At 41.6% G+C, this 55,604-nt stretch carries 66 protein-coding genes, 7 tRNA genes and 1 pseudogene (1 of these 74 only partly in view); 17 read left to right on the top strand and 57 right to left on the bottom strand.

From position 1 onward, the window contains the following. Positions 1–37 precede the first annotated feature (37 nt). Positions 38–913 (bottom strand): DMT family transporter, encoded by an 876-nt coding sequence (locus tag C6Y02_RS16250; protein WP_106031704.1) that lies wholly within the window; start codon positions 911–913, stop codon positions 38–40. 295 nt (positions 914–1,208) lie between these two features. On the opposite strand from C6Y02_RS16250, the gene C6Y02_RS16245 reads away from it, so the two are divergent. Beyond that, on the top strand, positions 1,209–1,934 hold the full coding sequence (locus C6Y02_RS16245; protein WP_066031263.1) for an AzlC family ABC transporter permease: 726 nt from the start codon (positions 1,209–1,211) through the stop codon (positions 1,932–1,934). Next, a complete protein-coding gene (locus C6Y02_RS16240; protein ID WP_034665961.1) occupies positions 1,931–2,251 on the top strand; it encodes an AzlD domain-containing protein in 321 nt (106 codons plus the stop codon). Before C6Y02_RS16245 ends, C6Y02_RS16240 begins: the two co-directional genes overlap by 4 nt. A 36-nt stretch (positions 2,252–2,287) precedes the next feature. Here the strand turns inward: C6Y02_RS16240 and C6Y02_RS16235 are convergent, their stop codons facing one another. From C6Y02_RS16235 to C6Y02_RS16225, 3 genes are all read right to left on the bottom strand, one after another. Next, a complete protein-coding gene (locus tag C6Y02_RS16235; protein WP_060595629.1) occupies positions 2,288–2,950 on the bottom strand; it encodes an O-methyltransferase in 663 nt (220 codons plus the stop codon). 148 nt (positions 2,951–3,098) lie between these two features. Then, a complete protein-coding gene (locus C6Y02_RS16230; RefSeq protein WP_060595628.1) occupies positions 3,099–3,284 on the bottom strand; it encodes a CsbD family protein in 186 nt (61 codons plus the stop codon). A 152-nt stretch (positions 3,285–3,436) separates the two neighbouring features. Further along, complete coding sequence (locus C6Y02_RS16225; protein WP_060595627.1) at positions 3,437–4,426, bottom strand: aldo/keto reductase family protein; 990 nt, start codon at positions 4,424–4,426, stop codon at positions 3,437–3,439. Between the two features lie 203 nt (positions 4,427–4,629). Here C6Y02_RS16225 and C6Y02_RS16220 point away from each other — a divergent pair, with 203 nt between their 5' ends. Both C6Y02_RS16220 and C6Y02_RS16215 read left to right on the top strand, forming a co-directional pair. After that, positions 4,630–5,523, top strand: coding sequence for a LysR substrate-binding domain-containing protein (locus C6Y02_RS16220; RefSeq protein ID WP_066031266.1), 894 nt, complete (start codon positions 4,630–4,632; stop codon positions 5,521–5,523). A 127-nt stretch (positions 5,524–5,650) separates the two neighbouring features. After that, a complete protein-coding gene (locus tag C6Y02_RS16215) occupies positions 5,651–6,202 on the top strand; it encodes a GNAT family N-acetyltransferase (RefSeq protein WP_106031703.1) in 552 nt (183 codons plus the stop codon). A gap of 4 nt (positions 6,203–6,206) precedes the next feature. Here the strand turns inward: C6Y02_RS16215 and C6Y02_RS16210 are convergent, their stop codons facing one another. Then, positions 6,207–6,794, bottom strand: coding sequence for a LysE family transporter (locus tag C6Y02_RS16210; protein ID WP_060595624.1), 588 nt, complete (start codon positions 6,792–6,794; stop codon positions 6,207–6,209). A 109-nt stretch (positions 6,795–6,903) separates the two neighbouring features. Here C6Y02_RS16210 and C6Y02_RS16205 point away from each other — a divergent pair, with 109 nt between their 5' ends. Next, positions 6,904–7,467 (top strand): helix-turn-helix domain-containing protein, encoded by a 564-nt coding sequence (locus C6Y02_RS16205; RefSeq protein WP_034665985.1) that lies wholly within the window; start codon positions 6,904–6,906, stop codon positions 7,465–7,467. A 33-nt stretch (positions 7,468–7,500) separates the two neighbouring features. Here C6Y02_RS16205 and C6Y02_RS16200 read toward each other — a convergent pair whose 3' ends face one another. The 5 genes from C6Y02_RS16200 to C6Y02_RS16180 form a co-directional block, all read right to left on the bottom strand. Next, entirely contained in the window at positions 7,501–7,794 is a 294-nt protein-coding gene (locus C6Y02_RS16200) for a hypothetical protein (RefSeq protein WP_034665989.1), read from the bottom strand. Positions 7,795–8,143: 349 nt separating this feature from the next. Then, on the bottom strand, positions 8,144–9,196 hold the full coding sequence (locus tag C6Y02_RS16195) for an LLM class flavin-dependent oxidoreductase (RefSeq protein ID WP_106031702.1): 1,053 nt from the start codon (positions 9,194–9,196) through the stop codon (positions 8,144–8,146). A 17-nt stretch (positions 9,197–9,213) separates the two neighbouring features. Next, on the bottom strand, positions 9,214–9,837 hold the full coding sequence (locus C6Y02_RS16190; protein ID WP_106031701.1) for a nitroreductase family protein: 624 nt from the start codon (positions 9,835–9,837) through the stop codon (positions 9,214–9,216). Continuing rightward, complete coding sequence (locus C6Y02_RS16185; protein WP_106031700.1) at positions 9,821–10,294, bottom strand: MarR family winged helix-turn-helix transcriptional regulator; 474 nt, start codon at positions 10,292–10,294, stop codon at positions 9,821–9,823. Before C6Y02_RS16185 ends, C6Y02_RS16190 begins: the two co-directional genes overlap by 17 nt. A 109-nt stretch (positions 10,295–10,403) precedes the next feature. Then, positions 10,404–10,946, bottom strand: coding sequence for a dihydrofolate reductase family protein (locus C6Y02_RS16180; RefSeq protein WP_106031699.1), 543 nt, complete (start codon positions 10,944–10,946; stop codon positions 10,404–10,406). Between the two features lie 192 nt (positions 10,947–11,138). Between C6Y02_RS16180 and C6Y02_RS16175 the strand changes: the two genes are divergently transcribed. Together C6Y02_RS16175 and C6Y02_RS16170 are read left to right on the top strand one after the other, a co-directional pair. Next, complete coding sequence (locus C6Y02_RS16175; protein WP_034666005.1) at positions 11,139–11,534, top strand: VOC family protein; 396 nt, start codon at positions 11,139–11,141, stop codon at positions 11,532–11,534. Continuing rightward, positions 11,531–12,070, top strand: coding sequence for a GNAT family N-acetyltransferase (locus C6Y02_RS16170; protein ID WP_034666010.1), 540 nt, complete (start codon positions 11,531–11,533; stop codon positions 12,068–12,070). The genes C6Y02_RS16175 and C6Y02_RS16170 overlap by 4 nt, the downstream gene beginning before the upstream one ends. On the opposite strand, the gene C6Y02_RS16165 is transcribed toward C6Y02_RS16170, so the two are convergent. After that, positions 12,067–12,336, bottom strand: a complete 270-nt coding sequence (locus C6Y02_RS16165; protein ID WP_106031698.1) for a YesK-like family protein — start codon at positions 12,334–12,336, stop codon at positions 12,067–12,069. The two genes, C6Y02_RS16170 and C6Y02_RS16165, sit on opposite strands and share 4 nt — an antisense overlap. 52 nt (positions 12,337–12,388) lie before the next feature. Between C6Y02_RS16165 and C6Y02_RS16160 the strand changes: the two genes are divergently transcribed. Beyond that, entirely contained in the window at positions 12,389–12,862 is a 474-nt protein-coding gene (locus C6Y02_RS16160; protein WP_106031697.1) for a GNAT family N-acetyltransferase, read from the top strand. Here C6Y02_RS16160 and C6Y02_RS16155 read toward each other — a convergent pair. The 3 genes from C6Y02_RS16155 to C6Y02_RS16140 all read right to left on the bottom strand — a co-directional run bounded on the left by C6Y02_RS16155 (position 12,857) and on the right by C6Y02_RS16140 (position 15,839). Beyond that, entirely contained in the window at positions 12,857–13,642 is a 786-nt protein-coding gene (locus tag C6Y02_RS16155; protein ID WP_106031696.1) for a GNAT family N-acetyltransferase, read from the bottom strand. The two genes, C6Y02_RS16160 and C6Y02_RS16155, sit on opposite strands and share 6 nt — an antisense overlap. 360 nt (positions 13,643–14,002) lie before the next feature. After that, a complete protein-coding gene (locus C6Y02_RS16145; RefSeq protein ID WP_060595617.1) occupies positions 14,003–15,202 on the bottom strand; it encodes an MFS transporter in 1,200 nt (399 codons plus the stop codon). A gap of 31 nt (positions 15,203–15,233) precedes the next feature. Next, a complete protein-coding gene (locus tag C6Y02_RS16140) occupies positions 15,234–15,839 on the bottom strand; it encodes a TetR/AcrR family transcriptional regulator (RefSeq protein WP_060595616.1) in 606 nt (201 codons plus the stop codon). A 239-nt stretch (positions 15,840–16,078) separates the two neighbouring features. Here C6Y02_RS16140 and C6Y02_RS16135 point away from each other — a divergent pair, with 239 nt between their 5' ends. Together C6Y02_RS16135 and C6Y02_RS16130 are read left to right on the top strand one after the other, a co-directional pair. Further along, positions 16,079–16,531, top strand: a complete 453-nt coding sequence (locus tag C6Y02_RS16135) for a MarR family winged helix-turn-helix transcriptional regulator (RefSeq protein WP_060595615.1) — start codon at positions 16,079–16,081, stop codon at positions 16,529–16,531. Positions 16,532–16,587: 56 nt separating this feature from the next. Then, a complete protein-coding gene (locus tag C6Y02_RS16130) occupies positions 16,588–17,487 on the top strand; it encodes an alpha/beta fold hydrolase (protein ID WP_106031695.1) in 900 nt (299 codons plus the stop codon). A gap of 33 nt (positions 17,488–17,520) precedes the next feature. Here C6Y02_RS16130 and C6Y02_RS16125 read toward each other — a convergent pair whose 3' ends face one another. Beyond that, positions 17,521–18,669 (bottom strand): type II asparaginase, encoded by a 1,149-nt coding sequence (locus tag C6Y02_RS16125; RefSeq protein ID WP_106031694.1) that lies wholly within the window; start codon positions 18,667–18,669, stop codon positions 17,521–17,523. Positions 18,670–19,130: 461 nt separating this feature from the next. On the opposite strand from C6Y02_RS16125, the gene C6Y02_RS19765 reads away from it, so the two are divergent. Then, entirely contained in the window at positions 19,131–19,316 is a 186-nt protein-coding gene (locus C6Y02_RS19765; protein ID WP_248065149.1) for a hypothetical protein, read from the top strand. Here C6Y02_RS19765 and C6Y02_RS16115 read toward each other — a convergent pair. The 7 genes from C6Y02_RS16115 to C6Y02_RS16085 form a co-directional block, all read right to left on the bottom strand. Continuing rightward, entirely contained in the window at positions 19,313–20,323 is a 1,011-nt protein-coding gene (locus C6Y02_RS16115; protein WP_106031692.1) for an alpha/beta hydrolase family protein, read from the bottom strand. The genes C6Y02_RS19765 and C6Y02_RS16115 overlap by 4 nt on opposite strands. Further along, on the bottom strand, positions 20,320–21,084 hold the full coding sequence (locus C6Y02_RS16110) for a MerR family transcriptional regulator (RefSeq protein WP_189313036.1): 765 nt from the start codon (positions 21,082–21,084) through the stop codon (positions 20,320–20,322). Before C6Y02_RS16110 ends, C6Y02_RS16115 begins: the two co-directional genes overlap by 4 nt. Before the next feature lie 105 nt (positions 21,085–21,189). Beyond that, a complete protein-coding gene (locus tag C6Y02_RS16105; protein ID WP_106031690.1) occupies positions 21,190–21,951 on the bottom strand; it encodes an SDR family NAD(P)-dependent oxidoreductase in 762 nt (253 codons plus the stop codon). Between the two features lie 104 nt (positions 21,952–22,055). Beyond that, positions 22,056–22,421, bottom strand: coding sequence for an MmcQ/YjbR family DNA-binding protein (locus tag C6Y02_RS16100; RefSeq protein ID WP_106031689.1), 366 nt, complete (start codon positions 22,419–22,421; stop codon positions 22,056–22,058). A 143-nt stretch (positions 22,422–22,564) separates the two neighbouring features. After that, positions 22,565–23,458 carry an alpha/beta hydrolase gene (locus C6Y02_RS16095; RefSeq protein ID WP_106031688.1) on the bottom strand — a complete coding sequence of 298 codons (894 nt, stop codon included), beginning with the start codon at positions 23,456–23,458 and terminating at the stop codon, positions 22,565–22,567. Positions 23,459–23,652: 194 nt separating this feature from the next. Continuing rightward, positions 23,653–25,092, bottom strand: coding sequence for a DHA2 family efflux MFS transporter permease subunit (locus C6Y02_RS16090; RefSeq protein WP_034666046.1), 1,440 nt, complete (start codon positions 25,090–25,092; stop codon positions 23,653–23,655). A gap of 72 nt (positions 25,093–25,164) precedes the next feature. Further along, a complete protein-coding gene (locus tag C6Y02_RS16085; RefSeq protein WP_034666049.1) occupies positions 25,165–25,743 on the bottom strand; it encodes a TetR/AcrR family transcriptional regulator in 579 nt (192 codons plus the stop codon). A 358-nt stretch (positions 25,744–26,101) separates the two neighbouring features. Between C6Y02_RS16085 and bglS the strand changes: the two genes are divergently transcribed. Further along, a complete protein-coding gene (gene bglS, locus C6Y02_RS16080) occupies positions 26,102–26,833 on the top strand; it encodes a beta-glucanase (RefSeq protein WP_106031687.1) in 732 nt (243 codons plus the stop codon). A gap of 42 nt (positions 26,834–26,875) precedes the next feature. Here the strand turns inward: bglS and C6Y02_RS16075 are convergent, their stop codons facing one another. Next, positions 26,876–27,277 carry a MerR family transcriptional regulator gene (locus C6Y02_RS16075; RefSeq protein ID WP_060595605.1) on the bottom strand — a complete coding sequence of 134 codons (402 nt, stop codon included), beginning with the start codon at positions 27,275–27,277 and terminating at the stop codon, positions 26,876–26,878. A gap of 207 nt (positions 27,278–27,484) precedes the next feature. Here C6Y02_RS16075 and C6Y02_RS16070 point away from each other — a divergent pair, with 207 nt between their 5' ends. Together C6Y02_RS16070 and C6Y02_RS16065 are read left to right on the top strand one after the other, a co-directional pair. Beyond that, positions 27,485–28,534 carry an NAD(P)-dependent alcohol dehydrogenase gene (locus tag C6Y02_RS16070; RefSeq protein ID WP_034666054.1) on the top strand — a complete coding sequence of 350 codons (1,050 nt, stop codon included), beginning with the start codon at positions 27,485–27,487 and terminating at the stop codon, positions 28,532–28,534. 272 nt (positions 28,535–28,806) lie between these two features. Continuing rightward, entirely contained in the window at positions 28,807–29,268 is a 462-nt protein-coding gene (locus C6Y02_RS16065; RefSeq protein WP_095286254.1) for a CarD family transcriptional regulator, read from the top strand. A 287-nt stretch (positions 29,269–29,555) separates the two neighbouring features. Here C6Y02_RS16065 and C6Y02_RS16060 read toward each other — a convergent pair whose 3' ends face one another. The 4 genes and pseudogenes from C6Y02_RS16060 to C6Y02_RS16045 form a co-directional block, all read right to left on the bottom strand. Beyond that, a complete protein-coding gene (locus tag C6Y02_RS16060; protein WP_003214229.1) occupies positions 29,556–29,759 on the bottom strand; it encodes a cold-shock protein in 204 nt (67 codons plus the stop codon). Positions 29,760–30,129: 370 nt separating this feature from the next. Then, on the bottom strand, positions 30,130–30,636 hold the full coding sequence (locus C6Y02_RS16055; protein ID WP_066031278.1) for a GrpB family protein: 507 nt from the start codon (positions 30,634–30,636) through the stop codon (positions 30,130–30,132). Positions 30,637–30,855: 219 nt separating this feature from the next. Then, positions 30,856–30,984, bottom strand: a pseudogene (locus C6Y02_RS19540) (alpha/beta fold hydrolase); the annotation flags it as partial. A gap of 22 nt (positions 30,985–31,006) precedes the next feature. Continuing rightward, positions 31,007–31,345, bottom strand: coding sequence for a winged helix-turn-helix transcriptional regulator (locus tag C6Y02_RS16045; RefSeq protein ID WP_066031279.1), 339 nt, complete (start codon positions 31,343–31,345; stop codon positions 31,007–31,009). Positions 31,346–31,522: 177 nt separating this feature from the next. Between C6Y02_RS16045 and C6Y02_RS16040 the strand changes: the two genes are divergently transcribed. Continuing rightward, positions 31,523–32,497: an NAD(P)-dependent alcohol dehydrogenase gene (locus C6Y02_RS16040; RefSeq protein ID WP_106031686.1), complete on the top strand. Its 975-nt coding sequence runs from the start codon at positions 31,523–31,525 to the stop codon at positions 32,495–32,497. A gap of 436 nt (positions 32,498–32,933) precedes the next feature. On the opposite strand, the gene C6Y02_RS16035 is transcribed toward C6Y02_RS16040, so the two are convergent. The 13 genes from C6Y02_RS16035 to C6Y02_RS15975 form a co-directional block, all read right to left on the bottom strand. Beyond that, positions 32,934–33,017 (bottom strand) — tRNA-Leu (locus C6Y02_RS16035). A gap of 47 nt (positions 33,018–33,064) precedes the next feature. Beyond that, positions 33,065–33,147: transfer RNA gene (locus C6Y02_RS16030), tRNA-Leu, on the bottom strand. A 7-nt stretch (positions 33,148–33,154) separates the two neighbouring features. Next, positions 33,155–33,230: transfer RNA gene (locus tag C6Y02_RS16025), tRNA-Lys, on the bottom strand. A gap of 31 nt (positions 33,231–33,261) precedes the next feature. Further along, positions 33,262–33,336: transfer RNA gene (locus tag C6Y02_RS16020), tRNA-Gln, on the bottom strand. 20 nt (positions 33,337–33,356) lie between these two features. Continuing rightward, positions 33,357–33,428, bottom strand: a tRNA-Glu gene (locus tag C6Y02_RS16015). A 9-nt stretch (positions 33,429–33,437) separates the two neighbouring features. Continuing rightward, a tRNA-Ser gene (locus C6Y02_RS16010) sits at positions 33,438–33,528 on the bottom strand. 4 nt (positions 33,529–33,532) lie between these two features. Next, a tRNA-Asn gene (locus C6Y02_RS16005) sits at positions 33,533–33,607 on the bottom strand. A gap of 211 nt (positions 33,608–33,818) precedes the next feature. Next, positions 33,819–35,666, bottom strand: coding sequence for a sigma-54-dependent Fis family transcriptional regulator (locus C6Y02_RS16000; protein WP_106031685.1), 1,848 nt, complete (start codon positions 35,664–35,666; stop codon positions 33,819–33,821). A 108-nt stretch (positions 35,667–35,774) separates the two neighbouring features. Beyond that, positions 35,775–37,154: a dihydrolipoyl dehydrogenase gene (gene lpdA, locus C6Y02_RS15995; RefSeq protein ID WP_106031684.1), complete on the bottom strand. Its 1,380-nt coding sequence runs from the start codon at positions 37,152–37,154 to the stop codon at positions 35,775–35,777. 18 nt (positions 37,155–37,172) lie between these two features. Further along, on the bottom strand, positions 37,173–38,303 hold the full coding sequence (locus tag C6Y02_RS15990) for a dihydrolipoamide acetyltransferase family protein (protein WP_106031683.1): 1,131 nt from the start codon (positions 38,301–38,303) through the stop codon (positions 37,173–37,175). Positions 38,304–38,320: 17 nt separating this feature from the next. Further along, entirely contained in the window at positions 38,321–39,358 is a 1,038-nt protein-coding gene (locus C6Y02_RS15985; protein WP_106031682.1) for an alpha-ketoacid dehydrogenase subunit beta, read from the bottom strand. Between the two features lie 20 nt (positions 39,359–39,378). Next, positions 39,379–40,356: a thiamine pyrophosphate-dependent dehydrogenase E1 component subunit alpha gene (locus C6Y02_RS15980; RefSeq protein ID WP_060595598.1), complete on the bottom strand. Its 978-nt coding sequence runs from the start codon at positions 40,354–40,356 to the stop codon at positions 39,379–39,381. Between the two features lie 225 nt (positions 40,357–40,581). Then, positions 40,582–41,055 carry a SprT family protein gene (locus C6Y02_RS15975; RefSeq protein WP_106031681.1) on the bottom strand — a complete coding sequence of 158 codons (474 nt, stop codon included), beginning with the start codon at positions 41,053–41,055 and terminating at the stop codon, positions 40,582–40,584. 99 nt (positions 41,056–41,154) lie between these two features. On the opposite strand from C6Y02_RS15975, the gene cmpA reads away from it, so the two are divergent. Continuing rightward, a complete protein-coding gene (cmpA, locus tag C6Y02_RS15970; RefSeq protein WP_095286213.1) occupies positions 41,155–41,289 on the top strand; it encodes a cortex morphogenetic protein CmpA in 135 nt (44 codons plus the stop codon). A 19-nt stretch (positions 41,290–41,308) separates the two neighbouring features. Here the strand turns inward: cmpA and C6Y02_RS15965 are convergent, their stop codons facing one another. The 14 genes from C6Y02_RS15965 to acpS form a co-directional block, all read right to left on the bottom strand. Then, positions 41,309–43,468, bottom strand: a complete 2,160-nt coding sequence (locus C6Y02_RS15965) for a Tex family protein (protein ID WP_106031680.1) — start codon at positions 43,466–43,468, stop codon at positions 41,309–41,311. A gap of 76 nt (positions 43,469–43,544) precedes the next feature. Then, positions 43,545–44,144, bottom strand: coding sequence for a PP2C family serine/threonine-protein phosphatase (locus C6Y02_RS15960; RefSeq protein ID WP_034663944.1), 600 nt, complete (start codon positions 44,142–44,144; stop codon positions 43,545–43,547). Next, entirely contained in the window at positions 44,144–44,932 is a 789-nt protein-coding gene (sigB, locus tag C6Y02_RS15955) for an RNA polymerase sigma factor SigB (RefSeq protein WP_099679665.1), read from the bottom strand. Before sigB ends, C6Y02_RS15960 begins: the two co-directional genes overlap by 1 nt. Next, on the bottom strand, positions 44,898–45,386 hold the full coding sequence (gene rsbW / locus C6Y02_RS15950) for an anti-sigma B factor RsbW (protein WP_106031679.1): 489 nt from the start codon (positions 45,384–45,386) through the stop codon (positions 44,898–44,900). The genes sigB and rsbW overlap by 35 nt, the downstream gene beginning before the upstream one ends. Then, on the bottom strand, positions 45,383–45,712 hold the full coding sequence (locus C6Y02_RS15945; protein ID WP_106031678.1) for an anti-sigma factor antagonist: 330 nt from the start codon (positions 45,710–45,712) through the stop codon (positions 45,383–45,385). The genes rsbW and C6Y02_RS15945 overlap by 4 nt, the downstream gene beginning before the upstream one ends. Positions 45,713–45,771: 59 nt before the next feature. Continuing rightward, positions 45,772–46,779: a PP2C family protein-serine/threonine phosphatase gene (locus tag C6Y02_RS15940; protein ID WP_095286219.1), complete on the bottom strand. Its 1,008-nt coding sequence runs from the start codon at positions 46,777–46,779 to the stop codon at positions 45,772–45,774. A gap of 10 nt (positions 46,780–46,789) precedes the next feature. Next, positions 46,790–47,191: an anti-sigma regulatory factor gene (locus C6Y02_RS15935; RefSeq protein ID WP_034663954.1), complete on the bottom strand. Its 402-nt coding sequence runs from the start codon at positions 47,189–47,191 to the stop codon at positions 46,790–46,792. A 2-nt stretch (positions 47,192–47,193) separates the two neighbouring features. Then, on the bottom strand, positions 47,194–47,562 hold the full coding sequence (gene rsbS / locus C6Y02_RS15930) for an RsbT antagonist protein RsbS (RefSeq protein WP_003214235.1): 369 nt from the start codon (positions 47,560–47,562) through the stop codon (positions 47,194–47,196). Next, positions 47,522–48,397 (bottom strand): RsbT co-antagonist protein RsbRA, encoded by an 876-nt coding sequence (locus tag C6Y02_RS15925; RefSeq protein WP_045210228.1) that lies wholly within the window; start codon positions 48,395–48,397, stop codon positions 47,522–47,524. The genes rsbS and C6Y02_RS15925 overlap by 41 nt, the downstream gene beginning before the upstream one ends. A gap of 117 nt (positions 48,398–48,514) precedes the next feature. Beyond that, on the bottom strand, positions 48,515–48,865 hold the full coding sequence (ndoA, locus tag C6Y02_RS15920) for a type II toxin-antitoxin system endoribonuclease NdoA (protein ID WP_003214169.1): 351 nt from the start codon (positions 48,863–48,865) through the stop codon (positions 48,515–48,517). 4 nt (positions 48,866–48,869) lie between these two features. Then, positions 48,870–49,151 (bottom strand): hypothetical protein, encoded by a 282-nt coding sequence (locus C6Y02_RS15915; RefSeq protein WP_012008995.1) that lies wholly within the window; start codon positions 49,149–49,151, stop codon positions 48,870–48,872. Positions 49,152–49,444: 293 nt separating this feature from the next. Further along, a complete protein-coding gene (alr, locus tag C6Y02_RS15910) occupies positions 49,445–50,626 on the bottom strand; it encodes an alanine racemase (protein ID WP_106031677.1) in 1,182 nt (393 codons plus the stop codon). Between the two features lie 136 nt (positions 50,627–50,762). Then, a complete protein-coding gene (locus C6Y02_RS15905; protein WP_095286222.1) occupies positions 50,763–51,779 on the bottom strand; it encodes a LolA family protein in 1,017 nt (338 codons plus the stop codon). Positions 51,780–51,939: 160 nt separating this feature from the next. Then, the gene (gene acpS / locus C6Y02_RS15900; RefSeq protein WP_106031676.1) at positions 51,940–52,305 is read right to left on the bottom strand and encodes a holo-ACP synthase; all 366 of its coding nucleotides are present in this window, start codon (positions 52,303–52,305) and stop codon (positions 51,940–51,942) included. 94 nt (positions 52,306–52,399) lie between these two features. Here acpS and C6Y02_RS15895 point away from each other — a divergent pair, with 94 nt between their 5' ends. Beyond that, positions 52,400–53,005 (top strand): rhomboid family intramembrane serine protease, encoded by a 606-nt coding sequence (locus C6Y02_RS15895; protein ID WP_106031675.1) that lies wholly within the window; start codon positions 52,400–52,402, stop codon positions 53,003–53,005. Between the two features lie 56 nt (positions 53,006–53,061). On the opposite strand, the gene C6Y02_RS15890 is transcribed toward C6Y02_RS15895, so the two are convergent. The 3 genes from C6Y02_RS15890 to cshA form a co-directional block, all read right to left on the bottom strand. Further along, positions 53,062–54,561, bottom strand: coding sequence for a PH domain-containing protein (locus C6Y02_RS15890; protein WP_106031674.1), 1,500 nt, complete (start codon positions 54,559–54,561; stop codon positions 53,062–53,064). Next, on the bottom strand, positions 54,551–55,030 hold the full coding sequence (locus tag C6Y02_RS15885; protein WP_106031673.1) for a PH domain-containing protein: 480 nt from the start codon (positions 55,028–55,030) through the stop codon (positions 54,551–54,553). Before C6Y02_RS15885 ends, C6Y02_RS15890 begins: the two co-directional genes overlap by 11 nt. A gap of 112 nt (positions 55,031–55,142) precedes the next feature. Next, positions 55,143–55,604 carry the end of a degradosome RNA helicase CshA gene (gene cshA / locus C6Y02_RS15880; protein WP_142393578.1) on the bottom strand. Its footprint extends 1,029 nt past the window's final position, so only the last 462 of its 1,491 coding nucleotides appear in the window; its start codon lies beyond the right edge, outside the window; its stop codon occupies positions 55,143–55,145.

Raw genomic sequence — 55,604 nt, 5'->3', positions numbered from 1 at the left:
TTAAAGAAGATGCCCCTTTTACAAGGGACATCTCCTCTTATTCCTTTTGACGCAGCACAGTATAGACCCCTGCAAATATACATAGAATGCCAATGAATGAGCGTAATCCCATTTCTTCTCCCAAAAGCAGCCAGCCAAGAATGGCACCTACGATCGGTTGAAAGAAAAAGAATAGACCTCCGCTTGAGGCATCCATCAATTGAAGCCCTCTATTCCACAAAAAGAATGCTAAAGCTGTTGAAATGATGCCTAGATAAAGAATACCGCCCCAAATCTCTGGCCTTGCCATCTGCTCCACATCTAGGTGAGGTAAACGAAATAATACTGGCGGTGTTAAAACAATGAATGCAATGATGATCGCATATGTGGTTGTCACCACCTGAGGGTATTTTCCTGGAACTCGTTTTAGCAAAACAGACATAAGCGCCCATGTTAAAGCAGCGATGATCAATGAAAGACCGCCAACAAATTCATCTGTTTGCACTGCGACTGGTCCAATCATGAGCAATACACCTGCTGTAGCAAGCAGGATGGATGCGCACTTTCGAACAGTCATGGCTTCTTTTAATAGAAAGAACGCAAACAGCACCATAAACGCAGGTGTTGCAGATGTGATAACGGCCCCCATTTGTGCAGACGTATACATCGTCCCGATTTCTTGGGTCACGATGGAAAGAAAATTTCCGATCAGCCCAATCACCACTATAAGTGGGATATCTTTTTTATCTAATCGAAAGGAATAGCCCAAGCGCCAAATGGTGAACACCAAAACGACTCCTGCTACAGCATATCTCATCCAAACGAGCTCAAGTGGCGGAACAACCGCTACTGTTACTTTGACAACAACGTACATGCCGCCCCAAATACTTGCAGCGATTGCTAGGTAAAGGGCGCCTATATATTTTTCATTCATCTTTTTCCCTCCGTTACTGGATATTTTGATGACCATATCCACAAACGGAGATCACTCTCCGTTATGGACGGAGGGCATTTGGAACATCATGTTCAAACAAAGGTTTCCACAGCATTTGTCGTCACTCCAATTATTTTTATTTTCTGATACTTTATAACAAATTCTGGTTGACTTCAATCCTTTTTGCACCTTTTTTCTTCATATAATAGAAGATAAGCGGCTATTGACATGCTGAATTCGTTTTCATATAGTAAGTAAAACTATAGGTGGTCACGCAGAAAAGGAGTAGAGGTCGTTGGATATTGAAGCTAGAAAACACATTCCCAGCACGGAGCATGAACCATTTCTCGAGGGAATAAAAGATTGTGTGCCAACCCTGCTTGGTTATATGAGTATTGGGTTTGCCTTCGGAATTGTTGGAATTAGCGCACAGTTGAGCTTATGGGACATTGCGCTTCTATCAATCTTTATTTATGCAGGTGCTTCACAGTTTATTATCTGTGCACTGCTTGTCACTGGAAGTCCCCTTTCCGCTATTATTCTCACTACATTTATTGTGAATCTGCGTCATTTATTGCTCAGCCTGACGCTGGCTCCTCATTTTACACGCTACTCTGTGAAACAAAACATTGGATTCGGTCTATTGCTGACTGATGAATCCTTTGGCGTAGCCATGAATAAATTAGCTCAGCATGGCAAGCTGAATAATCGGTGGATGCATGGGCTGAACATAACGGCTTATTTGTGCTGGATTGCTGCCTGTATACTTGGCGGCATTTTTGGACACTGGATTTCAAATCCTGAAGCCCTTGGTCTTGATTTTGCCCTTTCCGCTATGTTTGCTGCGCTGTTGGTTCTTTCTTTGCAAACTGTGCCTAAAAGTAAGTTAACCCATCGCCTGTCACTTGTTTTGTATATGGTCGTTGCAATGTTTGTTCTGCTTCATTTTGTTCCCTCACACGTGGCTGTTCTGTTAGCCACCATGATTGTCGCAACCATTGGGGTGGTGACAGATAAATGATCAGCAGTTTTATGATATGGCTGATCCTCGGCTGTATGATTGTAACCGTCATTCCAAGGGTCGTTCCCTTTTTATTTGTAAGAAGTATCGAGCTGCCTGAAGTGGTGCTTAAGTGGTTATCGTTTATTCCCATTTGTATCTTTACAGCTTTGATTGCAGAGCATCTGTTCATTCATACCACAACAGGCGTCACCATTCACTGGATGTACCTTGCTGTCTTAGTTCCGACCGTACTGATCGCTATTTGGACAAAAAGCTTGTCACTTACTGTTCTTGTAGGCGTCATGCTGATGGGAACTGCTAGATGGTTTTTCTAAAAGAAAAAGCTTAACCGCATGTGGTTAAGCTTTGTTTCATTTTACGATTCCGTATACAAATCCATCGTAACCCTTTTCACCAACAGTTTGAATGGCTGTAGCCTCTATTCTTGACTCTTGTTTGAGTAAATTGAAAAATTCACGAGTTCCTTGCACTCGTTCATCCCCATCAGAGTCATGAAGGACTGCTCCATTTCTGACGACATTGTCTGCAATAATGACTGTTCCCTTTTTCGAGAAATGTAACGCCCACTTTAGATATTTCGGGTTGTTCGGTTTATCTGCATCAATGAAAATCAAATCGAATGGAAGCACATCCCTCTCTTTTAACTGAGATAGCGTATCCAATGCTTCTCCTAGCAAAATGCTCACCCGTTCCGATAAGCCCGCTCTGCTGATGTTTTGCTGCGCAATCTGTACATGGTGGCTGACAGCCTCTAATGTGATGAGTTCTCCATCCTCTTCAAGAGCACGCGCCAACCAAATGGTACTGTATCCACCGAGTGTCCCGATCTCTAAAATGCGCTTTGCATTCTTGGTTTTTGCTAATAAATAAAGCATTTTCCCTTGAGCTGGTGACACATCAATTTCTGGCAGGCCTGCTTGCTTATTAATAGTAAGAGCTTGCTCCAAAACATCATCTTTAGGAATCAACTTGTCTGTGAGATACTCGTCAACTTTCTCCCACACTTGCTTCATCTCAACCATCTCCCTTAATCATGTCTTCTGTTTCAAGTCTACATGATGATAGCGAGCGCGTATAATCAATTCTTTTCACACATCTATTCATTTTATTGATGAAAGACATGTCATGATGGAGACATGAAGCAGTGCCATGTTTTCGGATTTACTGGTTGAGGTGATTTTTCAAATCCCCTTTTTTATCTTGAAGCTTTCCTTTTGCCTGATCCTTTTTCCCTTCTGATTTCAGATTTTGATGATCTGTTGCTTCGCCAAGCTTTTCTTTCACTTGACCTTTGGCTTGATTTGTTTTTCCTTTCGCTTTATCCATATGTCCTTTTTCTTCACTCATTTGTTCCACCTCCACGTTTGATACTATTCATTTAGCCTTTTTGAGAGATACAAAACATCTGAGTGTGCGATCCAAGAAACTACAGCAACATGAAAATCCAGCCAAGGTCGGCTGGATTAAAAATAACGATCTATAAGATAGACTTAAAAGCTTTAACCTGTTTTACTCTGATCGTATTCAACCAGATCACCTAGAATTTCGTCAATCTGATTCATCATCTCAGTTTCAATTTTCACCTCAGATGCTAAAGCATTCTCCCTCACCTGTTCTGGACTAGAAGCACCAATAATTGCTGCAGAAACGTTCTGGTTTTGCAGTACCCATGCTATCGCAAGCTGAGCGAGAGTAAGATCAACCTCTTGTGCGACGGGCTTAAGCTTTTGGATCGCCTCTAAGGTGTTATTATTCATCCAGCGTTGAGCAAGGTTTTTAAAAAAAGGTTTTCCAGCAGATGAGTTAGCACGCGAATTAGTCGGAAGTGATTTTCCTGGGAGATACTTTCCAGTAAGGATCCCCTGCGCCAAAGGCGACCATACTACCTGGCCAAGTCCTTCACGCTGGCAGGTCGGTATTACATCACTTTCAATGATTCTCCATAACATGGAGTATTGAGGTTGGCTGGCGATAAGGGGGACATTTAGCTCTCGTGCAAGCGCTGCCCCTCGAGTAATTTGTTCTGCTGTCCACTCACTTACACCAATATAGTTCACTTTACCCTGTCTTACTAGATCTGCGAAAGCTAACATCGTTTCTTCCAGAGGTGTAGTTGGATCAAACCTGTGTGCATAGTAAATATCAATATAATCCGTTTGTAAACGTCGCAAAGAGGCATTACAGTTTTCCAAAATATGCTTGCGTGATAATCCTCTATCGTTTTTCCCAGTACCAGTTGGATGACATACTTTTGTACAAAGTTCAATACTCTCCCGCCGGATCCCTTTTAAAGACCTGCCTAGTATCTCTTCAGCCTTGGTGTCTGAATAAACATCAGCAGTATCAAACGTCGTAATACCAACATCAAGAGCAGCTTTCACACAATCATGGGCAGTTTCTTCATTTATCTTACCACCATGATTAATCCAGTTTCCGTAAGCAAGTTTACTAATTGTTAATCCACTAGATCCAAGTTTACTATACTCCATAACAATGCCCTCCTTTTGAAAGAATACTTTCATTATAAAAAGAGGTCGTTAATATGTATAATATATATATTCAGATAAATATATATATATTTTATATAATTAAAAATATTTCCATTAAAAAAGCGCAAAACTGTTTAATAACAATCCTTTGTAATCATTTTACACAATAAGCAAGTATGAAATTTATAGGGGGGGCATAAAAAATGGATCTGAGACAAATACGTTATTTTATAATGGTTGCTGAAGAACTAAATTTTAGCCGGGCAGCTGAACGTCTTAAAATGGCACAGCCTCCATTAAGTCAAGAAATTCGTAAATTAGAAGAAGAGTTAGGTGTTACGCTTTTTCATAGAACGAAAAGACAGGTTAAACTTTCAGATTCGGGGAGAGTATTTTTAGAAGAAGCCCGCCGTACGCTTCTTCAAGTAGATAGAACGATTAAAGCAACACAACTTGCAGATGACGGAAGGATAGGTCAGTTAACGATCGGTTTCGTAGATTCTACTGATATTGTGATCGATATTATTAAAAGGTTTCGAGAAAATTTTCCTAACATCCATCTTGTCTTATGTGAAATGGCTACAGAACAGCAGTTAAAAGCACTATATAAGAAAGAAATTCAAATAGGATTTATTCGTTCTAACCAAAATAATAAGATACTTACCTCAGAAATTTGTTGTGAGGAATCATTAAGCTTGGTTTTGCCAGAAAATCATCCTTTAGCTTCATTTCCCAAAGTTCCAATTCATTTATTAGCCAATGAACCATTTATCATGTTTCCACGTCATCTAGGTGCAGCATTTTATGATTTAATTATCAGCTACTTTTGGGAAAATAGCATAAGTTTAAACGTAGTTCAGGAAGCTATTCAAATGCATACGATTGTTAATTTAGTTGCTGCAGGAATGGGAATCTCTGTGGTTCCATCCTCAGTAGAAAGCGTAAAACGCGCAGGGGTTGTTTATAGAAAAATCCAAGAAACTACACCAAAAGTAAATTTATATGTTTCATGGAGACAAGATGATACATCAACCGTCGCTGACCACTTTTTAACAGTTGTGAGAGAAGCTTATTTAAGTTCTCAGTCTAAATCATGAAGATCCAGACAGGGTCAGCTGGATTAAAAAATACTTATCTATAAGACAGGCTTAAAAGCTTTAACCTGCAATGTACACGTTTCAGGTATGATAGACATAATGGAAAGAAAGGTTGGTGCTCTGTTCAATGATCATCTCTGAAAACATATTCACCGTTCGTGGTTTGACCTATCGTATTCGGTCTGCTGCAATTGGCGATGCCAAGCAGTTATCAGCTCTCAGACTGAAAATTGATGGTGAAACAGAATATTTAGACCGTGAACCAGGCGAAGCCTTTCTTCATGAAAAAGATTTTGAGGTTTTGATTCAAGAGGATGCCAAACAAAGCAGGCATTTATTTTTGGTCGCTGATATTGAAGGAGAGATTGTCGGTTTCTCTAGATGTGAGGGACATTCACTCAAGCGCTCTGCTCACAAAGTGACATTTGGCATCGCCATACAAAAGGATGCCTGGGGCTATCACATTGGCAAAGAGCTTTTAGCCGCTTCTATTGACTGGGCTGATCAGCAAGGCATCCAGAAGATGTCACTTCAAGTGCTGGAAACGAACCAAAAAGCCATTCGGTTATATGAGCACCATGGCTTTCTGATTGAAGGGGTATTAAAAAATGATAAACGTCTGGCAGATGGACTTTATTACAATACTGTTGTGATGGGCAGGCAGAGGCCAAGCTTCTGACTACTTACATCACATAGCCCCATACCATTGAAATCGCACTGTATATCAGAAGCAGCCCCATGACAAACTGGAACGGTTTTTCGTAAGCAGTCAAAAAGCGCTTATATAAAGAGCCAAATAGGCTCCAGCTGAATGTACCGAGAAAGCCAATAAGTGCGAGAATCAATGTCCATATCACATACTGCATATTAGATTGTCCATATGGCAAAACAAAGGTTGAAATCACGGTCAACCCATACAAGATCGCTTTTGGGTTGATAAATTGCAGCATCATACCAGGAACAAAATGATTGTAGCGGTCAAGGGTTTCGTCATCCCCGCCTTTACTTTTCATGATTTTGACAGCTAAATAAATCATGTATGCGGCTCCGATGAACGCCATGACCCAGCCTATTTTCGGCATCACTTGATAAAGAATGATATTAAAGAAGCAACTCAAACACAAAATGACGAGAAATCCGATACCCACACCTAAACAAAATCGAAATGTTTGCTTGACCCCATACTTATTCGTAAAGACCATGGCCATGATGTTGTTTGGCCCCGGGGTAAAGCTGCTCACAAAAGCATAGATCAACATAGAAAGAATCAAGTTGCCGCCTCCCTCGTGCGTTATTAAGACTTTAATTACTTTATTACGTATGTTACGTTTTATTGTAACGTTTGGTCTTTATAAAGTAAATAGAGAAAGGAGTTTTTTCATGGAAGATGTACAATCGATTATTTCTAAAAATGTGAGGCTTCTTAGAGATCAAAAAAAATTAAGCCTAGAAAAGATGGCAGAATTAACTGGTGTCAGTAAAACCATGATTGGACAAATTGAAAGAGGAGAATCAACCCCTACCATCACGACTTTGTGGAAAATCGCCAACGGATTAAAGGTGTCTTTTAGTGAGCTCATTTACGCACCACAGCCTGAAATCAAGGTGGTACGCAAGGAAGATGCACAGATTTTAACGGAAGATGACGGGAGATATCGCGTGTATACGACTTTTCCCTTTGATGACCGGGGAAAATTTGAAGTGTACCGAGTAGAAATTGATCCTGGCGGGTCGCTGCATGCGAATGAACATATTGGCGGAACAGAGGAATTGATCACTGTTTTTGAGGGAGCGCTTGATATATCCATTGGTGATGAGCAGTACAGCTTAAAGGCCGGCGACTCCATTCGTTTTAAAGCGGACCGTTCGCATGCATATAAACAAACCGGAGAACAAATGGTACGGCTGCAAATGATTCTTTATTATCCTCATGAAAAAAGCTGACAGGCTTGTCCACCTGTCAGCTTTGCGTTTTATTTAATTAAATCCCGGATCACGTACAACCGTTCCAGTAAATGTGACTCTGTATTTTCCTAATCCTAATTCTTCAATAGAGGTTTGTTTTAAAATACCGACCCAGCCATCCTTTGCATAGACAATACTTTCTGGGATGTTCGAGGTCGTATACGTTCTTGTTTCTGAGACAGTTCGACTCGCCTGAACGGTTATTTCACTTTTTGTTTGCTCCTTTGCTTCCACTGGAGCAGCTGTGACCCCGGCACCTGTTAAGACAATTGCTCCAACCAAAACTGAAGACATGACCTTTTTCATAAAAAAAATCCCTCCCTTTTTTTGTTGAACATATTAACCATACCATAATTTAGTCCTTTTATAAGTTATTTTTTCATTTTTTTGAAAATTATGATATGATTGTCTTATGTTGGATAGAGAGTGTTCTATACTTCTATGCTTTTATCCTCATCTCATTCCGTCAAACAATTGTGAACGGAGGTGATTTCATGAAAAAATGGCTCATCTGTTTTCAACTTGTTTTCCTCTTCACCTTGACGACCACACCACTTGCTTCTGCTGCTTCATGTCCTACAGTGAAACCTTGTGTTATTGATCCTTAAGCATCAAAAAGGTCGATCAAGTGCATAGGCTTGATCGACCTTTTTCGTTATGCTTGCTCTGCTTCCCAGCGGGCAATCTCTTCTCTTACTTTAGGAGCGACTTCTTTTCCAAATAACTCAATGGCTTTTAATACTTGATCATGCGGCATGGAACCAACCGGTACATGAAGCATAAAACGCGTGATTCCTACATTTTTTCTAAGGTGAATCACTTTCTCTGCCACTGCATCTGGATCTCCTACATACAGGGCGCCTTCTAACGTTCTCGCTGCATCAAATGTAGAACGAGTATATGGACCCCAGCCTCGCTCTCTTGCTAATGTGTTCATCACATGCTGTGTGGAAGGGAAGAATTGGTCTGCTGCAAGATCTGTTTCTTCCGCAACAAATCCATGCGAATGTGACGCTACGGTTAATTTCTCTGGGTCATGTCCAGCGTGCACTGCCGCTTGCTTGTACAGCTGTACAAGCGGTGCGAACTGTCTAGGACTCCCGCCAATGATAGCAAGTACTAGCGGCAGCCCCAATAATCCAGCACGTACAACAGATTCACGGTTTCCCCCACTGCCGATCCAAATTGGAAGCGGATCTTGAACGGGTCTTGGATATACCCCAACATCTTGAATAGATGGGCGATGCTTTCCGCTCCATTTGACACGCTCGGACTGCTGTAATTTGAGCAGCAAATCAAGCTTTTCTTCAAATAATTCTTCATAATCATTCAGGTCATAGCCAAAGAGCGGGAATGATTCAATAAATGAACCACGGCCTGCCATGATCTCTGCACGCCCGTTGGATAGTCCATCTAATGTTGCAAAATCCTGAAAGACACGAACAGGATCTGCTGATGAAAGGACTGTCACTGCACTTGTCAGGCGGATATTCTTTGTTTGTGTTGCCGCAGCCGCTAAGACGACAGCTGGATTCGATGCAGCGAAATCTTGTCGATGATGCTCACCCACTCCAAATACATCAAGGCCGACTTGATCTGCTAAAATAATTTCTTCGACTACTTCTCGAATACGCTGTGCGTGACTGACTGTTTTTCCTGTTTGAAAATCAGGTGTTGTTTCTACAAATGTACTAATTCCTAGTTCCATGAGTGGAACCCCCTATCTTATAAATATGTCACAAATTCAGAGACAGGCTTTCGGTAGCCTCTCGCTTGTCTGCTCTCTACTTTTTCTTTTCCGAGTGTGATCATTAACACAGGAACCAAATCCGAATCGATGTTCAACACCTTTTTCATTGCTTCAGGGTCAAAACCGATCATTGGGCACGTGTCCCATCCCTTGTTTTTGGCGGCGAGCATAAACAGCATCGCAGATAATGAAGCATTGCGGATCGCCTCTTCTTTCTGAAAATCCGCTCCTCTCTGTTCATAAAAGCTCATCGTCTCTCTGACCATTTCTTCGTATTGCTGCGTGTTTAAAATGCCAAGCATTTTCAGACCTTCATAGATGTTCCCCGCTTGCTGATAAGCATTTGGGTCTCCAAGTACAATAATTGCTGCTGAGGCGGAATGCACTTTATATTGTCCAAATGCAGCTTCTCTTACTTGTTCTTTGAGACCTTCTGTTTGGACGACGACATATTGTGTGTGCTGTAAGTTAAAAGCAGATGGTGCCATTTTGACCTCTTCAAAAATGCTGTTAAGCTCTTCTCTCGAAATCGAGATATTTGGCAAAAAGTTTGATGCGGATCGTCTTTCACGTACCAATGTATCAAAGCTGAGTGTCATCTTGTTTCCCCTTTTCGTGAAGTTGTTTTGCACCTAAACCGATTTTTTTTAGTAATTCAATGAGCCGTTCTTTTTCTTCTTTTTCAATAAAGGATAGATTTTGCGAAATGACAGCAGTGTGTTTAGGAAAAATGTCGTCAAACAATTGCTTTCCTTTTTCCGTCAGCAATACATGAAATACACGTTTATCAGAGGGTGCACATTGCCTTTTCACCAGCTCTTGTTTTTCTAGTTTGTTCACGACATATGTCATGCTTCCACTTGGGATTGACAGGATGTCGCTGATTTTTTGGACAGGATGCGGCCCCTTACTATAGAGCAATTCAAGGATCTGAAAGTTTTCAAATCCGATATCATAACGTTCAATGTCTGTTTGGATATTTGTAAAAAGAGCTTGATAGGCTTTCATCCACACGCGGAATAGCCTTAAGTCTAATTCATATTCATGCTGCACCATGGCAACTACTCCTTTTTTCAAGAAATCCTAAAACTAGGATAAATTTATCCTAACACTAGGATATTTTATTGTCAACGAGTTTGTTTCATAAAAAAAAGACCACCTCAGGTCAGTGATCCTCTTCTTTTAAGACAAAATGCATTTCAGCTATCTGCTTGTATTGTCGTACTTCTTTTAATGAAAACCTGGATTCCATATCCGCTGGGGAAAACAGAGGAATGCCTCTCCCAATCATGACAGGTGCGATTTGAAGGTAAAGCTCATCAACCAATCCTGCTTTTATGAAAGACTGAAGCAGTTCCCCGCCGCCGACAATCCAGATATGCTGACCTGGTACATCTTTTAATTTTTTCACAAATGATAAGATATCTTCTCGAATGATATGAGTTCCTTTCAGACTGTCTTGTAAAGTACGTGACATGATATAACAAGTCTTTCCTTCATACGGAAACTCATCTGGTGACAGCTGAAGAACCTGTTCATATGTATTGCGCCCCATGATCAGCGTATCAACTGACGCATAAAAGTCATCATAGTTCGTATCTTCTTCACCCTCTGTCCCTATTAGCCAATCGAGCCGGTGATCCTCTCTCGCTAAATAGCCATCGATACTCATCGCCCCATAAAAAAGCAGCTTCCTTTTCTGACTCAATCCCATCACTCCTTACCCTAAATAAGAACATATATTCTATCCCCATTGTATCAGAAAGGAAAGACAAAGGATACAAGGGTTTGCCATCTTCCATTTTCATGTCTTCAACACCGTGATTCAATAAGGTATCCTCTTCAGGTAATGATATAATAAAGTCAGTTCAATCAATGATCATACTTGGAGGAGAGACTGATGATACGACGACTTGATCATATCGTGTTGACTGTACAACATATGGAGGACACCATTCGCTTTTATACAAACGTATTAGGAATGAAGGAAGAAACCTTTGGAGAAGGCCGTAAAGCGCTTCGTTTTGGTTTACAGAAGATCAACCTTCATGAAGCTGGTCATGAATTTGAGCGGGCAGCGGCTCACCCACTTCCTGGCTCTAGTGATTTGTGCTTTATCACCGATTTAGATATGGATAGTCTGCTGCTGCACCTCCGCAAGCAAGTGGTTCCTATTGAAGAAGGGCCAGTCAGGCGCACAGGTACATTAGGTCCGATTGAATCTGTTTATATCCGTGATCCTGATCTGAATTTAATTGAAATTTCTCGATATATAGAGGAGGGTGATCCGTCATGACCCGCTTATTTTTGAGACCGATCGAAGAGCAGGATTATCCTGGTATTCAAAGAGGATGCCAGCATGCAGAAACTCTTTATATGACTGGCACACGCAAAACGTTCACACTAGAAGAGATTCGTTCAGCCTATACCCGATTTTTACAAGATGACAGCAGACGAGATTTCGCCATTTGTCTGCTAGACACGAAAGAAATGATTGGGGATGCGGCGATTGTGGACATTGATCCAATTAATCATACGGCAAGCTTCCGCATTGCGCTTCATGGACCAGAACATTTCCAAAAGGGCTATGGTACAGAAGCTGTCCGGATGGTTCAAGCATTCGCCTTTGATACATTAGAACTCAATCGTCTTGAACTCGAAGTCTTTTCCCATAATCCAAGAGCCTTCAGAAGCTATGAGAAAGCCGGATTTCAATATGAAGGGAAAAGACGCCAAGCACTCTATTTCAATGGTACCTACTCAGATGTGATCATCATGGGCATCCTTCGTGAAGAATACAATCAGATGAACAGTGGAGATGCCCCCGCTTAAGAAGGGTCATCTTTTTTAAAAAATTGAATCGCTGTGACGATGGTCAAACAAATCATGGAAGAGAGAACGATAGAGATGCTTGATATACTAAGCGCCATGCCTTCCCATCTGCCAATGAAGAAACTGGATATCAATAAAACCAATCCAAATAGAATGAAGCATATAGGGAGGATTAGCCCCGCATGACGGTGTCTGCGTCTTTTCCCTGCCCACCATGAGAGACACAATACAACGATTGTAAAAATAGCGCTTTGCAGCCAAAACATGTTATTTCACTCCCATTCTCTTTTTTATCTTATAACAATGGAGGTACTACCAATGATCATTAGACCCATTGAGCAAAAAGACAATCCGTATATCGCAGCGATTATCCGCCAGTCACTAGAATCGGCGAATTTGGCGATTGAAGGAACCGCCTACACTGATCCCCACCTTGACCAGCTTTTCGAATACTATCAATCATTGACTCATGCAGCCTATTGGATTGCTGAAGAGAATGGTGACATTGTAGGCGGCGTAGGCATTGCTCCATTTACAAACGACATCTGTGAATTACAAAAGCTTTATTTAAGTCCAAAAGCACAAGGAAAAGGTGCGGGCAAAAAACTGATGGATACGGCGCTGCAATATGCCTCTACATACTACGAAGCATGTTATTTAGAAACCCGCCAGGAATTAACTGCAGCCACCGGCCTTTATCAGCGATATGGCTTTTCTCTTCTCTCTGAACCGATTGATGGCTCTGAGCATTCTGCGATGGATGCTTGGTATCTCAAAACCTTCTCATCATGAGCCATAAAACACTCGATAGGTTTTTGTCCGCTGAAAGCCTAGCTTCTCTGCCAGTTTGATCGAAGCTAGGTGATGGACATCGCAATCCCAATGCGGTGTCCTCTTATTTTCAAGACAGCTCCTGATCATCTGCTGACCTGCCAGCTGCGCCAAACCTTTCCCCCGGCAGGCTTCTTCTGTCCAAATATCGATCTCCACACGATCTTCACTTGAAAAAATGGAGACACATTCACTCACCACGTTCTCTCCATCTAAGATGGCCACTCCGATTCCTTTTGATAGAAAGCAAGCCGCTCTCCCCCAATAGGCTTCGTAATAGCTAGGAGGAAAAGCCCTGCTTGCATTGATCACCTGTTCATTTGTCCGCTCTACTCTATAGCCCGGATGAGGCACATGGACATAAGAATGTGCCTGCGGAAAAACGTACGCATGTCTTTCCATCTCATTTAGATGTGAACCAAGACATTTTTTCATCATCACATCTGTTGATTGATTCGCTGAAAATACGGTAAACCGGCCGTTTTGTCTTCTCTGTCTTTCGTAAACATCCACAATGAAGGCCAAGCAGCGTGACAGCTCCGCTTCTCTCTTGCCTGCAACATAATAAATGCCGCATGCAGCTTCAAGAAAAAAAACAAGAGGGTGCTCTACATCATCTACATAAAGATGCCCTTGTATGAAACCATCCATGACCGCATCTACAAACACTGGATATGCCGGGTCGATCTGACGAATTCCTTCTTTCATCGATGGTGACCTTTGCTTCTCCAAGAGATGCAAAGTGCTCCCTCCTTTCACGAACATGTTCTTTCCTTCCATTATAAATAAAAAGCTGCGCGCATGCAGTGACTCTTTTTACCCTTAACTGTGGAACTACTTTACCATCCCTGCACCTGTCAACATTCTCATCTCCACCGCCATCAATTTAGCCTTTCAATTAGGGGCGGCCGCGTTATATTCGACTGCTTTACTGCAATTGATTATGCCTTATTTCAACGGCATTGCCTTTCTGACACTGACTGGTCATATCATCGCCTTTCTGTTTTACAAAAAGCATCAAAATCAAAAAATGGCACAGGCATTGAATCGTCTGAAGCCACAGTCATAAAAAAAGAGACCTCAATAAAGGTCTCTTGTCTGTTATTCTGCCGCAGGCTCTTCTGCCTTCCCCTTCCAAATAAGGGTTAAGCCTAATCCGAGAAATAAGACAACACCTGCGAATAGAAATGGGAAATGTATATTTTGATCGAATAAAATGCCGCCAAGTGCTGGGCCGAAAATCGTACCTAGGCTTGTGTAGGTGGAGTTCATCCCTGCGACAAATCCTTGCTGGTTTCCAGCGATTTTGGATAAGAAGGTCGTTAATGCTGGTCGCAATAAATCAAACGCAAGGAAAATGACACATGTGACAATCAGTACAACCAAAAAGCCTGAAACGACTGTCGAAACGAAAGCAAGGACCGCTCCGACAATCAGGCATAGCTGAATGACTCTTTTCTCCCCTAGGGCATTAACCAGTTTACCAAACACAAGTACTTGGATGATGACCGCCACAATCGAGCTGACGGTAATGATGACGGCAATATCTTTTGGTCCAAATCCAAACTTATGATTTGTAAACAAGCTAAAGACTGTTTCATACGCAGATAGTCCAAAAGCGAGGACAAACACAATGATAAAGGCGATGAGATAGCTTGGATGAATCGATTTTTTCAAATCTTTAAAGAAAGTAGATTCCTTCACTTGACCCATTTGTTTCGCTCGCTCTTCTTTTGTTAATGGCTCCTTCAGCATAAACATAGACGAAATGACGGCAATAAACGCAATCCCTGCTGCAAAGAAGAATGGCAGGCGTACGCCATATTCTGCGATAAATCCGCCAATGCCCGGGCCAATAATAAAACCGGTACTAATGGCCGCTGACACATAGCCCATTGCCTTTGATCTTTCTTGAACGGTCGTGATATCTGCGACATAAGCAGTGACAGCCGGCATGATAAATGCCGCACTAATGCCGCCTAGCAGCCTTGCAAAATACAGCACATACACGTGTGTCCCAAGACCGAAGACGAGTTCTGATAACGCAAATAGAAACAGTCCTGACACAATCATAATCTTTCTTCCGTAGCGGTCTACCCATCTCCCTGCAATAGGTGAAGCAATGAGCTGAGCCACGGCAAATGCCGCCACAAGGTATCCCATCGTACTCCCTGTTAGATGCATTACATTCATGAATAGCGGCATGACAGGAATGATGAGACCGATGCCTAAAAACGCAATAAATATATTACTTAATAAAATAACGAGTACAGCTTTTTGCTCACGAATCGGTTTTTGCATGATGTTTGTTTCTCCTTTACTGACTCACTTGTTACTCATGATGGTTGATTCCGTGAATAAACAATGAGATCGCCTCTTTTTGTAACTCTTTCTTCTGTTGGATGGTGTCACTTTTATATAACACGTCTAATCCGTAAAAAACGGAAAGTAATATTTTCACTTTTGACTCCACATGCTGAATTGACCAGCTGCCATCTTCGTTTCCTTCAAGTAAGATGTCTCTCATCACATCATCAAAATCGGCATCAATCTTGTTCAGCCGTTCCATGACCTCGTCTGATGTAAAGGCACTTGCACAGAATTCCTCACTCGCTCTCATTAATGGGTAGTTAATCCCCATTTGACTGAGCAGCTCTGCAAATCCGGCGAGCTTATCAATGGCCCGGTGCATCGTTTGTTTCTCCTGATGCCACGTCTCCATCATCAAACGGTGATCCTCTTCCATGATATGAAGGAACAAGAACTCTTTTCCTTTAAAATGGTGATAGAGATTGCCTTTACTAACCTCAGCAGCCTCTAGAATATCCCGCACGGATGTTTCTGAATATCCTTTTTTCGCAAATAAATCACGAGAAGCGGTGACGATTTTTTGCTTCGTCTTCTCGCTCTTTCCAGCCCCGCTTTGTGTACTTGTCATCTTTCACAATCCCTTCTACCTTGCTTTTCTTTGCAAGGACAAATCAAAACCGACCAGTTGGTTTATTTTTTTATTATAAATGGATCTTTTTCAAAATACAATGAAAAAGTCATCGAATTCATAAGGAGTGAATCATGTGAAAACAAACAATACGGTCATTTATGCCCTCTCATCGTTTAATAATTCTTAATATTTAACTTCACTTAACAATAAGGATTGCCTATAATAGAATAGAGGTGATGTCATTGGATGAGGAAATCATTCATTACGGTAAAAAAATCATTGAATACTCAAATGCACTAGGCTCTATCTATGTAGAAGAGTATCAACGATTTTTAAAACATGAGTATGCAGATTTATCAGCCAAACAAGAGCTGACACTTGAATTATTACGGACAAAAACGAGAACAATCAACGAACTAGCTGATTACTTTTCAATTTCGGCAAGTGCCGCTAGCCAGCTTGTATCAAAGCTTGAGCAGCTTGGCTATGTCAAACGAGAAATTAATCCACATAACCGAAGAGAAATCATTGTTGATTTTGCTCAAAAGGGTCATGACTATCACAAGAATACGGAAGAAATTCAATTGCACCTTATTCAAAAATACTATGCAAGGCTTCCAAAAGAAGATTTAAAAACATTATTATCTCTATACGAAAAAATCTATCAGATTGCAAAAGAAGCGCCTTAATTCGGTGTTTCTCCCATCAACATTTAAGCTAGATAAACTATTAAGGGGATGAAAATATGGGTAGGATTCATTTACAAGATGGACGTCATATTGGTTTGTGTGAATACGGTGATCTTGAAGGGTTTCCAGTATTCTTTTTTCACGGAACACCTGGATCAAGAGTCATGTTTTTAGATGATGACCCAATCTCTAAAGAGCTCGGTGTTCGCCTCATCTGTCTAGACAGACCTGGATTTGGTTTATCTACCCCTCAACCTGACCGTACGATTTTAGACTGGGCAAAAGACGTGCTGGAAGTAGCAGATCATCTAGGCATTCACCATTTTTCAGTGATGGGTGTATCTGGAGGCGGCGCATTCGCTGCTGGCTGTGCCTACCAATTGCCGAATCGAGTCCTTTCAGCCGCTTTGATCTCAAGTACAACTCCTTTTCAGGACGGAAAACCGCCTAAAAGTATGCTGAAAGAGAACAAATTGGCTTTTTTCCTCAGTAAGAAGTTCCCTTGGCTATTGAAAGCAAGCTATCGTTCCCAGAAAAAAATGATTGAGAAAAAACCAGAGAAATTTAAGAAACTGGCCAAAAATGGGAACAAACATTTACATCCATGGGACCGTCAATTCCTTCAAACCGATGAGCAGCTCGAGATGATGATGATGCATTTACACGAAGCCACTCGTCAATCGGTGGATGAATGTATTCATGAACCATATTTGCTCTCGCAGCCATGGGCATTCGATATGAAAGATATACAAATTCCTGTTGATGTATGGCATGGAAAAGAGGATACGATGGCTCCATTTGTAGAAATAGAAAAAGTGGCTCCAACGATTCCAAACGTCAAAACCTATTATATAGATCAAGCGGGACATTTTCTTACAGATGTAGACGATATATGGCGAGATATTTTACTCTCTTTAAAAACACGTGCTGAAAAGTATCATCAGGAACATGCATAAAAAAAGACCCGAAACTTCGGGTCCCTTTCTTCATTAATATTTTTCATAATATGTCTGTACTTTATCTGGATCTTTTGTCTTCGTTAGAGCGAGCATAAGCAGAATGCGTGCTTTTTGTGGATTTAATGAATCCGATGACACAAAGTGATGTTCATCATCCATTTTTTCGTGGGTCACAATTCCATTTCCCGCACGGCTTGATCTCACGAGGACCACATCTTTCTTCACTGCATCTGTTGCCCCTTTGATGGCTTCTGTTGACATCGTTCCATTTCCTGCTGCGGCAACGACAATGCCTTTCGCTCCTGCTTTTACTGCTGCATCATACATGTATTTATGATCATTTTGATAGCCGTATAAAATATCAACTTGCGGTAATTCTTTTATTTTTGATACATCAAATTCACTTTCAGTCGTATGTTTTCTTGTTGATTCGTTATAGAAGGAAACCACTTCACCAGCAATTTCTCCAATGTAGCCATGCTCAAGAGACTTGAAGGAATCGGTTGTGGTCGTGTTTGTCTTTGAAATAAATCGAGCTGATGCAATTCGGTCATTTAACGTGACCATGACACCTTTGCCCTTTGCTTCTTTTATAGAGGCAATTTTGACAGCATGATACAAGTTCAGCGGACCATCCGCACTGATAGCAGACGCTGGTCTCATTGAGCCAACGACCACAACTGGCTTATCACTTTTGACAACCAGATGTAGAAAGTAAGCTGTTTCTTCAAGTGTGTCTGTTCCATGCGTGATGACTATGCCATCCACCTGATCATCATTTAAGAGTTGATTCACTCGTTTGGCTAATTTTAAAAGAAGGGCATTATCAACATTTTCACTGCCAACATTCGCTACCTGCTCACCGGTAACGTTTGCAATATCCTTTAGCTGAGGAACTGAAGCAATGACTTTATCGATGCCAAGTGAACCGGATTTATATCCTGTCGTATCTGTATCACTGTTCGAACTGCCAGCAATCGTCCCGCCTGTCGCTAATACCTTAATATTAGATAAGGACTTATTCCCTGTTTCTACGGCTGTCGTTTTGTCCTTTGATTGATTAGTTGCGCTTTCTTTTTCGCTTTGATTTTTCTCTTGGGTACTTGTATTGGCACAAGCTGCTGTCGACAGTAATAAAACAGAAAGAAGGACAGCACCTAACCATTTTGTTACGTTCATTCGATCATCTCTCTTCTTAAATGTGATGGATTCAAAGCTAGATCTCTTTCTATAGGGTTTACTTTATACCATTCCTTCATTCATCGGCATGAGGCGAAAGATACAGAACCAAATAAAGGAAAAATGGTCATTATCACAATCATTTATTTACATCTAAATACCTAACTTTACTTTTAAAAGAGGAGATATTGAGGTTGTTCAATCAATAAAAGTAAACAATACTAGATCATCAATTTATGATAAAATATAGTAAATTTTACAAAAAAGGAGTATACGTATTGCAAATGCTTCAATCATTTCACAAAATCCTAATAACACTATTCCTTAGTTCGATTTTACTCAGTCTGTTCGTATGCTTCTATCCACCGATTCAGGGAGAGCCTGCGTTCCTGGTATTTTACATTCCCATCTTTTTTGTTTATTATTTCGTTTTTGCGGTTCCTTTGCAGTTGTTGTTTTCTTTGCAACCAAAGGCTTTCCATCCTCTTTATTTAGCCGCTTATTTACTGATTGCAATGGTTGTCATGCTTTTTGTCATTGATGGTATTGGGAGCTCGGCATCTGTGCCTATCGTCATCATGAGCAGTCTCATCTACTGGATCTTTGATTCTTTGTTTTATCAAAGAACGCATGAAAAAAACACCTAATGCAAAGGTGTTTTTAGCTGCTCTAGTATGTTTTCACAGTGATCCAAGTACGCTTGGCTAAGCAGGAAGTCTTTCGGTGCGGCGATCGCTGCTAATGTGACCAGGGTATTTGAATGATGAATGAGCGGATTCAGCATTGAATGCTCTACGCCTCTAATTGTTTGAACATGCAACCATTTAGGTGCTACTTCTTTTTCGTAGATCCTTTTTGTTTCAGCAGAATCTACATTTCGGTCATTCTGCGCCAAAACCAAATAGGTCGGTGATTGGATGCACTTGATATCTGAAGTGGCATCGGCTTTCATGTTCTTTTGAATGAATTCAAATCGATCTTTTGTCATCTCTTGATCGTCCGTTTTCTTTTGATATGTGCGAAATGCTGCGCCTTCTACTAATAATTTGTTTTGCTCATCTTCTTTTTTGAGTGTTTTTTGAATTTGTTCTTTAGATGCATCCGCTTCTTTTAATGTTTGAAGTGTATAGTACCTTCCCTGTCTCATCCAATTGACAGCAGGCCCGACAAGAATGGAGGCTGTGATATCTGTTCGATCAGCCATTACTTTTGGGATCACCCAGCCTGCTTGGCTTGCTCCCCATAAGATGATTTGTTTTGATTGAAGATCAGGCTCTTTTTTCGCCCATTTGATCACATTGTCTACTTCTTTTGCACGATCCTCCATGGATTGATGGAGCCAATTTCCTTCTGATTGACCCACCCCGGGCTTATCCCATGATATAGATGCATAGCCTTGCTTTGCAAAGCGTTCCATTAAGGGTCTGTATCCTCCGTCATATGTGGCATTTTGAGGACCATCCCCGTGTACAAAAAGCACAACTCCTTTGATTGGCGCTTTCTTAGGCGTGGTCACGATACCTGATAATGTCCCATTTTCAGTCTCAATGACGACTTCCTTTTCATTCATAGCAAAGCTGTTTTCATAAACTACAAATGCTGCGATGAAAATGAGTACTGCTGCTGCGATGATCAGCCAAATCCTTTTTTTCATCTTCTATTCCCCGCTCCTTGTTCAACTGTGTACACCATTGAATTTTGGTACGTGACAGAGACTGGTACATTCTCATATAAGATGATAGAAGAAGGTTGTGCACTCTCTTGTGTAAAAGGTACTTCATGTAGAAAAGCCTCAATTTCTTCAATGACCTTCTCTTCATCTCCAGCTAAAAAGCTTTTGACCGCGTAAGAACCTGCATCCAGTCTCACATCATAATCACGTTCATTTGATACATAATAAGAAATTGTTGTGTCATCTTGCAGATTGATCACATAATATCTCTCCTCAAAAAGAGACAAATCCAGCTCCTTTTGATGAACGATTTGTTTAAAGTCCAGCTCTGTTTCACCCTTTAGAAGATGATGCGGGATCTGTTTTAAATACCGAATTGGCCGATCTTGGATGGTTGTTTTATTAAGCTGAAGGCTGTTTTGAATCGACAGCATATGCTCCAGACGCTGTTTCACTTCGCTTAGTTCCTGTATTTGCTTCTCGACCTGATCCAGCATTTCTTGGTAGGACAGAGTGATACTTTGTTCATTCAAAAAGGTCTCGCTTATATCTTTTAAAGAGAAGCCCGCCTTTTTTAAGAAGAGGATTTGATAAAGGGTGTAAATCTCTTTTTCATCAAATAATTGGTATCCATTTTGAGCGACCTTCGCAGGGCGTACGAGATCCTGTTCTATATAATGACGAAGCGTATACTTTGTGATGTTTAATAGCTTACATACTTCTCCACTTGTTACATACGTCACTAGATTCCCTCCTTGTGTACACATTCTAAACCATGTGGTTACCACACAGTCAGTCATGCCATAAAAAAATCACCGAGGAAATCTGCCCTCAGTGATGTGTCATTTCTATTTCATACTTGGACTTGCATGTGAAAAAATCGGGTCTTTCAATTCAAAGTCGAATGTCTTGCCGTCAACAATACCGACTGTTTTTTCATGATCATAAAGCTCGAGCAGACAACCTGCCATTTCTTTTGATGTATGATATTTCTTGATATTGCCTTCATATTCAAATTGGTCTACATCTAATGAACGCTTTGCAAATTCTGATTCTGTCGCGGAAGGCGCTAATACTTTTGCCTGTAAGTTAGCTCCTTTTTCTTTCAACTCTAGTGCCAGTCCTTCTGTAAAGGCACTCACGTAAAACTTCGTGGCTGAATAGGTGACGGCATTGCCGACGACTGTATAGCCCGCTCTTGAAGAAATGTTGATCAGCTGAGCCCCTTCTACTTGCTCATAATCACGAACAAATAAAGTGGATAAAATCGTTAAGGCTTCGATATTCAGATGAAGCATATCCCCAATTTTACTTACATCCTGTTCTCCTATTGAACCGAAATGGCCAAACCCTGCATTATTAATGAAGGTGTCAAGCTCATATTCAGCCAACGATTCATAAAATGAATACACTTGCTCCATGTCGGTTAAATCGACAGACTGTATGTTTACTTTGATCTCGGGATATTGATCAAGAATCTCTTTCTTCAGTTCTTGGAGTTTCTCGAGCCGGCGTGCAGCTAAAATAAGGTTTTTGCCTCGTGCTGCAAAGGCTAGCGCCGCCTCATACCCAATACCTGAACTTGCTCCTGTAATGACTGTATAGCTCAATTATATCCCCCTATTAACGTCTTCTAACTGGTTAAATTATAACGACAGCACTTCGCTCTAGTCAATTTTGAAGAGAATCACAGGGTTTATTAACTTGTCTCACTTCATTCATCATGTTGGAGGATGTCATGTTGAGATTTTTTTGTTAATTTCTGAAAAACCAATTGGTAGGAATGTTCGATTAACTCCTCTACAAATGAAGATGGAATGTCCGCATCAAGGTAAATCGAATTCCAATGAGTCTTATTCATATAATAGCCCGGAATAATCCCCTCATGCGCCTCTCTTAGTTCTTCAGCACGTTGAGGGTCACATTTTAAAGTGATGACAGGTTTTCGATTCGCATCTCCGCCCATCATAGCAAACATCTTTCCACCAATATGATAACGATCTGCCTGCCATTCTGGCTGATAATCATGGGTTACTCCTTTTAAAGAAAGACAAAATGCCTGTAGTTTCTCTTTTTCCATTAGATTCGCTCCTTTTTTAAGTCGTCTTCTATTCTTTCTATTATATCGACAATGAAGGCAGATATCTGATCTTTTTCATTCACTTAACAACAATAAAAGCACAGACCCGCTGGGTTCTGTGCTTTTACATCACTGTTCTTATCTTATTCAAATGCCTTCTTCAATTGATCACTCATCAGATGCCAAGCCTCTTCAGCTATTGCTAAATCTCCGGCATGCGTGAAGGCGTGAGGGACTCCTTTAAACTGTCTGTACTTGACATCTACCCCTGCTTCTTTTAACTTCTCCGCATATTGTTCGGCTTCTTGAGCTAGCGAATCTCTTTCAGCTGTGATAACGAGAGCTGGTGGCATTTGTGCCAAGGATGAACGATCGGCAAAGATCGGAGAAACGAGCGGATTGTGCGGATCTTGGCCTTGCAGATAGAAGGCATTAAAGAGTCTCGCCATTTCAACTGGGATCGCTTCTTCAAACGTTGGTTTTTGTGCTGGATCAGTGGCTAAATCAAGCGGCGGATAATCAAGCACTTGATAGACAATCGGGAGTTTGTTCCCTTTTTGAATATTTAAGAGACAAGCAGCCGTTGCCAAGTTTCCTCCTGCGCTATGTCCGCCAATGGCTATTGCTTTGGGATCTATTTGAAGCTCATCAGGGTGTTCATACAGCCACTTCAGCACATCGTAGCATTCATGAAGAGCGGCCGGGAAAGGGTGCTCTGGGGCAAGCTGATACTCCACATTGACGACGATACATTGCGCTCGGTCTGCAATGACCGGACACCAGTGGTTATCCATTTCAGCACTGCCTAGGATAAATCCTCCGCCATGTAAATTCACAAAAACAGGAAGCGGCTGCTTTGATGTGTTGACCGGCTTAAATACCCATACCTTTGTTTCGCCAGCACTTGTTGGAATGTCATATTCCATTTTGTTTACTTCAGGAGGATGGACTGGTTTTAGTTCCGATTGACTCGGTAATGAACCTTCAGCTGGTTGACGTAATGACGCAGCGATTTTGATTTGTTCTTCTAAGTTCATGATCTCAGTCTCCTATCTTATTCATTTCTTCTAACTCATTCGTTCCTTTTTCCTCTTTTCCTTCTACTGAATCAGCAGCACATTCTCATTGGTTCACTTTTTATCTATCTCCCCATTTTCGCTCTCTTTGAAACAAGCATTGGGCAATTCAAAAAAGCACTGCGGCGCTAGGTCCTCAGTGCTTTTCATCTATTTTATGAAACTTGCTGTTCTACTTTCACTCGTTTAATGAAGAAAGCGATGATCAAACCAATGACGGTCATGATCACAGCAAAGATAAATGCATGCTGGACGCCATTTGTAAAGGCGAGCAGCTGGTTCATCGGATTTGCGGGATCAGCCACATTTTCCATAAAGCTGCGGGTCCCTGATGAAAGGATCGAAATACCGACCGCAGTACCAATAGCTCCTGACACCTGCTGCAATGTATTCATAATCGCTGTACCATGCGGATATAGCTCTGGCGGCAGCTGATTTAATCCATTTGTTTGTGCAGGCATCATGATCATCGCAATTCCGACCATTAACGTAATATGAAGGGTCACAATGTATCCAATCGATGTATTCACACTTAAATTCGTGAAGCCAAACATCGTCGCTGCGACAATGACAAGCCCTGGAATCACAAGCCATTTTGGTCCAAACTTATCAAATAGCCCACCCATGATTGGAGATAGCAGACCGTTGATAATTCCACCAGGCAATAGCATTAAACCTGCTGTAAATGTCGTTAGTGCCAAGGATGTTTGCAGATACAATGGCAAAATCATCATAGCAGACAGCATCACCATCATACACACTAAGATCAGCAGTAACCCAATGACAAACATCGGATATTTAAACGGACTTAAGTTCAACATCGGTTCCTTCATATTCAACTGTCTGAGAGAGAATACAAGAATCCCAATGACACCTACTACAATTGCAACGATAACATGCATACTGCTCCAGCCGCCGCCTTCACCGGCACTGCTAAAGCCATACACAATTCCTCCGAAACCAATGGTTGAAAGCACAATCGATAAAATGTCGATTTTTGGTCTTGTTGGCTCCGTAATATTTTGCATAAAGATAAAACCAAAGACGAGTGCAGCTATTAATAACGGAAGTGAAATCCAGAAAATCCAATGCCAAGTCAGCGATTTCAAAATAAGACCAGAGACTGTTGGACCAACAGCTGGTGCAAACATGATCACAAGACCTATAATCCCCATTGATCTGCCTCGTTTATGAGGCGGGATGATCACCAAAATCGTATTGAACATCAATGGAAGAAGCAATGCTGTACCGACTGCCTGTACGACACGTGCCACCATTAAAATACTAAAGACTGGCGCAACCGCCGCAATAAATGTTCCAATGATCGAAAAGATGAGCGACGTAATGAAAAGCTGTCTTGTTGTAAACCACTGAAGAATGAGTCCTGAAATTGGTACGAGAATACCAAGTGTTAATAAATATCCTGTTGTCAGCCACTGAGCTGTCGTTGCTTCAATACCAAAGTCTAACGTTAAGCTTCTCAGCGCCATATTTAGTGCTGTTTCACTGAACAAGCCAATAAAACCAGCTGTAATAAATGAGATAATAATGGGCAGCGTTCGAATATGAGAAGCTGCTGCTTGCTGTTTGTTCATAGTAGGTTGGCTCCTTTTCTTTTTCAATTTAGATCAATCATAGGAAGTCAGGCTGGTCAGAAATGAGCCACTTCAATGTCTATTGAAAACAGATAAAATCTGTTTCTCTGCAGCGAATTGAGCGATTTTTTCGATTGAATAACCAGATTCACAAATATAAAACATCAGTTCAGGCGTCATCGGAGAGGACATACATAATGTCGTCAGCTCAATATCCTGTATGTTCGCTTCCCCTTTTTCTTCTGCTTCCTCCAGCAAATCACGAATGATTTGTTTAAGCGATTGACTGTAATGACAATCATACACTTTACTTGTCTGTTCTAAATTCCCAGAGATTGTAAGCATCCGAATCCAGTCTAAATGATGACCGACGATGAGATGAATTTCTTCGAGCACATAACGCAAACGTTCACGAACCGGCTGGTCACTGATTTTGCTCAAGTAAAGATGCAACGCAGGGATCAGTTGTTCAAATCTTTCTCCAAGGATAGAAAGGCACAAATCACTTTTATTGGCATAGCGGCGGTAAAGAGTGCCCTGCCCAACACCAGCTGTTTTGGCAATTTTATGCATGCTGACATTTTCCACGCCAAATTCCTGAAACAAAGAAAAAGCGACCTCTTCAATTTCCTTTCCAATATCCTTTTCCATGATGCCTCACCTTCTTTACCTTCATCCATATTGCACTTATCTCTATGTGTTAAATCTCATCTCTTTTGATTCTCATTAGGACAATTGTCCCGATATTATCTTACGGACAACTGTCCGCTTTGTCAATCATTCTTTATTAAATGGCATGAAAAAGATCAAAAACTCAATTTTAACGAATGAGTTTTTGATGATCTTTTGCTGTTTATACCATTTTCTTTAGTAACTTCCTATGAAATAAGAGAAGAATCTAGCAAAAAATCCTCTTTAATATCATATATTAGACCGATTTTCCATTTTGAGAGAATCATGTATGATCAATTAAGAAAACGCTTTCAAAAAAGGAGAGGGGAATGCCTACATGTCTTACCGTTTGAAACGAATGTTGATGCTGCTTGTCACTGGATTAGTCTTGAGTTTGTCCACATTTACTGCGGGTGCCTCGGCACAAACAGGCGAGTCGTTTTACGAGCCTTTTAACAACTATAATACGGGGTTATGGCAAAAAGCCGATGGGTACTCGAATGGAAACATGTTTAACTGTACGTGGCGTGCAAATAATGTCTCCATGACGTCATTAGGTGAAATGCGATTATCGCTCACAAGTCCCTCCTATAATAAGTTTGACTGCGGAGAAAACCGTTCCACTCAAACATATGGCTACGGGCTTTATGAAGTCAGCATGAAACCAGCCAAAAATGTTGGGATCGTGTCTTCGTTCTTTACTTATACAGGACCGACTGATGGTACACCTTGGGATGAAATTGACATCGAATTTCTTGGAAAAGATACGACAAAGGTTCAGTTTAACTACTATACCAATGGTGTAGGAAATCATGAAAAGATCGTCAACCTTGGTTTTGATGCAGCAAACTCTTATCACACGTATGCATTTGACTGGCAGCCTAACTCGATTAAATGGTATGTAGATGGACAATTAAAACATACTGCCACTACTCAAATCCCTCAAACTCCAGGAAAGATTATGATGAACCTCTGGAATGGTGCAGGTGTCGATGAATGGCTCGGCTCCTATAACGGTGTTACACCGCTCCACGCACATTATAACTGGGTGCGTTACACAAAAAGATAACCACATCACAAAACCTGTGAAAAGTCACAGGTTTTTCTTCATTTAAATTGAGCTGGTTTTTAGTTGATGAACTAGCTTTTGTTCATAGCTGTGGATAATATCTTCATAACTTTCTATCTTGTAATCTAACCGCTTAATCGTCTCTTCGATTTCCTTTTGTTTTTCTACAAGTCTTTCTCTCTCATTGACCAAAATACTTTTCCGCGAGGACAGGGTACGATCCTCGCCCTCGATAAATAAAGCCGTATATTCTCGAAGTGCATCAATTGAGAGACCGGCATTTCTCATACATTTGATAAATTCAATCCATTGAATATCCTCTTCAGCATAATCACGAACTCCGTTTTCATCACGCCGGATCGGTCGAATTAAACCAATATTCTCGTAGTATCTGAGCGTAGCAGTAGATAAATCGAGCTGCTTTGCGGCTTGTGCTATTTTCATTGTTTTCACCCTTCTCTTCTTCTCTCACCTTATGAAATTCCTTCTTCTCATCATCTCCAATTTGATAGAGAACGCAAGATGCTTTTGGCTCAATTCTTTATTTAAGGATGTTGAAAAGCTTGAAGAGGGTTCTCTATTGACTTAGAGTTCACTTTAAGACGTACAGTATAGAAGTAAAGAATCTTACTTTTGAAAGGATGATCAAGAATGTGTCAGACGCACCATTCAAACGTTTTAAGTGTTTCACATGCAAAAGCGAGCTTTGAACGGACAACCATTGAACGAAGAGCGCTTCGTCCACATGATATTTTAATCGATATTCAATTTAGCGGGATCTGTCATTCAGATATCCACAGTGCCTTTGATGAATGGGGCGGCGGTATTTTCCCAATGGTTCCGGGTCATGAGATCACTGGAGTCGTTGCCGCTGTTGGTGATGATGTGACGAAATTTCAGATCGGAGACCGTGTAGGTGTTGGCTGCTTTGTTGATTCCTGCGGCACCTGTGAATATTGCCAAAATGGAGACGAGCAATATTGCACGAAAGGGGTCGTCCAAACCTATAATAACCTCGATTATGACGGGGAACCGACTTACGGCGGCTATAGTCAGAAGATTGTCGTGACAGAGCGCTTTGTCGTCAGCATTCCAGATCAACTATCCCTTGATGCCGCAAGTCCTCTTCTCTGCGCTGGAATCACAACTTATTCACCGTTAAAGCACTGGAAAGCAGGGCCAGGTAAAAAAGTTGCCATCGTCGGGATGGGCGGACTCGGTCATGTGGCCATTCAATTCGCACGTGCACTTGGCGCTGAAGTCACGGTATTGAGCCGCTCTTTGAATAAAAAAGAAGAGGCGCTGTCATTTGGTGCAAAGGATTATTTTGCTACAAGTGATCCTCATACCTTTCAGTCACTAGCCGGTCAGTATGACCTCATTCTCAACACAGTCTCTGCCAATATCAATATAGACGCCTATTTGTCCCTACTTCGTGTGGATGGAACCTTGGTGAACGTCGGTGCACCACCTGAGCCAGATCAATTCCACGTCTTTTCATTGATTACTGGCCGTCGCAGCATTGCCGGTTCACTCGTTGGAGGCATACAAGAAACACAAGAAATGCTCGATTTTGCAGCTGCTCACAATATCGCACCACAAATTGAAGTGATCAACGCAAGTCAAGTTGATGAAGCGTATGAACGTGTGCTGAAAAGTGATGTGCGTTATCGGTTTGTCATTGATATTTCGACATTATGATCGGATTCTATTTTGAAAGACTAGCTCAATGGCTGGTCTTTTTTAATGGTGGATATCCTGTTTTTCTTATAGCGAGGATTCTAGAGGATATGTTCAAAAATCATGGATAATAAAAAAACAATCACACCCAAAATTTCTTCAAAAAAATCTCTCTTTTTCAGAACTAAATTTATTGACAAAAAATAAATAAACATGTTATTATTAAAAATTTGATTATTTCGGATCGATTTGTGGTACCCTTATAGTAGGTACTTAATATGGAGGTGGATGATATGTTTCAAATTGGTGATAACATTGTGTATCCAATGCATGGAGCAGGTATAATTGAAGCCATAGAAGAAAAAGAATTTTCTGATGAAAAACAACAGTATTATGTGATTAATATGTCAATCAGTCATATGAAAGTGATGATTCCAACACGGAAAATGTCGGGTTCACGTATTAGACCTGTTACAGATATACTGGCATTAAACAGTGTGATACACATTTTCCAGCATGGCAAATCAGATCAAATACTGACATGGAAAGAACGGCATACAATTAATACAAACAAAATAAAAACGGGTAGCATCCAAGACGGTGCTGAAGTTGTACGTGACCTGATGCGTATGAAGAAAGAGAAAGCACTAAATGCAAGTGAAAAGAAAATGCTAGATGATGCCCATGAATTTTTGCTAAGTGAATTAGAAGTCATCAAAGGGATTACAGAAAAGCAAATAAAAAGTTTCTGTTAAGAACTCTGCCGCTCTTTTGGGCATCCCTCACCATTTTTGAATACATGTTCTCTAAGAACCTATCCACCCTTCAACTTATGAAAGAAAAAAGAATTTATTTAGGCAAATTCCGCATATTGTAAATCCAATATGCTATACTGTTGATAAACCTTTGAAGCATGAATTTTTTTACGATTACCTTGTAACATCCCCCTACTTGTACGCTGAGTAGGGTTTTTTATTGAAGAAATAAATAAAAACACAAAAAAACAGGCTCTCTACAGAGAACCTGTTTTTAAAAATGAAGATTAAGCAGTTTTTTGAACGTTAGCAGCTTGAGCTCCACGAGAACCTTGCTCTACGTCAAATGTTACTTTTTGACCTTCGTCTAAAGATTTGAATCCGTCACCTTGGATAGCTGAGAAATGTACGAATACATCGTCGCCTTCTTCACGTTCGATAAATCCAAAACCTTTTTCTGCGTTAAACCATTTTACTGTACCTTGTTCCATGTTTGTTGCCTCCTAGTGCGTTTACCACACAATGTATTATACTATCCTTGCCCAAAGTATCCTCAAGACGAAAAGTCTTTCTTCATGCTATCCTTTACGCCGAACAAAAATAATTATTCTTATTGTAACATGAATCGGAAATAATTGCAATTTAGGATTTAAAAGAGCACCAAACGTGATATAGTGACACAAATAAGACAGGGGGTTTAATGATGAAACGAATAAACAAATTTCATATCCCTCACCCTTGTTAATTTAGCTATGTTAAAGAATAATGTTGATTTTGGTTAAAAAGAAGAAGCTCCCCTTTGTAGCGAGTCCACTTGTGCATAAAATCAGTTAGTTTGATCACCAAAAGAGAGAATCTTTTCTAAATTCTCTCTAAAATCGACTGAACAAAGTCAGTTTTCCCCTCTGCATATTTGTGTTTTTCATTTTTATTTAAAATTGATAGGTTCAGTTTGAGCTGCTCGTACTCACTTCTTACTAGTTCGTTACTTCTTAAATAATCCCTGAAATTTAACTGTTCGAGTAAATACCTATTGCCTGTTTGATACATATGGATTTGGTGTGTACGTGGTTCTCCTTTGTTGAAATAGTGTCTTTCAGGTAAAACATTGGTTCCTTTATATGAATAACCTAGCCCTTCCAAAGCTGTTACGCACTGTTCTCCGTCAAGAAAATCATCTATTTCAATTGCAATATCAATAATTGGCTTCGCACTTAAACCCTTTACTGCTGTACTTCCAATATGGTGGACATTCACTGTGTACTGACCGATAACCTCTACTATTCGTTTCTTTTCCATTTCAAATTCTTTGACCCATTCAACAGACCAAGGAACTAAAAAAACCTCTCCTCTTGGTAATCCAAGCATTTACTCAACCCGCCTTATGATTGTTTAGTTAGACTTTTTTAACATAGGTCAAATCGGTAGAAAACATATAAATCTTACTAATAGTTGAAGCATTTCGATGGATAGCAAAAAAACCTTTCAAACGGTATGGGGATGATTGGACTGCATTATATAAAAATATTATTCTCAAACAAAAACGTCCACTTACTTAAGATGAGTGGACAGTCATTTAGAGAAAAACTACTTAACATTTTCCGCCTCAAGTCTGTTTAACCAGTTATGGACTAATGAGTTAAATACATCGGGTTGTTCAATTTGCAGGTTGTGGCCAGCCATATCAAGCACTGCAAAAGTTACCCTTGGATAATCTAGTTTTCTTTTTATATTCATTTTATTTTGATTTTGATTTTTCTAATTGGTTTTCGCCCCATAAAAGAAGTTGTTCAAATATAGGGATCAGCTCTAGTCCTGCCCCAGTCAATGAATATTCTACTCTTGATGGAACTTCATTATACTGAACTCGTTGAACAATTCCGTTTTCAATCAGATCCTTTAATGATTGATTGAGCATTGTTCCTGTAATTCCATACACTTTACGCTTTAACTCATTATATCGAATATCATTGTAACTACATAGTACAGCTAAGATTTTTAAATTCCATTTTCCCGCTAATATATTTAAGGCATAACTTGCTGGAGCTATCGCTTTATTTAGCTCACTTTCAGTCATATTTTATCCACTCCTTAGTCAGTTTTTCCTTACTTAGTCAGTTTATATTGAGTACTTGTTAAATCAATTCCATTTATTATAATCAAATATGTAAACCATGTCACCCATGTATTAGAGAGCTAAATTGATTTTAAAACCCTTCAAGTTCATACTTTTTCTAGGAAATGGAGTGAGTAAATGAAAAATGAAAAGATGCGTGCTGCACAATATACTAAATATGGATCACCGAATGTTCTTTTTGAAGATTCTATATCAAAACCTGTTATAGAAACTGGAGAAGTACTCATTCGTGTACATGGGTCGAGTGTAAACTCTATGGATACGCTTTTTCGATCAGGCAAGATGAAACTATTAACGGGTAATCAATTCCCTAAAGGAACAGGGGCAGACTTTTCTGGTGAGGTTGTTGAGGTAGGATCGAACGTAAAAAATTATCAATTAGGTGATAGAGTGTGGGGAGTTCTTCCTATGAAATTAAGGAGCCAAATTGGTAGTGCCGCTGAATATGTAGCTATATCACCTGAGAAAATATCTAAAATTCCTACAAAGGTTGATCTCTTACAAGCTGCGGCATTGCCTGGCGTAGGTGCTACTGCAATTATTGCTTTAAAATATAAAACTAAACTTAGAAAAGGCGAAAAGTTACTTGTACGTGGTGCAAGTGGAGGAGTCGGAAGCATTGCGATTCAAATTGGCAAAATGTTGGGTGCTCATGTAACTGCTCTTGCAAACGAAAAACATCTTACTTTTCTTCAAGAGCTAGGTGCAGACGAAGTATTTGATTATAAAAAAACATCTCCTACTGATCTTAAAAAGTTTGATGTAGTCATGGACACAGTGGGAACTGACCTCAAACATTATAGGCGCTTGCTTGCAAAGAACGGTAGAATGGTTACTATTGGATTTCCTAGTTTTTCGTCCTTAATATATATATTAGCTTCAATTACTTTCGGTTCTCGTAGAGTTCGCACATTCAGCGCAAATCCCAAAAATGAACTTCTAAAAGAATTAGCATCTTATGTAGATTCCAACAAGGTCAGACCAGTTATTGATAGCATTTATTTTTTATCTGATGTTGCCAAAGCTCATCATTCCTTAGAAGCTGGAGGTGGACGAGGAAAACGCATCATAAATTTACTTGATAAAAAATAAGCCATCATTTCAGGATAAAATGGACGCTCGTTTCTTGTAAAAGGCGTTGCTCCATTTGCGGCGTTATTAAGCGGGGCTTTAGATGGATTGAGATCAACTCAATTTGCTGATGCATTCAGGACTTTAGCCGCTAAAATATAGATCGTCTTTTCACCAGTACCAAGACTAGCTATTGGAGGTACATATAAGTTTGTTTCCAAATTAATCAGAGACTATAACTCTTTCAGTAGGATATACTAGATCTAAACCCTATGACATAGCGTTTGATTATGCTAAAAGATATTATGAAAAAAAACCGTTACTACTTTACTAGCAATATTCAATATTTCTGCTGTAAAAGGTGCATGGTTTTGGTAAGCAAGTCTTCTCCCATAGCTGTATTTTCCGCACAAAAAAAATAATACCAAAGGTGGTTAAACCCTTGGTATTATTGGGATGCGGCCGAGAGGACTTGAACCTCCACGGGTTATTCACCCACTAGGCCCTCAACCTAGCGCGTCTGCCATTCCGCCACGACCGCGTGTATGATGTGCTCTTATATTTATAAGTGCACTGTTTGAAAAACAATGCGGGTGAAGGGACTTGAACCCCCACGTCATAAAGACACTAGATCCTAAGTCTAGCGCGTCTGCCAATTCCGCCACACCCGCGTGACAATGGTGAGCCATGAAGGACTCGAACCTTCGACCCTCTGATTAAAAGTCAGATGCTCTACCAACTGAGCTAATGGCTCATCTGCTATGCAGAAAAACATATATAAAAAATGGCTGGGCTAGCTGGATTCGAACCAACGCATGACGGAGTCAAAGTCCGTTGCCTTACCGCTTGGCTATAGCCCAACGAATCAAAAAACAAAACATGACCCGTACGGGATTCGAACCCGTGTTACCGCCGTGAAAGGGCGGTGTCTTAACCGCTTGACCAACGGGCCATACAATAATGGCGGAGAAGGAGGGATTTGAACCCTCGCGCCGCTTACGCGACCTACACCCTTAGCAGGGGCGCCTCTTCAGCCACTTGAGTACTTCTCCATTATGGCTCCGCAGGTAGGACTCGAACCTACGACCGATCGGTTAACAGCCGATAGCTCTACCACTGAGCTACTGCGGAATAATAAGACATGTTTCATTATATATATGCCAGAAAAATGTGTCAAGAATTTTTAAGCGTTTCATTCCTGGCCCATTTGCGACGGCTTTTATAATTTAACATATACTAATATAACAGTCAAGCCTTTTTCCATGCCATTTGTTTAACTTGGCAGAAAGCCCCCGACCTCTTCACGTAGACCAAGGGCCTTGATGCAGCCTTCCTCAGGAGACTAAGACAGCTTAAACTTTCGCATCCACTTATAAAAAGTACTTCTTGGCACCCCTGCTAACTTCGCTGCTTCTGACACATGACCTTTCGTATTATGCAGTGCTTCTATCACTGTTTGCTTTTGAATGCGCTCCCTAAACGTGAGTTCTTTTGGAATCTCGGTACACTCTGCTGGATGCAGCTTCTGCTTTTTCTGATCAATCGTCTCTAATACTGAAGCATATTGCGATTCTCCAATCCATCCGCCTTTAGGAAAGAGGACCCTTAGATGTTCAAACAGATTAAAAAGCTCTCGTATGTTTCCCGGCCAGTGGTATTCCTGCAATGTCTGAAAAAATGATTCAGGAAATACCGCATTCCAGTGGTACTTCTTTTGGTAATAACGATATAAATCATGAATGTCTTCTTTTCTTTCTCTAAGCGGCGGGATGTTGATCGGATAGACATGAAGACGGTAATACAAGTCTTCTCGTATTTTTCCTTCCTTCAGTAGTTCGTTCATATTTCGGTGTGTCGCTGTAATGATTCGAATATCCAAAGGAATTTCGTATGTCCCGCCGAGCGGTACGACTTTCCTTTCTTCTATCACCCGAAGAAGCGCTACTTGCATCGCATATGGGATTTCGCCAATTTCGTCTAAAAAGAGTGTTCCTTTATGAGCTTGTTCAAATTTCCCTTTAGCTCCGTGACGTTTTGCCCCTGTAAAAGCCCCTTCAGCATAGCCGAATAATTCGCTTTCTAACAGGCTTTCAGGAATGGCTCCGCAATTAACAGCAATAAACGGTCCTCTATGCCTTTCACTGGCTGAGTGAATAGCTCTAGCGGCCAGTTCCTTCCCTGTACCTGTTTCGCCCCAAATATATACATTGGCATCTGTTTGTGCCGCTCTCTTCATCTCACTGAGCGTCTGTTGAAACACCTTACTTGTTCCAGATTCCCCGGGAAATTGAGCAAAGGAAACGGTGATGCTACTTTTCGCTGCTTCTTCAAGGGAAAGGGACATGCCCAGCATCTTTCCATCTTGCTCTGATTGAATGATCTGCGTTCCCCGGATAACAAATGGATGACCCTTAAGCCGCTCGACATCCATTCCGTACCAGTCAGAAAATCGTTCTCTAATCGACCGGCTTGCAGAAACAATTTGCTTTTTTTCATTACAGATCACATACGGTTCGTCTGCTTCCACCTGCTGGAGACAATGAGTGATCAGCTCCATCTCTCTCCTTTTTTGCTGGACTTGAATTTCTCTCTCTATGGCATAAGCAACCGTTGAAGCCATTCCAAGCATAAAAGGGTGCTTGTTATCCGCCATACAGGAGATATCAATCACCCCTATGATCGTACCGTCTGCATCACGAATAGGAGCGGCTGAACAACTCCAATGGTGAGAGGCGACAGAAAAATGCTCAGTTCCGTTGATCGTCACAGCTTCCCCGATGACGAGTGCCGTTCCAATAGCGTTCGTGCCTACATCTGTTTCGGTCCAGCGCGACCCCTCCATAAAATTAATTTTTCTTGCTTCCACCATCGTTCTTTGGCTTCCTGTCAGACTTAGCACATAACCGTCTGCATCGATAAGTAAGGCCAGCATGTCAGATTCTTTTAATTGCTGACTGATTTTATTTAAGTAAGGAAGAGCGGCATTTAGGAATAATGAGTATTTCTTTTTTTGGGCACTGAATAATTCCTTTTCTAAGAACGACTGTCCTTTATCTAAATACGGATTAACATTTGCCTGTTTACATCTGTGCCATGATTCCATCACTCTCTTATTCAGACGAGACTTATCAAGCAAACCTTCACGAACAAAACGTTTCCACGTATTTAAATAACAAGGCGTCGGATTCATTCCATCCTCTCCTCTGGGGGCTTTTTATTCATTATAGATAATTGTAAAAGCGCTTTCAATTAACATTGGCTAACCCAAGAAGTCAATCGGATAGAAATAGAGTCTTTTTCAGCAGTGCACCGCTCGTCCAATTGTTTGCAGCAAGGCTTCGTGTATCGCCTCTGAAAGTGTCGGATGTGCCGCAATAAACTGCTCTAATGTATCAGCGGTCAGCTCTGTATGCATCATCACCGCCGCTTGTCCAATCAGTTCTGTTGCATTCGGTCCAATGATTGATACACCTAAAATTTCTTGATATTGCGGTTCTACAATGACCTTTACTTGACCGGCTGGTTGATTTAAGATTAACGCTTTTCCATTTGCAGAGAATGCACATGTCCCTATCCGAATCTCCCCATATTGTTTTCTAGCACTCTCTTCATTTAAACCAACACTGGCGATTTCTGGAGAGGTGTAGATGCATCTTGGAATCACTTGTTCATTGACTTTTACATGTTCACCTGATGCATGGGATGCCGCAACCGTTCCTTCATGAAAAGCAGTATGAGCAAGCTGGACCCCACCTGTCACATCACCGCACGCATAGATATGCGGGAGATTGGTTTGCATATGTTCATTGACGTAGATTCCGTTTCTGTCAAATTCAATGCCGACCTGATCAAGATTCAACTCTCCAAGCTGCGGAGTTCTGCCAATTGCCACTAAGCAACGATCAGACTGGATTTCACACTGCTCTCCTTGATTTTTCTCTACCACTACTTTTCTTGAAGAAGAATCAAGCTGTTTGACTGCGGCGGACGTCAAAATGTCTACACCCGTTTCTTCGAGTTGCTCGTGAAGACATTGTGCTATATCACAATCTTCTTCAGGTAAAATGTGCACTGCCCGCTCAACCATGACAACTCTTGTCCCCATTCTGCTAAATATGCTTGCAAACTCACAGCCGATCACCCCTCCCCCAATAATACAAAGCGAATCTGGTATCGAAGAAAGTGACATGGCATCCTTGCTGTGAATGATCCATTCCCCATCAAAAGGTGCAAAAGGTAAAGCAGCAGGCGCTGCCCCTGATGCAATAATGATTTGTTTTGCTTGAATGATTTCAGACTTCCCTTCACTTTCTATCAATAGCTCATGTGCCGATAGAAATGACGCCTTCCCATTCAACACGCTGATTTTGTTTTTATTCATCAAGTAGCGAACGCCATCAGTCAGCTGTTTGACGACAGACTGTTTCCGTTTTTGAACGGCATCCCATTGGATGATAGGCTCATGTTCTGGGAGCTCAATTCCAAAATGTACAGCCGATTTCACATGCTCATACATATCGGCGCTTTGCAAAAGTGCTTTCGTCGGAATACAGCCTTCATTGAGGCAGGTACCCCCCAGCTGACCTTGATCAATTAACACAACCTTCCTGCCAAAACGGGCGGCTGTTATGGCCGCCACATAACCTGCTGGTCCGCCTCCTATAATGACCAGTGTCATGATACTTTCACCTTCTTCCTATAAAAGAATGGATATTGGTTCTTCTAAATATGCTTTGACCGTTGATAAAAATGCGGATGCCGGCGCTCCGTCCAGCACGCGGTGATCAAACGTAAGACTGAGTGGCAGGATGGTCCCTTTGCACAATTCATCCTCTCGATAAACAGGGGTTGCATACATTGTTCCGACGCCAAGGATACCGGCTTCCGGCGGATTCAAAATCGGAGTAAAATGCTCTACACCATAGGCACCTAGGTTGGTGATCGTAAAGGTAGAGCCTTCGATTTCATCGTGAAGAAGTTTGCCTTCACGTGCTTTTTTGCCATACAATTTGATGGTCTTCGCTAGCTCAATGAGCGCTAGTCTCTCCGCATGTCGAATAACTGGCACAGCTAAGCCGTTTTCTAAAGCAGCAGCTATCCCAAGATGAACATACTCAAAAGTTTCCACTCTTTCATTTTGATATTGACTGTTCATCGCAGGGTGTTTCAGTAATGAAAGGATCGTTGCTTTGGCTACAAAATCGGTCATGGTCAATTTTGTTTCGTGACGGGCTATGGCTGTTTCATTCAGCTGTTGTTGTAAGTTTGTAAGTTTTGTCACGTCCGCTTTCATCGTAATGGTTAATTGTGCACTTGTTTGCAGGCTTTCCATCATTCTTGAGGCAATTGTTTTCCGCATCGTGTTAACAGGTTGATGCTCTGTCTCATTTTGTTTTTTCTCTGCCCGTTCAGAAAGCGCATGAAGCACATCCGCTTTCGTAATTCTTCCCCCCGGTCCTGTCCCCACCAGCGTATCAATGTCTAGGTTTGCGCTATTCGCAATTTTACGAGCAACAGGGGAGATTTTCTTTCTCTCTTTTTTTGGTTTTGACTGGACGTCTCTTTCTTTCTTTTCCTCCACCTGTTCATTTCCTTCACCGATATAGCAAATGACCGTGCCAGGCGGTACACCTTCTCCCTCAGACACTTTTATATCCAATATGGTTCCTTCAGCAGGTGATTCGATCTCCATTTCAATTTTTTCGGAGTTGATGCTTGCAATGCTTTCCCCTTTATTTACGGTCTCACCGACCTCCTTATTCCAGACAGATACCGTTCCTTCTTTCATCGACATGCCCAATTTAGGCATCACAACTTCGACAGCCATCTCCCTCTCTCCTTTCTTTAGTTCAAGATCTTGTCATGACTCTTGCCAATCATCTCTAATACGGTGTTCACAACCTTATCAGGTGTCGGCAGATATATATCTTCAAGAGGTGGTGAAAATGGTACTGGTGTATGAGGAGCCGTCACTTTTTTGATTGGAGCGTCAAGTAAATCGAATCCTTTATCTGCAATCAAAGAAGAGATATCTGCGGCAATTCCGCACCTTGGATTTGCTTCATCCACAATGACAAGCCGATTTGTTTTTTCTACCGAAGTCATAATGGCCTCTTCATCGAGCGGCGACAAGCTTCTTGGATCAATCACCTCAGCTTCAATACCACGTGCAGCTAACTCTTCTGCCGCTTCGAGTGCTGTATACACTTGTTTGCCTACTGCAAAGATGGTCACGTCTGAGCCTTCTCTCTTCACATCTGCTTTACCAAGCGGCAGTGTGTAATACCTCTCCGGCACATCTCCTGTGATATTGTAAAGCGTCTTGTCTTCAAAAAAGATGACAGGGTCCTGATCCTCGATGGCTGCCAGCAGCAGCCCTTTGGCATCATAAGGTGAAGAAGGCACAACTACTTTCAATCCAGGGATGCTTGTAAATAGCGCATACAAACTTTGCGAATGCTGGGCAGCTGCTCTAAAACCCGCCCCATGTGTCGTTCTAATCGTGATCGGCACCTCTGCTTTTCCGCCAAACATGTATCGAAATTTTGCGCCTTGATTCAGCACTTGGTCCAGACAAGTACCGATAAAATCATTAAACATGAGCTCCGCAATTGGTCTTAGCCCTGTTGAAGCAGCTGCCATGGCCGCGCCTACATAGCCAGCTTCACTAATCGGTGTGTCTAGGACACGCTCACGTCCAAACTCCTGTACGATTCCTTTTGTTACTCCAAGAACTCCGCCCCATGCTTCATCATCCTGTAAGTGATCTACATGAGCGCCTCCCGCAACATCTTCCCCCATTAAAATGACATCTTCGTCTCTTCTCATTGCCAGTTTAATCGCTTCATTCAAAGCACTAGACATGCTGATTTCTCTTGTCATTTTCCTCTCCCCTTTCTGATTTATTGATACGAAACATACACATCGGTCAGTAATTCGGTATGATCTGGATATTCACTTTCTTCACTGAATCTAACGGCTTCATCTATCGCTTCTGCTACAGCCGCTTCAATACTTGATATCTCCTGATTCGTCAGCAGCTGCTTCTTTAATAATTCATTTTTAAAAAGAGCGATGGCATCTTTCTCTTCTTGGTGTTCTGCTTTTTCTTGATTTGTTTTGTAGCGCTGGGCATCTCCTTCAAAATGTCCATAATTCCGATATGTCATGCATTCAATCAATGTCGGACCTTCACCATTTTTTGCTCGTTCTATCGCTTGTTCTGCTGCTTGATAAACGGCTGTCACATCTTTTCCATCTACTTGAATACCCGGAATGCCATAACTGGCGGCTCGATCCACGATCGATTTGCAGCTTGAAGCATAGGAAAATGGCGTCGCTTCCCCGTAACCATTGTTTTCTGCGATGAAAATGACAGGCAGTTTCCAGATGGCGGCGAGATTGATTCCTTCGTGAAAAGTCCCTTGATTGTTTGCACCATCCCCAAAAAAGCAAACGCTTACATTATTTGTCTTTTTATATTTAGCCGTGAGGGCTGCCCCGCACGCAAGTGGAAAGCCGCCTCCAACAATTCCGTTAGCACCGAGCATTCCTTTATCAAAATCTGCAATGTGCATGGATCCACCTTTTCCTTTACAAAGACCTGTGGCTTTTCCATAGATTTCTGCCATCATTCCTTTTAGATCACAGCCCTTAGCGATACAATGGCCGTGGCCACGATGGGTACTTGTAATACTGTCTTGTTCATTCAGGTGAGCACAGACTCCTACAGCAACAGCTTCTTCGCCAGCATAAAGATGGACAAAGCCTGGCAAGATCCCTTTTGTAAAAAGCGTGTGTACTTGATCTTCAAATTGGCGGATTTCCTGCATTTTTTGATACATCCAAACGGCTTTTTCTTTTGTAAGTGCCATTTCCATATGGTAAAACCTCCTATCTTTTTTTGCTTGCACTTATATACAAGCAAAAAACGTGCCAACATCATGGCACTTGAAAACTTAGGTTTTGAACGATTCACACCGATCAAAAAAGAGACAAAATGAGACTTGCGTCTCTATTTGTCTCAATATGTCTACTTCATCTCCTATATATCACGATGCTCAGTTCCATTGGACAAAAAAAAGCATCCCATAAAGGAATGCTTTTCACTCTGAATCGATTGTACGCCGCCATTTTAATTTTCCTTTGCAGACGCCGCACACATAACGAGAGGTATCAAATCGTCTTTTTCTGATAAAATACTGACCGCATCCTGTGCAGACATATTCATGACGTTTCTGTACACGCCGTTTATTTTGTACCGTCTTTAGCGGTGTACAAAAACGCGGGGCTCCTACTTGTTCTAATAACTCTTTAAAGGAACGGTCACGATGCTGATAGCCCTTCCCCTCAAGGTGCAGATGATAATGACACAGTTCATGCTTAATGATACCGATCAATTCGTCTCTTCCATGCTCCTCTAAATATCGGCGATTTAACTCAATATTGTGTGTACCAAGCAAATATCTTCCGCCTGTCGTTTTGAGACGTTCATTAAAAACAGCTTGATGGCGGAATGCCTTACCAAAGAACTGCTCAGAAATATGCTCTGTTAACTGCTGTAACTCTCTCTCCTTCAATCAAGATCGTTCCTTTCTATAAAAACCTCGAACGGGACAATTTCCCCTTTGCATACATTGAAGGTACACCCACTGTTTCGATCAAAGGAGGAATGGGCGATGCCCAACTGGCTGAAAAATCAGATGCAGAAGGCATTTTTTGAAAAAAATCATTACCAAATCAAATTGCTGAATCAATGCTGGTACTTCTACAGAAAAAAACATTCAGTCACATCAAGGCACACCCCATCCTAAGGTGCGCCTCGTTTTTTGTTTACTCTGGTTTCAGCATGGAGAGGGCAACGCGGCCTTTTGCCTGGTCAACGGAGTCCACCCATACAGTTACAATGTCACCAACTGATACAACGTCAAGCGGATGCTTCACAAAACGGTTGCTTAGCTTTGAAATATGTACAAGCCCGTCCTGCTTTACACCAATATCAACGAATGCGCCGAAGTCTACGACGTTTCGCACCGTTCCTTGCAGCTCCATTCCTTGCTTCAAGTCCTCCAATTTCAACACATCTGTTTTCAAAAGAGGTTTTGGGACTTCATCGCGCGGATCACGCTCAGGTCTTGTCAGCTGATCGATGATATCCTGAAGTGTAATGATACCAATATCAAGCTGCTCTGCTGCTTCGTCCAGTTTGACCTCTGCAATTTTCTCCTTTAACTGCTCTGTGCCAAGATCGTCTGGCGTCATCTTGATCATGCGTAAGAACTGTTTTGTTTCTTTATAGCTCTCTGGGTGAATGCCTGTCCGATCAAGTGGATCTTGTCCGTCTGCGATGCGCAGGAAGCCGATACACTGCTCATATGTCTTAGCACCAAGTCTTGGAATATCCTTGAGCTCTTTTCTGCTTGTGAATCTCCCAATCTCTTCGCGGCGCTTGACGATATTTCCTGCGACGGCTTTTGAAAGGCCTGACACATATTGCAGCAGCGCCTGTGAGGCCGTATTGACGTTCACACCGACTTGGTTGACGACAGTCTCCACCACGAAGGTTAACGAGCTGTTTAATTGCTTTTGGCTCACGTCATGCTGGTATTGGCCCACCCCGACAGACTTCGGATCAATTTTCACAAGCTCTGCTAAAGGATCTTGTAATCTTCGAGCGATGGAAATGGCGCTTCGTTCTTCGACTTGCAGGTCTGGAAACTCTTCTCGCGCCAGTGCAGACGCAGAGTATACACTTGCTCCTGCTTCATTCACGATTAAATAGGACACCGGCTGATCCAGCTCTTGAATCAGGTCTGCGATGAATTGTTCGGTCTCTCTTGAGGCTGTTCCATTTCCAATCGCAATGACTTCAATGTTTGATGATTGAATGATCTCTTTGACTTTTTGTTTGGCTTCCGCTTTTTTCTGCACAGGCGGGTGCGGGTAAATGACGCCAATATGATAGACTTTGCCCGTATCATCCACGACGGCTAACTTACAGCCTGTACGAAATGCAGGGTCGACTCCTAGTACACGCTTCCCTTTCATCGGCGGCTGAAGAAGCAGTTTTCTTAAGTTTTCAGCAAAAATATGAATCGCTTGCTCTTCTGCCTTTTCTGTCAGCTCTTTGCGTATTTCTCGTTCGATTGAAGGCTGAATGAGGCGCTTATAGGCATCATCAATTGCCGCTTCAATAAACGGTCTCGCCGTCGTCTGCTTGCCTTTTATGACTTGCTTATCGAGATAGAAACGAATATTTTCAGCAGGTGGTTCGATGGCTGCCTTTAAGATGACTTCTTTCTCTCCACGATTGACCGCTAGTACACGGTGGGGCACTATCTTTTTGATGGGCTCTTCATAATCGTAATACATTTCATAGACGTTTTTCTCATCGCTCTCGATGTCTTTTCCTGATGTGACCAGACTGCCCTTTTGGTACGTTTCACTGCGAATCCATTTCCGCATATCAGGATCATCAGCCAGCTGTTCAGCAATGATGTGCTGCGCGCCTTCAAGTGCCTCGTCTACACTTCTTACTTCCTTTTCTTCGTTGATAAAAGAAGCAGCCTTCTTCTCGATCTCATCGCTTGGCAGCGCGAGTACATATTCCGCCAGCGGCTCGAGCCCTTTTGCTTTGGCTACATTCGCCTTTGTTTTACGTTTTTGTTTGAATGGCCTGTATAAATCTTCGACCTCTTGCAGTTTATGAGCTTGTTCAATTTTTTGTTTTAATTCATCCGTCAGTTTGTCTTGTTCAGCGATTAAGCGAATGACTTCTTCTTTTCGGTTCATGACATTTTGGATATATGTATAGCGCTCTGAAATGGTTTGAATTTGCACCTCATCCAGTGAGCCTGTCTGCTCTTTCCGGTAACGGGCAATAAACGGGACGGTGTTGCCATCCTCTAAGAGCTTGATGACACTTTCAATTTGTTTTGTTGAAAGCTTTAATTCTGTTGCAATTTGTTTCAATAAAAAGTCAGATGTCTTCATACTTTGCATCCTCTCACTGTGTCTTCTCTTTTAGTGTATCAAAAAAACCGGCAAAACAGAAAAAAGGTCAGCTATTTTACATGAGCTGACCAAGTACATAGGTGAGATCGTCTTTCTTGTCTTGTGTGTATGTTTCAAGCTGTTTGGCAATGTCTGCAACTGAATGACTATGCTTTAAACACATTCTCATGTTTGGCACATTCAGTCCGTCTGAATACATAATGAATGTCGATCCTTTTTCGTAGGAATAGGTGTAAGTTTTATATTTTCTAGGTTTCCCTGATAAGTATCCTGATGTCGGAAGTGGATAAATATAGTCGCCAGAAGGGGCATTCAAGATAAACCGAATATTACCAACCGAACAATAGGTAAATTGCTGCTGGGAAAAATTCACCTTTAAGATCGCAACTGTGGCCCCGCGTTTATTTTTCATAGCCTGATTGCATCTGTCGATGAGGGTCGTCATATCCTCATGTCCATATTCTTCGACAATTTCGCTGACTAAAGAAGATGATTCATTGGCGAACTGACCGCTGCCTAATCCGTCTGCCACAGCACAAATTAGTTCTTCATCATCTGCTTTAATAAAAAAACTGTCCCCGCAGCATGATTTCCCTTCTTTATTCGATTGATAGATAATGGCATTCACATGCTCATGCTGTTCAATCTGCTTCATTACCCTAGCTCCATAGACGCATCTTCTGATAATGCATCTCGTAGCTTTTTAACTGCCTTCCGTTGCAGTCTCGATACATGCATTTGGGATATCCCGAGTAAATCGCCTGTTTCTTTCTGACTCTTATTTTGTAAATAAGTCAGATTGATAATCTCTTTTTCTCGATCTGTCAGAACATGAAGCACACTCTCAAGCATCATTTTTTGGTTCACGCGTTCGTAGCCTTCTTCCTGTGAGCCGACGACGTCTAAAATGGTAACGGTACTTCCTTCAGAATCAGCCTCAACGCCTTGGTCTACAGACAGCGCTTGATAGCTTTTGCCCATCTCCATTGTTTCAAGTACTTCTTCTTCTGTCACATCTAGATATTCTGCAATTTCTTGTACTTTAGGTGACTTTTGTGTCTCCGTTGTCAGATGGTCAACTGCCATCTTGATTCTTGGGCCAAGCTCTTTTATCCGCCTTGGTACATGGACACTCCATGTCTTATCACGTAAAAAGCGTTTGATTTCCCCGATAATGGTTGGAATCGCAAAGGCTTCAAATGATTTACCGACGAGCGGGTCATAACGCTTAATGGCACCGAGTAAACCAATCATTCCAACTTGTCTGAGATCCTCATGAAAACTTTTCCCTTTGGAATATTTTTTCGCCAGCATATCGACCAGATTTGTATAACATTCGACAAGCGTGAGCTGCGCCTGCTCGTCTTGATTGGTTTGATAGCTTTGGATGAGGCGATCCACTTCATCTTTAGTTAGTTTCATAGTTTTGGATGGTTGTGTCATGGTCAACTCGCTCCCTGTTTAAAAACTTTGTCATCGCAACGGTAACTCCGGAGTTTGCTTGCACCTCGACTTCATCCATCAATGTTTGCATCAAATATAAACCAAGACCTCCTTCTGCCAATTGATCCACCGTATGAGCAGATGTGTAAGGCCCTAGTCCTTCCTGCTTTTGCTTAAAGTCAAAGCTACCGCCTTTGTCAGAGACAATGATTTCTAGACGATCCTCATAGACAAGAAAGCGAACAGCTACCTCTCCATCTTCTCCAACAGCACCTTTGTAGGCATGCTGAACCGCATTTGTACAGGCCTCACTGACAGCTATTTTTAAGTCCTCAATCTCTTCGTAGGCATAGCCCATACGGCTTGCTACGCCTGAAAGAGTCAGACGAATGATGCCTACGTATTCTGGTTTCGCCGGGATTTTCATCTCGATTAAATCTACTGATTCGTTCATTGTACCCCACCCTCTGTATTTGCAGAAATGTCAATGATGTCCTTTAGTCCAGTAATTTCAAACAATCTTACAAGCCGATCCGATAAGTTCTCAAGCTTTAATGTTCCGCCTGCTTTTTGAGCTGCTTTAAACAGCCCAACAAATACACCTAATCCTGTACTATCCATATACGTAACATCCTTCAAACAGATTTCAAGATGCTCTCCCGCCTCGGCTTTAGGCATGAGCGTTTCTCTTAGCTCAGGTGCGGAGTACACATCGATTTCTCCGCTGACACTAATTTTCGTCTTATTATCTATTTGATGCTCTTTCATAGACATATTCATTATGCATTCACCTCGAAATTCTTGTTTCCTAGAATTTTATATACCCGCATATTTACTTTCTAAACCTTTCTTTTCAGAACAAGTAATGTAAAGTCATCATGAAGCTGAAAATCTTGCAGCTTCAGTAAGCTGGCATAGATAGCATCGACCATTTCCTGAGCGGAATAAGATAGGTGCTCTGCTATAAGCGTTTTGATATCCTCCCGCTCTAAAAAACCGTCCTCTGCCTTGGATTCTGTCACGCCATCTGAGAATAAGATGACCATATCCCCGACGTCCAAATACTTCTCATACTGCCGATAGTCAAAGTCTGGTGCGATCCCAAGGACAAGTCCCTTAGCGTCTAAATCGTAAAATTGATTCTCTTTTTTGCAATAGAAAAAGCCCGGCTCATGACCAGCCGATGCATATTTAAATTCATGCGTTGCTTTATTATAGCTGCCATAGAACATGGTAATAAACATGCTCGGGTCTACGTTTTGCTCGACAACACGATTAAGGGTTTTTAACACCTTTGTGGGACCGCTTCCTGACTCCGGCAAGGAATCCATCGCATACTTAATCATCGACATACAGAGCGCAGCCGGGATGCCTTTCCCAATCACATCTGCGATCGCGATATTAATCGTATCGTGATCGGTGACAAAATGGTAATAATCTCCACTCATCTGTTTTGCCGGCACACTAATAGCCCCGATATCAAATGTGTCTCCTTCTGGAATTTTCGTTTCCAGAAGGGTTTGCTGAACATTAGCAGCAATTTCGATTTCTGATTTAATTTCTTGCTGGATGCCTCTAAGTGTTAAATGTTCCTGGTAAGCTAGTCCGTACCCAATCATGACTTCAATTAAGAAGTCTAGTGAATGAAAGACATCTTCCGGCAAATCAGGGTATAGCTCCTGAATCACTTTTCGGTGAACACTCACTATTTCTTCAGGAGGTATTTGATGCTCAATGGTTTTTCGGCTAAATTTTTGAGCTTGATAAAGCGATGTTTCAGTTAAATCACTGATATAACGACTGAGCAGCTGATGATACCGCTGCTCCATTACCTCCTTAAAATCCATGGTTTCCCTCCTAGCGAAGCCACTTAACAGCTTTTATCTCCGTTCCTTGTTCTTGTGTAGAATCTAATTCAAAATCATCCATCAGTCTTCTGACTCCCGGAAGACCTGCTCCGAGTCCGCCTGATGTAGAAAAACCGTCTTCCATCACTTTACGTATATCCATGATGCCAGGCCCTTCATCGGCTGCAATGATTTTGAGTCCACGCTTTCCGCGCTCCATCACTTCTTCTATACAAATCTGACCTTTACCAGCGTATAAATAGATGTTTCGAGCTAGTTCAGAAATGGCCGTCGTAATTCTTGCTTGGTCAACTGTTCCAAATCCTAATTCTTTAGCAACATTTCGTCCCAGTTGTCTTGCCGCAACTATGTCCCATTCCGTCAAAATTTTCACACAGGATTGGTCTTTCATATCTATTCCCCCAATTCCCGCTTCAATGTCTCAAGCCCTTGTTCAAGATCTAATGCTGTCTGAATTTCTTCCAGTGATATACCAAGTTCAATCAGTGTTACAGCGACTGCCGGCTGTATTCCTGTTAATACAACTTTTGCCCCCATGAGCTTTGACATCGTGATGACATCGCCTAATACTTTTGCGATAAATGAATCGATCATATCAACAGATGTTAGGTCAATGACAACGCCGTTCGCTCCTGTTTCATGAATTTTATTCAGCAAGTCTTCTTGAAAGTGAAGGGCTGTTTGGTCATCAAGCTCCCACTGTATCGAAATTAGAAGACAATTATATAATTTTAAGATTGGAATCTTCGGGTGATTTCTCACTGGGTTTCCCCTCCAATGAAACAATTTTTCGATTTGTCATTTCTAAAGCAGTTTGAATTCCTTTTTGAAGGGTATTCTTTGTTGTAACTTGAGATAAATCAATTCCAAGGGTGACGATGGTTTGGGCGATTTCTGGGCGAATACCGACCAATAAGCATTTTGCACCTACTAATCTCACAGCCTCTGACGCTTGAATGATATGGTGTGCCACCATTGTATCGACGACAGGTACACCGGTGATGTCGATTAAGACCACCTGTGACCGATGCTTCACAACGCCATTTAACAGATTCTCCATGATCTTCTTCGCACGGTCTGTATCAATTGTTCCGACAAGAGGCATGACAGTGATGTGCTCAAACACCGGAATCAGCGGAGCAGAAAGTTCTTGTAACGCAATTTTTTGAAGGTTGACGGTTTTCTCCCATGAGATGGAGTAGTGATTCAATATTTCGTTATGAACTGGTGAGATGAACCGATCAATTTCCCATATGAGCTCATTACTTCCTTGTTCAGTATTTTTGTCACTGTTCATTTTGTGATATAAGTGTGAACGGATTTCCGTTAGCCCTTTTGCCAGTAACTTAAGTGATATACCCATTTGTACAATTTTTAAAGCAAAAGATTGCACTTTTTCTTCAAAATCCTCAGCATTCGCCTCTGAAAGGGATGCTAGAATAAGCTGGACATATTCGGAACAAATCGTTTCATACATTTTATCGTTTAGCATCATGTCCGTTTCTTCTTCTCCGAGTCGTTTGAAGATGTCAGTCCATTCTTTTTCTAATTCCTTTTGGTGCGCTCTCGCAAAAGCTAACACGATATGATTCGACATATTTTACCCCCTACATACATAAAAAACAATAACTTTCATTCTCTCTCCATTATAGCCTTAATAAAAAATGAACACAAAAAAAAGTTGCTCACAGGAGAGCAACCAAATATCACCATATTAAAAATCAATAAGAGCCAAACTAACTTGTAAGGCTTCATCAACCTTCTCCATCATCTCATCATCAAGATGTGTGATTTTATCTGTCAATCTTTGTTTATCGATTGTACGAATCTGTTCCAAAAGAATGACAGAATCTCGTTCAAAGCCGTAGCGCTTTGCATTGATTTCGACGTGAGTCGGTAATTTCGCTTTTTGTATTTGGGCTGTTATGGCTGCAACGATAGCAGTCGGGCTGAAGCGATTTCCAATGTCATTTTGAATCACCAATACTGGGCGAACCCCGCCCTGCTCGGAGCCAACAACAGGAGATAAATCAGCAAAGTAAACATCACCGCGTTTAACAATCAAATGTTTAACCCCCGCTGACTAATCGCTCAACTGTATTCTCAGCCTCAAACTCTGCGTATTGTGCCTCTGAAGAGATATTCAGATTAATTTTCGCCATCTCCATGTAGCCGCGTCTCATCGATTCACGATTTTGTCGAATATTACGTTCACGAATATACGTTTTTGTCGCTCGGTAGATCAATTCATTTCTTGTTACCTTATCCTGCTCTGCTACTCGTTCGATCTCAGACATTAAAGTCTCCGGCAGTCGAATCTTCATTTCGTTTGTTGCGCTGGATTCAGACAAAAAACATACACCTCCACAAAACTTACGGATACCGTATCGATCCATTCCAAGACTAATCATACCATTATTCAATGCACAAGCAAAGCTGTTTTTTCATGATTTCTTTTTAGAACATGAAGCGGCTCGCCACCCGTAAATCAAGATGATAATGGAGTTCCTCTTTCCCATTATACGCTTTTTTCCGAAAATCATACGGTATTTCCAAAATCTCTAAAAAAGGGAGAATGTTTACCCTACTTTTGTCGAATAAAAAAGAACGAAGTCAGTTTGACCATCGTTCTTTTGAACACTGTTTATAAAAAGCTTGGCCCGCTTTGAAGCAGCGGATTCCGTACATGCACTCTTTTGCCGTCCTCCATATATACTCTTGGGATGCGGTGGCCAATCGAGCAAGTGACTTCATAGTTAATGGTTTCAAGCCTTTTTGCGATTTCATCGACTGATACCATGTCTTCCCCTTGCTTACCAATTAAAACGACCGGCTCCCCTACTGGAAGATTGTCTTTCAGTTCAATCATGAATTGATCCATGCAAACCCTTCCTGCGATCTTCCGGCGCTTTCCGCCAACGAGCACTTCCGTTCCTGCCAGCTTCCTGATCCACCCATCTGCATAGCCGACTGGAACCGTGCCGATCCACGTATCTTGATTGGCTGTATACGTCGCCCCGTAGCTGACACTCTCACCCTTTTGAATGTGCTTCACATGGGCAAGCTTTGTATGAAGAGACATGGCTTCTTCCAGCTTGAAAGGCAATTCATCCTTGATTTCTTCTGACGGTGACAGCCCGTACATACTGATGCCGAAGCGAACCATATTAAACAAAACGTCTTTAAACCTTAGACCTGCTGCACTGTTGGCGCAATGAACGAGCAGCTTGTCCGTATGAAGCGGCTCGAGCAATGTTTGAAAGGTATCGACCTGCCGATCAAAGTAGGCCTCATCCTTTTCATCAGCTGTCGCAAAGTGAGTAAATACGCCTTCCAGCTGTAAATAAGAGTGTTCACTGACAAGCTTTTTCACTTCGTTCACTTGCTCTATCGTTTTCACACCTAATCGGTTCATTCCGCTGTCTATTTTCAAATGAAAACGTATAGGTTGTCCCATCTGTCCTTTCACCATTGTGGTGACTTCTCTCAGCCAATCGATGGAGTAAGCGGTCATGATGACATTGTATCGAACGGCGGCTTTGACATATTCCGGCGGTACGGCGCCGAGTACAAGAATCGGTGCTTTGATGCCTTTATTTCTTAAAGAGACGGCCTCATCTAAAAAGGCTACGGCTAATAAGTCTGCTCCTGCTTTGAGGGCAGCTCTTGCCACTTCTATATCTCCATGTCCATATGCATTGGCTTTCACCACAGCCATCAGTTGAACACTTTGACCAATATGATCTTTCATATGTGAAACATTATGCTTAATTGCTGTTAAATTAATTTCTGCCCATGTGTCTCTATAAAAGGCATTTGTGTCCATCCGTCACACTTCCCTATTGAATGATTCAATACCTTTATTATGATACTAAAAATCAAGAATAATGTGAAACAAATCAAAGAAAATCAGCCCTTGCATAGGGCTGATGTTTCATTTCCAAGGCTCTCGCCTGAGATATTTATTTAGCTGACTGGCCTTCTACACTCTTTGCAACCATCAAGAGCTCTTCCTTCGATAGATCACTTGAAGAAATCAAGTAGTCCACTCCGTCAGATGTCCATGAAAGGGATTGGTCTGTGAGAACCCCAACTGTCATGCCAAGGTCGACTGGCTCGCCGTTCATCGTCACAGGCGTAGATGCTTCAGCTACTCTCGCTTTTTCCTGAATGAGTGTGAAGGATTTCTTACCGCCATACGTCATCACATAACGTTTCCCAGCATCTGTCATCATTTCTTTCTCTTCCATCTTCTTCACGCCCTCTGGCATATCAACTGGCGTTTTCACCGCAAAGCTGTCAGATGAGTCTGCACTTGTGGCTACATCCATTTGAGAGAGTGTCATGTTTTTCTTCTCATCAAATGCATCTTTGTCAAAGGATTTATTGAATTCAAAGTGAGAGAATTCCACTTTCACCATTGGCTTTTTGTCGCTATCCAGTACTTTCACACTGGCAGGCGCCATTGTTTTTTTATGAAAGGTAATCTCTTGGGTAGGCAGCATTTGGTTGTGCTGATAATTGGTTTTGGTTTCGAACACATACTTTGATTCTTTCGCTTTGAACTGAGCTGCACTGTCATTTTTAATGTCCTTCACGAGTGACTCAAATAAGTAGACCTGACTGCTATTATTTGGCCAATCACTGTGGAAACGGAAGCTCTTGTTCAATGAAGGTGTCAGCACAAACACACCATTGCCATTTCTTAAAATGACTTGACTCTGATCCTTTTTCGGATTTTCTAAATAGACACGGTAAAGTTCCGGCTTCTTGTACCAAATTTCTACTCGATACTCCTGCGGGTCATTTCCTGTCTCAATGGTCATTTTTGCTTTGGCTTTGTATGATGTCATTTCCTCTGCCTTTTTGTTTAAATCTCCAACGATATCCTGCTGAGATTTTTGACCGCATGCGGAGAGAATCAGTACAAAAAGGATTCCCGTTACAAGCAAAACAAAGCTTTTTCTCACCCTTTTCAACCCCTTCGTTAATTGTGTTAAAAGGAAGAAACCGCTTGTTTGACTTTAACAGTACGCCTCAAGAGTTAACTGCGTACCGCGAACCATCAAAGCCTGTTAGCAACTCGCCCTTCCTTATCGCACTACCCAATATATGAAGGGGGGACAAACAATATGCAGACTAGCTTGACAACCTTTCAATTAAAACTTGTGCAGCAGCATATTCTTTCGTGTGAGTGATGGACACATGAACCTGGTCGCCCATCGTTTTCTTGCTTTTGATGAAAGGTTTTCCATGTTCGTCTTTCTGAATTTCCAAGTCATGAAAGCTTAAATGCCGGCCGATTCCCGTTCCGTAAGCTTTAGCGAAAGCTTCCTTTGCTACAAACCGTCCCGCCAAAAATTCCAGCCGCCTCTTTTCACTGAGTTCGTTAAAAATGTCTTGTTCACTTAACGTTAAAATTCGTTCTGGTAAACGAGGCTGTCTGTTAAGCACTCGCGCGAGCCGGTTGATTTCTACAATATCAATGCCTATTCCTTTGATCATGAGGTACCTCCTATGATACTCGTACTAATTTGGATGTTCTCTTCATAAACGTGTTACTATAAACTTACCATTATCTAGTCAAAAGGGGTTTGTTATGTTTATTCGAACGGAAAGCTTTCAACAATTTATTAGATCGTATCCAATCGTAACAACGATTCTTGCTTTGCAAATTGGTCTGTGGCTTCTATTTGCGATTCCTATCCCTCTTATACAGCTTGGTCACGACCATCTCGTCGGTTTCAATTATGGGGTAGCTGCCGGAGAATGGTGGCGGCTCGTCACACCTATTTTCCTTCACGGAAGTCTGACCCATATTTTGTTCAATTCTATGTCCTTGTTCTTATTCGCTCCAGCGCTTGAGTATTTGCTTGGGAAGGTTCGATTTCTGATCATCTATCTTGGTGCAGGGTTCATTGGCAATCTCGGAACCTATTGGGTAGAACCTTTAGAGTATGTACATGTCGGCGCTTCTGGTGCCATCTTCGGTTTGTTTGGCGTTTATTTATACCTTGTTCTATTTAAACCGCACATGATGGACCGCGGCAATTCTCAGGTGATCATAACGATTCTTGCAGTCTCTGTCATCATGACTTTCGTTAACTCAAACATCAATATTATGGCTCACTTATTTGGATTGATCGGCGGCATGCTCCTAGCACCTCTTACGCTATTTTTCCATTCAAAAAAAAGACGCTACTAACCTCATAAAAAATGTCGATCACTCCTATGAACGGGAAGCTGATCGACATTTTTTGTTTAAGAAGATTTATTTTTTTCATACGAATACCAATCCATTACACGTGCAGCATCTTCTTCCTCAAGGTGATGCACACCAAAGGAATCAAGTAGCGCAGAGGATTTCACAAAGGTGTGAATACTCGCCAATCGGCCTTTCTTTTGGAAGAAAGATTGCGTCATCGTATAGTTTTGCATTCGTTTTCTCAAGACAATGCCAGTGGTTTTGCCAATGCCTCTTGATGTCAGTTGAATCAATGGATCTTTGATCGTATAGCCTGATTGTTTATAAGCTAAATAGCCAAAAACCAAAGCAATAGGAAGCGGAATAAGTGCCAAATACCCCCATGGCGGAAAACGTACAGATAGGATCACGCCGACAAGTAATGGCACAAAGCCGTAAGAGATCAGGTAGCGTTTGAGTGAACGCTTTGGCACCTTTTTCAGTTCAGCTTCTGGCGCCAAGTGATAATGATCTGTGAATTGAGACAGCAGTTCGCTGATTTTTTTCTTTCGAATCAGCGGAAATAAGACGGAAGAGGTTTCTTTTTCTGTAATAGAACCTCCTGCACTCACAAGCATCACCGTCGCAAAGCCAAAAGGCTCACGGAGAATATTTTCTTTGATTTTCACTGCTTGAATTCTCGCAAGTGGAATGGTCATTTGATGCCTCTCGATGAGCCCTCTTGTGATGATGATGTCTTTCCCTTTTCGTTTTGCGGTAAAATTCGCATATTGGAGGGCTGTTACCCCAACACTAAGAATCCACGCAATCAATACGGCAAGAAATATGAGAATCGCATAAATCTCAACACTCGCATGACTTAAAAAAGAGAACCGCTTGACGAATCCGTCCAAAGGAAGAATTTCATCAATTTGTGTGTAAATGGCGAGACACCCGGAAATAATGACTCCGATTCCGCTTGAAGTGGTCGCAGCCAAAAGCAGCTCTGGTACACCCATCCGATAGGAAACATTCATTTCTTCTTCTACAGGTTGTTGCGCTGTCAGAGGATCATGCAGAACATCCCCATTTTCACCCAACACCTCTTCTTGCTGCAAGCTTTTCTTCCGGTTGAAAATTGATTGCTTTAATTGTTCCGCTTCTGCTTTTGTAATCGCCGTCAGGCTCACTTCCGGACCGTCCGTTCCGCCTGCTGTTTCGATTTGGACCCGCACCAAGCCGAAAATCCGCTGGAAGATACCTTCACTTGTATTCACGGTTTGAATTCGTTCTAACGAAATATATTTTTTCTTTTTTGTGATGACGCCCGATTCCACGCGAAATTCATCATCTTCCATCCGGTAGGTGAATCGCCTCCATGCTAAAACGGTTGAAACAGCTTTCCATAAAAGAAGCACACCAAGAATGATAAATGCATAAAAACGAATGCTCGAATTCGAGTTCACAAAAATAAGCACGAAAAAAGGGATAATGAAGTTTTTGATCATGGATACGGCATCTGATATAAAATCAATGAACATCGAGATTGGATGTACACGTTTTGGTTCAGACATCATCTTCCGTCACCCTTGCTAAACGAGATATGTAATCACGAAGCTCATCTGCTTCTTCTAATTCTAGCGCCGGTATATCATGAACTGTAGCAGCAGTCGATATTTGAACAGATGCCAAACGGTAGCGCCTTAAAAGCGGCCCTTGCGATGTATCGACATGCTGGACTCGCACCATCGGTACAATCACACGTGTGATGCGAATGAGTCCATGCTGAATTTCAATTTCATTTTCGAATACTTCGTAGCGCCAGATGCGATGACGGATTTTCGGTATAAGCCAAATGCCAAAAATGACCTGTAAGACCCATAAACCGACGAGGATGGCCCCAATCCAATATGGCCATTGAAAATAATAACTAGCAATAAATACCCCAATGATGATGAGTAAGAAAATCAATGAGATAATTCCATTTTGAAGACGCCATACCTTTAATCCATTTAAGCTAATTTGACGTTGCGGCTGTTTTCTCACATTCTTCCCCCATTCTCTTACTTTTCTATCAATATATTACGAAACAGAGCCTAAAAAGTTTCAATAAGCCTGTTAAAAAAAGCGAACCCTGCAAAGGATTCGCTCTTGTATGTTAGTTGTTATAAGATTTCTTTTGACGACGATCGTTAGAAGAACGATTGCGGTCATTTGATGAACGCTTTTTATCACCGTAAGATGAACGGCTTTTCCCGCGATAGCCGCCTCCTCCGCCGCCGTCTCTACGTTTAGAAGAGCTGCGGTTGTTGCGATTGCGTTTTGAAATCATTGGTGCTTCATCTGTCAAACGAACAGGCGTTGCATCTGGCTCTTTTGTCATCATTTTGATGGCAGCCGCAACCACTGTGACAGAATCATTATCTTCTAGCAATTCAGCAGCAGCTGTCATGTAGAAGTTTAAGTTGTTTTCACTGATGATTGTGCGCAGACGATCAATGGTTACTTGCTGTTGACCTTCAATTGCTTCATCTAGAGTTGGTTCTTTCATACGTTCCATTTTACGTTTAGTCGTTTGCTCAATCGCACGAAGCATATCTTTTTCACGCGGTGTGATAAA

The sequence above is a fragment of the Bacillus sp. NMCC4 genome, assembly GCF_002998555.1.
In the GTDB taxonomy this organism is placed as follows: Bacteria; Bacillota; Bacilli; order Bacillales; family Bacillaceae; genus Bacillus.
The sequence above is the reverse complement of the archived record's forward strand: the minus strand, read 5'-3'. Positions and strand labels throughout refer to the sequence as shown.

Bases quoted from the DNA above. Each gene is read 5' to 3' on its own strand.
- C6Y02_RS16135 (WP_060595615.1), top strand. From the start codon at position 16,079: ATGTCATTGGATGAGGAAATCATTCATTACGGTAAAAAAATCATTGAA.
- C6Y02_RS15895 (WP_106031675.1), top strand. From the start codon at position 52,400: ATGTTTATTCGAACGGAAAGCTTTCAACAATTTATTAGATCGTATCCA.
- C6Y02_RS16165 (WP_106031698.1), bottom strand. From the start codon at position 12,336: ATGTTTTGGCTGCAAAGCGCTATTTTTACAATCGTTGTATTGTGTCTC.
- C6Y02_RS16140 (WP_060595616.1), bottom strand. From the start codon at position 15,839: ATGACAAGTACACAAAGCGGGGCTGGAAAGAGCGAGAAGACGAAGCAA.
- C6Y02_RS16090 (WP_034666046.1), bottom strand. From the start codon at position 25,092: ATGAACAAACAGCAAGCAGCAGCTTCTCATATTCGAACGCTGCCCATT.
- C6Y02_RS15935 (WP_034663954.1), bottom strand. From the start codon at position 47,191: ATGAAAGACCAATCCTGTGTGAAAATTTTGACGGAATGGGACATAGTT.
- lpdA (WP_106031684.1), bottom strand. From the start codon at position 37,154: ATGACACTGGTCATTATAGGAGGCGGACCAGCAGGTTATGTGGCGGCC.
- C6Y02_RS15965 (WP_106031680.1), bottom strand. From the start codon at position 43,468: ATGAAGACATCTGACTTTTTATTGAAACAAATTGCAACAGAATTAAAG.
- C6Y02_RS16175 (WP_034666005.1), top strand. From the start codon at position 11,139: ATGATACGACGACTTGATCATATCGTGTTGACTGTACAACATATGGAG.
- C6Y02_RS16085 (WP_034666049.1), bottom strand. From the start codon at position 25,743: ATGGAAAAGGATATTGGAAAGGAAATTGAAGAGGTCGCTTTTTCTTTG.
- C6Y02_RS16125 (WP_106031694.1), bottom strand. From the start codon at position 18,669: ATGAACGTAACAAAATGGTTAGGTGCTGTCCTTCTTTCTGTTTTATTA.
- cmpA (WP_095286213.1), top strand. From the start codon at position 41,155: ATGCCCAACTGGCTGAAAAATCAGATGCAGAAGGCATTTTTTGAAAAA.
- C6Y02_RS16075 (WP_060595605.1), bottom strand. From the start codon at position 27,277: ATGAAAATAGCACAAGCCGCAAAGCAGCTCGATTTATCTACTGCTACG.
- C6Y02_RS16200 (WP_034665989.1), bottom strand. From the start codon at position 7,794: ATGAAAAAGGTCATGTCTTCAGTTTTGGTTGGAGCAATTGTCTTAACA.
- alr (WP_106031677.1), bottom strand. From the start codon at position 50,626: ATGGACACAAATGCCTTTTATAGAGACACATGGGCAGAAATTAATTTA.
- C6Y02_RS16100 (WP_106031689.1), bottom strand. From the start codon at position 22,421: ATGGAAAAAGAGAAACTACAGGCATTTTGTCTTTCTTTAAAAGGAGTA.
- C6Y02_RS16205 (WP_034665985.1), top strand. From the start codon at position 6,904: ATGGAAGATGTACAATCGATTATTTCTAAAAATGTGAGGCTTCTTAGA.
- C6Y02_RS15960 (WP_034663944.1), bottom strand. From the start codon at position 44,144: ATGAAGCAGATTGAACAGCATGAGCATGTGAATGCCATTATCTATCAA.
- C6Y02_RS16065 (WP_095286254.1), top strand. From the start codon at position 28,807: ATGTTTCAAATTGGTGATAACATTGTGTATCCAATGCATGGAGCAGGT.
- C6Y02_RS15940 (WP_095286219.1), bottom strand. From the start codon at position 46,779: ATGGATTTTAAGGAGGTAATGGAGCAGCGGTATCATCAGCTGCTCAGT.
- C6Y02_RS16225 (WP_060595627.1), bottom strand. From the start codon at position 4,426: ATGGAGTATAGTAAACTTGGATCTAGTGGATTAACAATTAGTAAACTT.
- C6Y02_RS16115 (WP_106031692.1), bottom strand. From the start codon at position 20,323: ATGAAAAAAAGGATTTGGCTGATCATCGCAGCAGCAGTACTCATTTTC.
- sigB (WP_099679665.1), bottom strand. From the start codon at position 44,932: ATGACACAACCATCCAAAACTATGAAACTAACTAAAGATGAAGTGGAT.
- C6Y02_RS16045 (WP_066031279.1), bottom strand. From the start codon at position 31,345: ATGACTGAAAGTGAGCTAAATAAAGCGATAGCTCCAGCAAGTTATGCC.
- C6Y02_RS16185 (WP_106031700.1), bottom strand. From the start codon at position 10,294: ATGGTGCAGCATGAATATGAATTAGACTTAAGGCTATTCCGCGTGTGG.
- C6Y02_RS16190 (WP_106031701.1), bottom strand. From the start codon at position 9,837: ATGACACTCAGCTTTGATACATTGGTACGTGAAAGACGATCCGCATCA.
- C6Y02_RS15985 (WP_106031682.1), bottom strand. From the start codon at position 39,358: ATGACAAGAGAAATCAGCATGTCTAGTGCTTTGAATGAAGCGATTAAA.
- C6Y02_RS16000 (WP_106031685.1), bottom strand. From the start codon at position 35,666: ATGAATCCGACGCCTTGTTATTTAAATACGTGGAAACGTTTTGTTCGT.
- acpS (WP_106031676.1), bottom strand. From the start codon at position 52,305: ATGATCAAAGGAATAGGCATTGATATTGTAGAAATCAACCGGCTCGCG.
- C6Y02_RS16040 (WP_106031686.1), top strand. From the start codon at position 31,523: ATGAAAAATGAAAAGATGCGTGCTGCACAATATACTAAATATGGATCA.
- C6Y02_RS16235 (WP_060595629.1), bottom strand. From the start codon at position 2,950: ATGAAGCAAGTGTGGGAGAAAGTTGACGAGTATCTCACAGACAAGTTG.
- C6Y02_RS15925 (WP_045210228.1), bottom strand. From the start codon at position 48,397: ATGTCGAATCATATCGTGTTAGCTTTTGCGAGAGCGCACCAAAAGGAA.
- C6Y02_RS16215 (WP_106031703.1), top strand. From the start codon at position 5,651: ATGATCATCTCTGAAAACATATTCACCGTTCGTGGTTTGACCTATCGT.
- C6Y02_RS16250 (WP_106031704.1), bottom strand. From the start codon at position 913: ATGAATGAAAAATATATAGGCGCCCTTTACCTAGCAATCGCTGCAAGT.
- rsbW (WP_106031679.1), bottom strand. From the start codon at position 45,386: ATGAACGAATCAGTAGATTTAATCGAGATGAAAATCCCGGCGAAACCA.
- bglS (WP_106031687.1), top strand. From the start codon at position 26,102: ATGTCTTACCGTTTGAAACGAATGTTGATGCTGCTTGTCACTGGATTA.
- C6Y02_RS16060 (WP_003214229.1), bottom strand. From the start codon at position 29,759: ATGGAACAAGGTACAGTAAAATGGTTTAACGCAGAAAAAGGTTTTGGA.
- C6Y02_RS16195 (WP_106031702.1), bottom strand. From the start codon at position 9,196: ATGGAACTAGGAATTAGTACATTTGTAGAAACAACACCTGATTTTCAA.
- C6Y02_RS16230 (WP_060595628.1), bottom strand. From the start codon at position 3,284: ATGAGTGAAGAAAAAGGACATATGGATAAAGCGAAAGGAAAAACAAAT.
- C6Y02_RS16130 (WP_106031695.1), top strand. From the start codon at position 16,588: ATGGGTAGGATTCATTTACAAGATGGACGTCATATTGGTTTGTGTGAA.
- C6Y02_RS15890 (WP_106031674.1), bottom strand. From the start codon at position 54,561: ATGATGTCTGAACCAAAACGTGTACATCCAATCTCGATGTTCATTGAT.
- C6Y02_RS16220 (WP_066031266.1), top strand. From the start codon at position 4,630: ATGGATCTGAGACAAATACGTTATTTTATAATGGTTGCTGAAGAACTA.
- C6Y02_RS16070 (WP_034666054.1), top strand. From the start codon at position 27,485: ATGTGTCAGACGCACCATTCAAACGTTTTAAGTGTTTCACATGCAAAA.
- C6Y02_RS15945 (WP_106031678.1), bottom strand. From the start codon at position 45,712: ATGAATATGTCTATGAAAGAGCATCAAATAGATAATAAGACGAAAATT.
- C6Y02_RS15980 (WP_060595598.1), bottom strand. From the start codon at position 40,356: ATGGAAATGGCACTTACAAAAGAAAAAGCCGTTTGGATGTATCAAAAA.
- C6Y02_RS16160 (WP_106031697.1), top strand. From the start codon at position 12,389: ATGATCATTAGACCCATTGAGCAAAAAGACAATCCGTATATCGCAGCG.
- C6Y02_RS16095 (WP_106031688.1), bottom strand. From the start codon at position 23,458: ATGAACTTAGAAGAACAAATCAAAATCGCTGCGTCATTACGTCAACCA.
- C6Y02_RS16055 (WP_066031278.1), bottom strand. From the start codon at position 30,636: ATGCTTGGATTACCAAGAGGAGAGGTTTTTTTAGTTCCTTGGTCTGTT.
- C6Y02_RS16170 (WP_034666010.1), top strand. From the start codon at position 11,531: ATGACCCGCTTATTTTTGAGACCGATCGAAGAGCAGGATTATCCTGGT.
- C6Y02_RS16240 (WP_034665961.1), top strand. From the start codon at position 1,931: ATGATCAGCAGTTTTATGATATGGCTGATCCTCGGCTGTATGATTGTA.
- C6Y02_RS16145 (WP_060595617.1), bottom strand. From the start codon at position 15,202: ATGCAAAAACCGATTCGTGAGCAAAAAGCTGTACTCGTTATTTTATTA.
- C6Y02_RS15990 (WP_106031683.1), bottom strand. From the start codon at position 38,303: ATGGCTGTCGAAGTTGTGATGCCTAAATTGGGCATGTCGATGAAAGAA.